Genomic DNA, 56,815 nt, shown 5'->3' with positions numbered 1-56,815 from the left:
CTGATGACGGCTGGAGTTAAAGGGGCAGTACCGGTCACTGGTCGCCGTCTTAAGGTGGCTACCAAGTTCGTGAATATCGCAAAGGCCTACTATGCAGAGCAAGGCATCCAGGCGGATGTCATCAAACTGTATGGTGCCATGGAACTGGCACCCCTGATGGGATTGGCGGACAAGATAGTTGATATCGTTGATACCGGCAATACGCTTCGTGCCAACGGCTTGCAACCCGAGGAGCTGATAGCAGATATCAGCAGCAGGATGGTAGTCGGCAAAGCCTCGATGAAAATGAAGTATCGCCTGATTGAACCTATTCTAGAGCGGCTACAGGCGGCGGTGGTAGCCAAGCGCCCTGTTCAGGAGGGTTGATAATGAGTATTGAAATGGAGGTTCAAAAGGTGAGCTCTGTGGTTCGTATGCTCAACGCTGCAGATGCTGACTTTGCAAGGCAACTGGATGCGTTGCTGGCATGGGAGTCTGTATCCGATCCGCTGGTACAGCAGCGTGTTGATGGGATACTGGCAGATGTCAAAGAGCGAGGTGATGCTGCAGTGCTTGCTTACACCGCGCAGTTCGATCGTTTGTCGAAAGACCGAGTGTCAGATCTGGAGGTTCCGCGCGCCAGGTTACTGCAGGCTCTGGGCAATTTGCCTGCCACTCAACGCGATGCGCTGCAGGTGGCGGCAGATCGTGTTCAGCGCTATCACCAGCGCCAACAGCAGTCCTCCTGGCAGTACGAAGAGGAAGATGGCACCGTACTCGGACAGAAGGTGACACCGATGGATCGTGTGGGCATTTATGTGCCCGGTGGTAAAGCTGCTTACCCGTCATCTGTGTTGATGAATGCCCTACCTGCCAAAGTTGCAGGGGTGGGCGAAATCATCATGGTAGTACCCACACCAGGTGGCGAAGTGAACGAACTGGTGTTGGCTGCAGCAGGCCTTGCTGGTGTTGATCGTGTATTCACCATCGGTGGCTCGCAGGCGGTTGCAGCACTGGCTTACGGCACCCAGACAATACCTAAGGTTGATAAAATTGTTGGCCCCGGAAATATCTATGTGGCTACCGCCAAGCGGGCTGTGTTCGGTACTGTGGGTATTGACATGATCGCCGGCCCTTCTGAAATTCTGGTGATTTGCGATGGTCAGACTGATCCTGACTGGATTGCCATGGATTTGTTCTCACAGGCTGAACATGATGAGCAGGCTCAGCCGATCCTAATCTCTCCTGATCTGGCGTTTCTACAGAAGGTACAGGACAGTATTGATAAGCTACTGCCTACTATGGAACGTAAAGACATCATCGGTGTTTCATTGCGTGATCGCGCTGCTTTTATCGCGGTGGCTGATCTGGATCAGGCGTGTGATATTGCTAATCATATTGCACCTGAGCACCTGGAGCTGTCGGTAGCCGAACCCCAGCTCTGGCTGGAAAAAATTCGCCATGCGGGTGCTATTTTTATGGGCCGTTATACTGCTGAAGCACTTGGCGACTACTGTGCAGGACCTAATCATGTGCTGCCCACCTCCGGGACCGCACGGTTCTCCTCTCCGCTGGGCGTATATGATTTTCAGAAGCGTTCTTCACTGATCATGTTCACAGAGGATGGCGCGAGTGAGGTAGGTAAGGTGGCATCTGTTTTAGCTCGCGGTGAATATCTTACGGCTCATGCGCGTTCTGCTGAATATCGCATCAAGTCTGATTAAGGCTAGGTACTGGTAAGGCCGGGTACGATCAGAAAAGGCGGGATATTCCTAATGCCAGTCAGTTAAGCCCAACAGCTTGACCTTTTGCGCCCTGAAACGAAAATCCGATGCTTGTTTTGAGCATCGGATTTTTTATGCGACTGTCCCGCGCCTTGGCACTGACTCACGAAGCCGCTTCTACTACTCACGCCCTTGATGAACTGGGGGCGCTGCTTGATCCAGACCTGGTCAGCACCGCACTGGAAACGGCGGGAGTGGCGACCATACGTAAGCGACGCCTCCCTCTTGAGTCCATGATCTGGTGCGTGATCGCCATGGCGTTGTTTCGCCGGATGTCGGCCTGGGATGCTGCGAGTCGTATGGACATCATGCTGCCTGGGCAGAGGCCACTGGTGGCACCCAGTGCCATCGTGCAAGGTCGGCAGCGCCTGGGCAGTGCGGCGGTGCGAGAAGTCTTTTCCCTGACGCAACAACGCTGGCATGCCAGCGCCAATCACCCCACCTGGGCGGGTTTGCGCCTGCTCAGTGTCGATGGCGTGGTCTGGCGCACAGCGGATACGGACGACAACCGCAAGCACTATGGCAGCGCCAGTAATCAGCATGGCGATACCGGCTATCCCCAAGTGCGCATGGTCTGCCAGATGGAACTGACCAGTCACATGCTGGTGAGCAGTGCTTTTGCCGGTTATCACAGCAACGAGATGAAGCTGGCCGAACAACTGATCGACAGCACACCCGATCACTCGCTGACCTTGTTCGACCGTGGCTTCTATTCGCTGGGGCTTCTTCATCGCTGGCAACAAACAGGCACTCAGCGCCATTGGCTACTGCCGCTGCGCAAGGATGCTCAATATGAGGTGCTATACAAGCTGGGGCGCCAGGATGCCATCGTCTCGCTGAAGACCTCGCCGCAGGCGCGTAAGCAATGGCCCGAGCTGCCCGACACGCTACAGGCCAGGTTATTAAGCAAGACCATCAAGGGCAAAGTCCGGCAAGTACTGACTTCGATGATCGATCCTCTGCGCTTTCCGCCAGATGACATCGTGGATCTGTACAGCCAGCGTTGGGAAATCGAATTGGGCTATCGAGAAATGAAGCAAGGCATGCTCGCGGGTCACTACACACTGCGCAGTAAAACGCCGGAGATGATTGAACAAGAGCTGTGGGGCGTACTGCTGGGGTACAATCTGCTGCGTTATCAAATGCTGGAAATGAGTCGCCACTGCCCTGGCATCTCCCCCTGCGAAATGAGTTTCACCGCCTGCACCTGGGCGATCCTGGGCTTCTTGAACGGGGTCTCTTTGAATCATCCAGGCAACATCCCTCGCTACCTGGCTGAACTACAGGCTTCGGCCATGCACTACGTCCTGCCTCATCGACGTGAGGAGCGCAGTTACCCGCGGGTGGTCAAGCCCAAGCCGTCCAAGTATCCGACCAGAAATAAAAATGCCAGTCAGCTTAACTGACTGGCATTAGGGATATTCCCGCCTTTTCCGTCTTTGGGGTTCTCCTCTGAGCTATTGATCCTCCGCCAGAGTATTCGGGCGTTTTCCCACGCTCACATTCACGGAAAGAGTGCGCTGATCACGTAGAATATCCAGCTGTATACTGCTTCCTGGCTTCATTTGGGAGACTTCAAACATTGAGTAGTTATTGCCCATTACCGGCTTGCCGTTGATGCGAGTGATTATGTCTCCTGGGCGCAAGCCTGCGACATGGGCTGGGCCATTGCGATATAGCCCGGTGATCAGTAATGCATCCGCTGGAATGTTGTTGGCACCTTCCGTTTTTAGCTCCTGAGTCTCTACTCCCAGCCAGCCGCGGATGACTTCACCGTATTTGATGAGGTCTTTGACCACCATGTTGACCATGTTGGCGGGGATGGCGAAGCCTATACCCTGATAGCCGCCAGACTTGGAGAATATAGCAGTATTGATACCAATCAGGCGGCCTCGGACGTCTACCAGTGCTCCACCGGAGTTGCCCGGGTTGATGGCGGCATCGGTTTGAATAAAGCGCTCAAAGGCGCTGAGTCCAAGCTGGCTTCGACCAATAGCACTGATAATACCCATTGTCACTGTTTGCCCGACGCCGAAGGGGTTACCAATGGCGAGCACTACATCGCCAATACGTGCCTTGCTGTCGTCTGTTGTTTCAATCACTGGTAAGTTTGGCAGATCAATTTTAAGCAGAGCGAGGTCAGCATCCTGATCGCTGCCAATAACCTTGGCGTCAGCCTCCCGGCCATCACGTAAAGCCACTTTAATTTCGTCTGCACCACGAATGACGTGGTGGTTGGTTACCACGTAACCCTTTCCATCAATAATGACGCCTGACCCCAGGCTGGACTGAATGCGGTCCCGATTCGGTGAGTCTGGCATGTTGAAGAAGCGGCGAAATACCGGGTCATTCAGCATGGGATTGGCAGGAGCACGCTGATAGGTTCTTGTGTAGATGTTGACTACCGCTGGAGCGGCATGCTCGACAGCGTCTGCATAGCTGGCTGGGCCAGTTGGCGGCACAATAAGGCTGCCAGGTGCGGCATGAGCCTCTTCAACAAAGGGCGTATGTTGATTCCAGCCCAACAGCGCAACGCCAATCGCAACGCCGGTAAGTGATGGCCAGATGAATGACCGGCAGACATGCATCCAGTTTTTCTTCATGCAGAAACCTCCTTCGTGCAAGAGCCGCTAAAATAGAGCCTACAACTGAGTGATTCAAGGACCCTCAAACATGACAAGCATGGTAAATCAGTCGATCTCTCTAGCCCAAGTAGTGATGACTGCTGAGCAGCAGATGAACAGTGGAGCGTTTAAGGATTATTGTCCCAATGGATTGCAGGTCGAGGGACGCTCTCAGGTGCGTAAATTGGTCAGTGGGGTCACTGCCAGCCTGGCATTTGTTGAGCAGGCGATAGCGGCTGGTGCTGATGCATTGTTAGTGCATCATGGCTATTTTTGGCGTGGCGAGGCTGCTGAAGTGGTAGGGGTGAAAAAACGCCGATTGCAGGCGTTACTGCAGGCGGATGTAAGCTTGCTTGCCTATCATTTGCCTTTGGATGCCCATGCTAAGTTGGGGAACAATGTGCAGCTGGCAAAGCGCCTTGGCTGGATAGTGGAGGATGGGCTTGAGCCCGGCAATCCTCGTTCTATTGGTTTGCAGGGGCGTTTATCACAAGCGTTGCCAATCAATGATGTGCTCTCTCAGCTTGCAGATCTAACCGGTCGTACACCGTTATTGGTGGGGCAGGGGAAACCGGTAGTATCAAGGATTGCCTGGTGTACCGGAGCAGCACAAAGCATGCTGGAGCAAGCTGCGGCGATCGGTGCTGAGGTTTTTGTAAGCGGTGAGATATCAGAGCAGACGGTGCATCTGGCCAATGAGCTTGGGCTTTACTACATAGCGGCAGGGCATCACGCTACAGAACGATACGGTGTTCAGGCACTGGGAGATTGCTTGGCAGAGCAGCTTGGTATTGTGCATCAGTTCATTGATCTGCCTAATCCTGTCTGAGCACCAGTTGCCACCCTTACTGGTATGGCAACTGGGCTTGACGGACTGGTGAGAGTCAATCTATGCGAGGAGAGGTGGATTCTTGTGCTGCTTCTTTCGCTCTTAGTCCGAAACCTTCAGTCAGCGTGCCGACATCATTAGGTGAGGATTTGGGTACATAGTCCCGTGGTTGTTGAATCGGGGAGGGCTCGGTTTCACTGGTAGTATTGTCTGTCACTGTCTGAGTGACGGTTGCCAGTGGGCGCAGTGCTGTAGAGCCATCACCTAGCTTGCTGTTGACGCTGTTTAATTGCGAGTGCATGGCTTCGACATTCGTCAGTAGCTGATTGAAGAGTGTGACGGTAGAGTCGAGATGATTCTGTACGTCGGCACGATAAGTGATCAGCTCCTGCTGCGTCGCAGTGCTGCTGGTAAAGCTTTCAATCTCTCTTTTTTGCGGTGGTTGCCTTGGCATCAGGCGTCCGACAATCAGGCCGACGATGAAGGCAATGGCGGCGATCAGAATGATTTGTGCGAACTGTTCCACTGATTACTCCTGACTAGATCCTTGTATTACTCTCGCTATCATAGGGGAAGCTTGCTGTTGCACCAAGCGCAAGCTGTATTCCCTGACCTGCCATTGCTTAACAAGGGGGGGATGGCTAAAGTATCGCCTTCTTGATTTTACCTACATGAACGACTACCGCCATGACCCCTCTGGAGCGCTACCAGCAAGACCTCAAACGTCCTGATTTTATCCATGATCCTGCCCAGGAAATGGCCGTCAGACATTTGCAGCGTTTGTTCGACGATCTGATTGCTCAGCAACATCTGCCCAAGCCTGGCTTGTTCCAGCGGTTGACAAATCGGTTGGGAAATAAAACGACAGAGCCGGTGACTGGTCTGTACTTCTGGGGTGGCGTAGGGCGCGGTAAAACCTATCTCATGGATACTTTCTTTGAGTGCTTACCTTTTAAAGAGAAGAAGCGCACTCACTTCCACCGCTTTATGCAGCAGGTACATGAGGATCTGAAAGCGTTGGCTGGTACCGTGAACCCATTGGTTGCGATTGGCAAGAAATACAGCGAACAGGCGAGAGTGCTGTGCTTTGACGAGTTTTTCGTTTCGGACATTACTGATGCGATGATTCTGGGTGGGCTGTTGGAGCAGCTGTTTGCCAATGGCGTGTCGCTGGTAGCAACATCCAACATTGTTCCTGATGGCCTGTACAAGGATGGTTTGCAGCGGGCACGTTTCCTGCCAGCCATTGCACTGCTTAACAAGTACACTCACGTGGTGAATGTGGACAACGGTGTGGACTATCGTCTGAGGGCGCTGGAACAGGCAGTGCTTTATTACAGTCCGCTGGGGGGGGAAGCGGAACTTAGTCTGCGCAAAAGTTTTGAGTCTCTGGTACCTGATCTGGGGTCAATGGAAGAGAACTCTGATTTGCTGGTGAACAACCGGATTATAAAGGCACGTTTCCTTTGTCAGGATGTGGCATGGTTTGATTTTGCTGAGCTGTGTGATGGGCCTCGTAGTCAGAACGACTATATAGAGCTGGCCAAGATGTATCATGCGGTATTGCTGTCAGATGTGCCGCAGCTGGGTGGTAATAAAGATGATCAGGCGCGTCGATTCATTAACCTGGTTGATGAGTTTTATGACAGTGGTGTCAAGCTGATTATTTCTGCTTCGGTCCCTCTCATTGATCTATATGCTGGCGGGCGGCTGAACTTTGAGTTTGAGCGTACTACCAGTCGACTGTTGGAAATGCAGTCAAAAGAGTATCTGGCAAGAGAACATCGCTCTTAACATTTGCAAAATGAGCCGTTATAATGCGCGGCCTGCATTTTAAGCAGCATTGTGTTAGCTAGTGTGATCGGCTAACGAATAAAAATAGGTAGCACTCCCAAGTGCATCGTTGTTAGGACGAGATTAATGAAAACCCTGAGCGCCAAGCCTCATGCTGTAAAGCATGACTGGTATGTGGTTAACGCCGAAGGTAAAACCCTGGGTCGTCTGGCCACTGAGATTGCTCGCCGTCTGCGCGGTAAGCACAAGACTGAATACACTCCTCACGTTGATACCGGTGACTACATCGTTGTTGTTAACGCTGAGAAGGTTGCCGTTACTGGCGCCAAAGGTACTGATAAAATGTACCACCGCCACACTGGTTATCCAGGTGGCCTGAAGTCCATGAGCTTCAACCAGCTGATCGATCATGCTCCTGAGCGTGTTATCGAGCTGGCTGTGCGTGGCATGCTGCCCAAAGGTCCTTTGGGTCGCGCTATGCACTCCAAGCTGAAAGTGTATGCTGGTGCTGAGCATCCGCACACTGCCCAGCAGCCTAAAGAACTGAATATCTAAGGGGAAGTAGACATGTCAGTGACTCAATACTACGGTACCGGTCGCCGCAAGACCTCTACTGCCCGTGTTTACCTGAAGGCAGGCTCTGGCAAGATCGTTATCAACAAACGCAGCCTGGAAGAGTATTTCGGCCGCGAAACCGCTCGCATGGTAGTCCGTCAGCCTCTGGAATTGGCTGAAGCTACTGAGAAATTCGACGTGATCATCACCGTTGCTGGTGGTGGTAACTCTGGTCAGGCTGGTGCGATCCGTCACGGTATCACCCGTGCTCTGATCCAGTACAGCGAAGATCTGCGCTCACCTCTGCGTAAAGCAGGTTACGTTACCCGTGACGCTCGTGAAGTTGAGCGTAAGAAAGTGGGTCTGCGTAAAGCGCGTAAGCGTCCTCAGTACTCCAAGCGTTAATTCGCTTTTGGTACAGAAAAACCCCAGGTGGCGAAAGCTGCCTGGGGTTTTTCTTTTTGGGGTGCTGCAAGGGCTTCGCTAAGTGCTGCGTCGTTTGAAATGGTTTGGCTTTGATATTGAATGCACTGCTTTTTTTGATCCTGAGCAGGGCGAGCACGGAAACCTTTTGCCATACTTAGGGGGCTTGTTGTGGTTACTGTCCACAAAAATGGCTGGAAAAAGGGATTGTGCACAGTCGTAAGCTGCATTTCCCTTTTCCCGATGTGTTGATTTTGTAAGTTGGAAAATATTAGCAGTACTGGCTATAAGGTTGATGGCCTGTAGCCGATACGTGAACTTCATTACCGTCGGCGGCAATTCCGTGAATTAGAGCCGTGCACTGGCGTATTGGATATCTGCTTGGATGGGAGGCAGGTTTGCTCGTGCAAATATGGGAGAACACCTGTAATGAGCAATGACGGCGTGAATAAAGGGCGTCGGCGTTTCCTGGTGGCGACGACCTCGGTAGTCGGGGCTGTAGGCGCTGTCGGAGCAGCGGTGCCTTTTGTTGCATCATGGAGCCCAAGTGCCAAGGCAAAAGCAGCAGGGGCACCAGTGAAGGCGGACATTTCCAAGCTGGAAATGGGGCAGCAAATGATCGCAGAGTGGCGTGGCAAGCCTGTATGGATTGTCCGGCGCAGTAAGGAGATGCTGGACAGTCTGTCGAAGCTGGATAGTCAGCTGGCGGATCCGATGTCAGAAAAGCCACAGCAGCCGGACTACATTCCCCACCAGGCATACCGTTCAATCAAGCCCGAGATTATGGTGATGGTGGGCATTTGTACTCATCTCGGGTGCTCACCAACTTACCGACCTGAGGTTGCACCGGCAGATCTGGGGCCAGAGTGGTTAGGTGGGTATTTCTGCCCATGTCATGGCTCTCGCTATGATTTGTCTGGACGGGTTTATAAGGGTATGCCTGCACCACTGAATTTGTTGGTGCCCCCTCATAACTACACAGATGACAACACCATTGTGATTGGTGTGGATAAGGAGAAAACCTGATGGGTAATCCAAACCGCAGCAAGGCTACAGGTGGCTTATTGGGTTGGATCGATGAGCGTTTTCCCGCAACTCAAATGTGGGAAGATCATTTATCGAAATACTATGCGCCAAAAAACTTCAACTTCTGGTACTTCTTCGGTTCACTGGCGTTGTTGGTTCTGGTCAACCAGATTCTCACCGGAATATGGTTGACCATGAGCTATAACCCCAGTGCGGAGGGGGCTTTTGCCTCTGTCGAATACATCATGCGCGATGTCGATATGGGGTGGATCATCCGCTACCTGCACTCTACCGGCGCTTCAGCATTCTTTATTGTGGTCTATCTGCATATGTTCCGCGGCATGATGTATGGCTCGTACCGCAAACCACGAGAGCTGGTGTGGATATTCGGTATGGCCATCTATCTGGCGCTTATGGCGGAAGCCTTCATGGGGTATTTGCTGCCCTGGGGGCAAATGTCCTACTGGGGCGCGCAGGTTATTGTCTCTCTTTTCGGTGCGATTCCAGTAGTAGGAGAGGATCTTGCTCAGTGGATTCGTGGTGACTATCTGATATCAGGTATCACACTAAATCGCTTTTTCGCATTGCATGTAATAGCTCTGCCCATTGTCTTGTTGGCGCTGGTCGTCCTGCACATTCTTGCTCTTCATGAGGTGGGCTCGAATAACCCGGACGGGATCGAAATCAAGGCTTTCAAGGATGAGCATGGTATCCCGCTGGATGGTATTCCTTTTCACCCTTATTACACCGTCAAAGATATTGTGGGTGTTGTGGTATTCCTGTTTGTCTTCTGCACAGTGGTGTTTTTCTTCCCCGAGATGGGAGGGTACTTCCTGGAGAAGCCGAACTTCGAACCTGCCAATGGATTGAAAACGCCAGAGCATATTGCGCCGGTTTGGTACTTCACTCCCTTCTATGCCATGTTGCGAGCTGTCACCTATCCGCTGTTTGGTGTGGATGCCAAGTTCTGGGGAGTGGTTGTCATGGGGGCGGCCATTGCCATCCTGTTTGTGCTGCCCTGGCTTGATCGCTCACCAGTCAAGTCCATCCGCTACAAAGGCTGGATGAGCAAAGTAGCGCTCGTTATTTTTGTGTTGTCTTTTGTCTTGTTGGGGTGTCTGGGAGCGACGCCTTCCACTGGTCCTCGAACGGTCGCGGCGCAGCTGGCAACAGTTTTGTACTTCGCTTACTTCCTGCTGATGCCTTTCTATACCCGCATGGAGTCAACCAAGCCTGTGCCTGAGCGAGTGACTGGATGATGAATAAAATACTGGCCATAGTTTTTGCAGCGTTAATGCCAGTTGTGGGATGGGCGGCTGAAGGGCATAGCGTGCATTTGGATAAACATGAGACCGATCTGCATGATACGGCTTCTATGCAGCGTGGATGGGCACTGTTTAAAAATTATTGCCTGGGTTGTCACTCGGCAAACTATCAGCGTTATGAGCGCACGGCTGATGATCTCGGTGTGCCCGCAGAGATGGCTGCAAAATACCTCGTTTTGCCTGGGCGCAAGATTGGTGAGCAGATGACGGTGGCTATGCGTACTGTTGATGCAAAGACTTGGTTTGGTAGTCCTCCACCAGATTTGACGTTAGAGGCGAGGTTGCGTGGAGCGGATTGGATTTATACCTATCTGCGCAGTTTTTATGCCGATAGCTCTCGTCCTTTTGGAGTCAATAACACCGTCTTTCCCAATGTCGGGATGCCTCATGCGTTAATTGAATTACAGGGTGTTCCCGAAAAAACCTGTAAGCCTGTACCTGTTGTCGACGAGGATGGGCGTACCAAGGTAGATCCTCTTACGGGTAAGGCTTTTCTTGAAACGCAATGTGACGTTATTGGTATCAAGCCGGGAACGGGTAAGTTGACAGAAAAGGAATATGATCAAGCGGTCTATGATCTGGTAAACTTCCTCGCCTATATGGGTGAACCATCAAAATTGGACAGCATGCGAATTGGCACCTATGTGCTAATATTCTTGGCCATTCTATTTGTGTTCGCCTACGCGCTGAAACGTGAGTACTGGCGAGACGTGCACTAGTGCGTTGTTAAGCGAGCTTACGCGCGGCCTTTAAGGGCCGCGTTGGCGTTTGTGCAAAAATCTTTATTCAGAAGAGGTTACCAACATGGGTGTTGTGGCGAAGCGTTCTTCAATGACGTTCTTCTCCAACGGTGAAGATCATTACAGTCATCGCGTACGTATCGTACTGGCCGAAAAAGGAGTGACTGTTGATGTGCTGGATACCGATCCTGAGCATTTGCCTGAGGATGTGACCACTCTTAACCCTTATAGCTCATTGCCGACGTTGCTTGATCGTGAGTTGGTGCTGTTCGAGCCTAACATCATGATGGAGTATCTTGATGAGCGTTTTCCGCATCCTCCGCTGTTGCCTGTTTACCCGGTAGCGCGTGCTGAAAGCCGTCAGTTGATGCATCGTATCCAGCGCGACTGGTGCAAGCATGTTGATCTGATTCTGGCAAACAAGAATAGCGATGAAGCTGAGCAGTCACGTCAGATTCTCACTGATAGCCTGGTCTCTATAGCACCGATTTTCTCTGAACGTCCTTACTTCATGAGTGATGAGTTCACTCTGGTCGATTGCTGTACGGCGCCCATTCTATGGAGACTTCCTGCGTTGGGTATCGAGCTGCCTGAAAAGCCTGCCAAACACCTCCTGAAATACATGGGGCGGTTGTTTGAGCGTGAATCTTTCCGCGCCAGCTTGTCTGAGGCGGAAAAAGAAATTCGTGCTTGATGCCTGATACTGGTGACATGCTGCGTTGGGCTGAATGCCTTTTTATCTGTTTGTGAAAAGAGTTACTTATGATACCTAGCCGCGCATTTCTGGCTCGTGCCTTGTATGACTGGATACTTGAGAACGGTTGGACTCCATACGTCGTTGTTGATGCTGAGTGTCCAGGGGTTCAGGTGCCAGTTCAGCACGTTCAAGATGGGCAGATTATCCTCAATATTTCTCCATCAGCAGTGCAGTATCTGCAGATGGGGAATGCTGAACTGACATTTAATGCGCGATTCGGGGGAGTGCCAATGCAGGTAATTGCCCCTATTGCCTCTGTTTTGGCGGTGTATGCCAGAGAAAATGGGCAGGGTATGGGGTTTGGTATGGAGCCCGGAGCAGATATGTTGGAGCAGCGTTTGCTGGAGGAGGCAACTGCTTCTTCACTGGAGGTTGTTGATGGCGCTTCTAGCAAGGGGGATGAGCTAGTAGAGGATGCGGATAGCAAGAAAAAGCGCCCAACCTTGAAGGTTGTTAAGTAGTGAAGTAATTGCAGCTACTGCGCTGTTTCTTTGATTGCAAAAGGCATGTTCTCGAACATGCCTTTTGTTTTTGGTGTTTAAATATATTCGAAAACTTTAACGATCTGTTGAACCCCGCCAACTTGCCTGATTAAGTCGACTGCAAGGTTGGCTTGTTGTGGGGTAACTCGTCCCATTAAATAAACGATCCCCGCTTCGGTGATGACCTTGATCTGCGAGCTTGGAACATTTTTGTTGGAAAAGAGTTTGCTTATTACCTGTGTGGTAATGAAGGTGTCTTGGCTCTGCATAACCAGAGTGGCTGGCGGTGCTACAGATAACATGTTCTGGACTTGTTTCACGTCTCGAACTTGCTGAACTATTCTGCCTGCTTCTTCCTTGGCTGTCTGGGTGGGCACCTGTCCAACCAGCAGTACGATACCATCGATACTGGTAATGGAGATGCGCCCGTGCTGTACCTCTGCTGAGCCTTTGCTGATATTGACATTGGCTTTTGTTTCGATCACCTGATCGTCAATATAGCCACCCATGGTGCGTGAACCGTAATCCTCTTTGATAGGTTCTTCGCGGCCATTGGATATCATAGTTGAGCAGCCATGCAGGGCGATGGTGCTAAGTGCCAAGGTTGCAAGCAAAGGGTGCTTCATCCTTCTCCTCCAAAGAGCTGGTGGTCAATAAGGTCGCATAAGCAATGCACGATCAGGGTGTGGACTTCCTGAATGCGCACAGGCTGATCCGAAGGAACTCGTAATTCAACCTCTTCTGGTCTGAGTAATGCTGCTATATCGCCACCATCGTGGCCTGTCAGTGCAATAACCATCATGTCGCGGTCATGCGCTGCCTGAATTGCCTGGACAATGTTGGCAGAACGACCTGATGACGACAAAACCAGCAAGATGTCTCCTGGTTGACCCAGAGCGCGAGTTTGCTTGGAGAAGACATCGTTGTAGCTGTATTCGCTGGCGATCGCGGTCAGTGTGGCAGCATCTGAACTCAAGGCCATGGCAGGCAGGCCGGGGCGATCACGATCGAAGCGATTCAACAGTTGTGTGGCGAAGAGCTGGGCATCAATTGCAGAACGGCCATTGCCACAACACAGAATTTTTCCCTCATTCAGCAAACAATGCAGCATCATCTCGCTGGCGTGGGCTATTACAGGTGTAAGGGTTTCAACCGCATGGACTTTGACGTCGATGCTGGTGTGAAATTGCGCAATGATGCGATCTTGCAGCTCCATGAGTGGTTGGGTCATGTCAGATTCAGGTCGTGAAGGCATTTTTCAGCCAGTTAAATAGGTAGCCATCAGCACTGTTTTCAACAGCGATGACATCAAAGCGACAGAGCTGATTTTGCCATCGCGGATTGCGCTGCAGGTAAGCATGGGCTGTGTTGATTATCCTGCTTTGCTTGTTGGTATCCACCGATTGTGCAGCGGATACCAGAGAATTGGCACTGCGATAGCGAACTTCGACAAATATCAGGATGTTTTGTTCCTGCACGATAATATCTATTTCGCCATTGGCCAGTCTGATATTCCTGTCCACCACCGTCAGCCCGGCTTGCTTCAGGTAATCACAGGCTGCCTGTTCAGCGCTTCTTCCGCGCCAAAATGCTCGCACACCCTCAGTCCTGTGGTTGGTTGGTGAGGATGGGGTAAGGTGCTCCGTCACGCATGCGCGCAATGCTGAGTTGTCGATGAATGACGCCGTCTTCCATCTCCAAAATACCCGTCTGGCCGTAGAAGCGGCTGTTTTGATGTTCCTTCATCAGCGGCATCCTTAGCATGAGCTCAAAAGCATCCATGCCCATGGCATAGAACCCTAGAACGTTGCCAGCTGATTGCTGCCAGAAGTCCTGTACCTGGGCTGAGTTGCCGCTAACTCCCTTCAAAAGCATGGGCATGATGGTGAAATAGACACCATTCAAGTCCTGATCATGCTGAGGGTCGGGTTTGCCAGTGTAAATTTGCGATGTTGCGTAAATGGGGATGTCAGAGGCAAAGTTGAACGACAGCGCAGGAACGACCTGTCGTGCGGTCTGGGGTTTGCTAACCAGAAAAATCATGTCGATATCCTGGCGATGACGTGCACTGCCATTGCTGGCTTTGGCCTGCGATGCGGTCATGTTCAGACGTAGCCATTGGGCAGAGACATCGACATAAGAGTCGCGACCATCCAGCGAAAATTCGTCTTGTATGCTGCCTCCCAGTGATTGCCATTCCTGACGAAATGCGCTGGCGGCACGTTGAGCCCATTCACTGGGTTCGGTAAGAAGCATGGCGCTGCGCTTGCCATCTTGCCAGGCCTGATTGGCAGCCTGGCGAGCTTCGTCTTCAATTGTCAGGCCATATTCAAAGAGGTTGTCGGGCAGATAGCTGGTGTTGTCCAGTACGTTCAGGCCCAAGGTGTCGATGTCGAGATGGTTGCTGTTAGCCAGCTGCTGTAACTGTTCTTTGCGCAGCGGGCCGATGACAAACTCCACGCCCTGATTTTTCAGATCCTGATATAGAGACAGCAGGTTCGGGTAGCTTTCGCTGTCCTTGACCACTACTTCGGGCGTGTTCAGGCCACTTTGCTGGCGCTGATAGTAGGAAGTCATAAAGCCTTGTTGGATGGCTTGGCTTACGTTGGCCAGCTGGCCGCTCATCGGCAGTACTAAAGCCACTTTGGGAGGCAGTTCGGTGTTGGTATCAGTCAGTGCGGCAAGCTCTCCCGGCAGCAGGTAGCTGGCGGGGTGGCTGGGCCATGCGCGTTTCCAGTCCATGAGGTTGCTGGTCTGTTGTGCCAGGTCAGACTGGTTGCGCATTATCAGTGCCAGCTCAAGCCAGCCTTGAGTGAGGCTGTCGAGCGCATCGCCTTTCGCCTGATTAAGCTGGCTGGTGTTGCTGCGTTGCAGGTCTTGCCAGATCAGGTCGTGTTGGGTCTGCTTCTGGTTACCATCCAGCAGGCTGGATAGCTGAATACGCTCTTTGGCAGCGTGAATGTAGTCAAGATTCAGCTCGAAAGCCTGGGCGCGTAGCTGGTGCAGCAACTGTTCATCGACGGAGCTTAGCTGCGACTGCTGGAATACGGGATCGTGTAACCAAAAGAGCGCCTGGTTGCCATCCTGCCGGCTGAGCTCCAGCTTGGCTCGAAGAAATGCATATTCGAGTTTCAGGTCAGCATCCAGTGATCGCTCATCAACCATGTCTGTCAGGGTGCTGGCATCGCCGGGGCGTGCCTGATCTAACAGCTGCTCAGCGTTCAGCAATAGAAACTCGTTACGATCTTCGCCGGATTTTGCCTGACTGCGTGCTACTATGGAGCCAATTGACTGTTGTGAGCTGGCTCGTTGAGTTGCTTTCTGTGGCTGAGTCCCTGAGTTGGACACGCATCCAGCCAGCAGGATGCTTGCAGATGTTGCTAGGCATAGTGCCAAGCTGCGTAAATTGCATGAGCTCACAATCAATCCCTGTCGCCTTGGTTTTTCATCGGAATATCTGGATTCGGCATGTCAGAACAGGCCTTATATATTGTCGCCACTCCAATTGGAAATCTTGAGGACTTGAGTCCTCGTGCTGTTGCTACATTGTCCAGCGTTGGGCTGATTGCGGCAGAAGATACTCGCCATAGTCAGCGTTTACTGTCTCATTTCAATATTAGAACCCCTGTGTGGGCTGTACATGATCACAATGAGCGCAAGCAAGCAGACGCTATTGTACAGCGATTGATGGGAGGGGAAAGTGTTGCTCTGGTTTCTGATGCGGGGACACCGCTAATCTCCGATCCTGGTTATCACCTGGTGAAGGAGGTGCGCCGGGCTGGATTCAAGGTAGTGCCGATACCGGGGCCGTGTGCCATGGTTACAGCGCTGTGTGCAGCAGGCCTGCCAACTGACAAGTTTGTATTTGAGGGTTTTTTGCCTGCAAGGGCGCAAGCCAGGCAGGCTGCGCTGGAAAAGGTCAGAGATGAAGCCAGGACTCTGGTGTTTTACGAAAGTCCACATCGCATTCTTGCCACGCTTCAGGCAATGGTGGAGGTGTTCGGTGAGGGGCGTGCCATGGTGATGGCGAGGGAGTTGACCAAAACCTTCGAGACTTTTTTGTCTGGTTCGATTGCAGAAGTGCTGGCCGAGGTTGAAGCAGATCACAATCAGCAAAAGGGAGAGATGGTGCTTATGGTTCAGGGGCACTCTGTACCTGTTGCTGACGATGACGATCTGGATGCAGAGGGGGGGCGTGTCATGCAAATACTGCTGGAGTCGCTGTCAATCAGTCAGGCTGCCTCAACGGGGGCAAAAATACTCAATCAGCCGCGCAAGAAATTGTATCAGTGGGCTCTGGCGCGTCAGAATGACTAATAGACGGGGCTGGTAACGGGGTAGTTGTTGGAGAATATCTGCAGTTGCCCCTTGTACCTTTGAAATTGCATGGTATCCTTTGCCGCCGCTGAGTCCGCTGGACAATCGTCGCCCTGCAAGGGGGGGAGGAAAGTCCGGGCTCCACAGGGCAGAGTGCCAGATAACGTCTGGGGGGCGCGAGCCTACGGAAAGTGCAACAGAAAGTACACCGCCTAAGTCCGCAAGGACCGGTAAGGTTGAAATGGTGCGGTAAGAGCGCACCGCGTGGGTGGCAACACTCCACGGCGATGGTAAACCCCACTCGGAGCAAGACCAAATAGGAACCCATTAGGCGTGGCCCACGCTGGGTTCGGGTAGGTCGCTTGAGGTCAGTGGTGACGCTGACCCTAGATGAATGATTGTCCTCGACAGAACCCGGCTTACAGGCGGGCTCAGCCCTTCCTTTCTTGTATGTATCAAACTCCTTTCTAGGCTTTCTTGAATTCCACTCATCTAGGCGTGGCAGGGCGGCTTTTGCCTTGCAAATGCTATGGTGCATTTCTATAGTGTGGGTGGTGAAAAGTGGGGGAAAGTGGTGTTTAAGTGGGGAGGTTGTCAGTGAGTGAAGGTCGATGGGTAGTTTTCGCGGACTAACATCAATTTCTCTCGACGATAAGGGGCGAATGGCGCTTCCTGCTCGTTACCGGGAGTTATTGACAGAAGCCTGTGACGGCAACCTAGTACTCACGATTGATACTGAAGATCCATGTTTGCTGCTCTATCCCTTGCCAGTATGGGAGGGGATCCAGGCGCGTCTGGAAGCACTGCCTAGCTATAACCCGGCGACTAGGCGTATCCAGCGCTTGTTGATTGGTCATGCTACAGATGTGCAAATGGATAAGCAGGGTCGTGTATTGCTGCCAATGGTGCTGCGAGCTTATGCCAGGCTGGACAAGCAAGTGGCGCTGATAGGTCAGGGACAGCGATTTGAGCTGTGGGATGAAGCAATGTGGATGCAGCGGCGAGAGGAGTATCTCGCACCGACTCATGACATGGCTGGCTTGCCAGCTGAATTAAGTGAATTAGCACTGTAGGCGACAAATGACAGATACCTATCAGCACGTAACAGTACTCTTGGACGAGGCTGTCGATCAGCTGGTGACCAATAGTGATGGCGTCTACATTGACGGCACCTTCGGCCGTGGCGGCCACTCTTCACGCATTCTTCAGCGGCTGTCTGCTAACGGTAGGCTAATAGCTATTGACAAGGATCCTGATGCCATTGCAGTTGCTAAGCAACGTTTTGCTGATGATCCTCGTTTTGAAATTGTTCATGCATCCTTTGCTGATCTCGCCGAGATAGTCTCCCAGCGCTCTCTGCATGGGCAGATAAGCGGTGTCCTGCTTGATCTCGGTGTCTCATCTCCCCAGCTGGATAATCCTGAGCGTGGCTTCAGCTTCATGCAGGACGGGCCACTGGACATGCGTATGGATCCTTCGCAGGGGCTCAGCGCAGCAGACTGGGTCAACTCGGCAGCAGAGAAAGATATTGCTGATGTGCTCTTTGTTTACGGTGAAGAGCGCCATTCCCGGCGAATGGCAAAGGCTCTAGTAGCCGCCCGGCAAGTAGCGCCTATTCTGCGTACCCATACGCTGTCAAAAATCATTACCGATGCCAACCCTGCCTGGGAGAAAGGTAAACACCCTGCAACTAGGGCGTTTCAGGCCATTCGTATCTTTATCAACAAAGAACTGGACGACATTCAAACCTGCCTTGACGCATCTGCCGATGTGTTGACGTCTTCTGGTCGCTTGGTTGTCATCAGTTTTCACTCGTTGGAAGACCGCATAGTTAAACGCTTTATCCGCAAGGAATCCAAAGGAGAGCAGCTGCCAAGAGGTCTGCCAGTTACTCAGGATATGCTCAATATCCGCATGCGTACCTTGGGTAAGGCGCAAAAGGCTGAAGCTGATGAAGTAACCGACAATGTTCGGTCTCGCAGTGCAATCATGCGCGTAGCTGAGAGGATCTAGTATGGGACAGGCGGTAGTGAACAAGCAGCCTGCACGAGTGCAGAATGTTGTGCCTCAAAAGCGGCTGGTCATGCATCCTGTACTCAATATTCAGGCTTCTTCCTGGCGCGTCATCCTGATTGCGGTATTGATGACGATGGTTGTTGCCAGTGCTGTGGCAGTGATCTTGAGCTCTCATTGGAATCGTAAGCAATTCAATGAGCTGCAGCAGTTAGAACGACAGCGTGATCGTCTGGAGGTCGAGTGGGGTCAGCTTTTGCTGGAGGAAAGTACCTGGTCAGCTCACAGCCGGGTAGAAACGCTCGCTCGTGACAGATTGCACATGTTTTCGCCTCCTCCCAAATCAATCATTATGGTTCAGCCATGAGAAACACCAATACGGGCCTGCCATTCCCCTGGCGAGTACGCATAGTACTTGGCATGCTGGGGGCGCTCGCACTTATTCTGTTGGGGCAGCTCATTAACCTGCAGGTGGTACATCAGAACTTCCTGAATACTCAGGGAGATGCACGTGCGCTGCGAAAAGAGGTCATTCCTGCGCATCGTGGCATGATTGTGGATCGTAATGGCGAGCCACTGGCTATCAGTGCGCCAGTCGAAACCCTATGGGCGGAACCGCAAATACTGAGCGAGTATCCCGATCGTTGGGCTGACCTGGCGACGGCTCTGGAGACACCCGCTGATGTGCTCGCTCAGCGTATCAAGCTTAATGCAACCAAAGAGTTTATGTATCTGCGTCGCCAGATGACGCCGAATGATGCAGCTAAGGTGGTGGCATTAGGCATTCCTGGCGTATATAGCCGCAAGGAGTATCGCAGGTTCTATCCCGCCGCCGAAGTGACCAGCCATGTTGTTGGCTTTACTGATGTTGATGGCAAAGGGCAGGAAGGACTAGAGCTTGCCTATGATTCCTGGCTTGAAGGTGTGCCGGGGCTAAAAGACGTGTTGCGCGATCGCCTGGGTCGCAATATCAAGGATCTGAAACTGGTTAAACAGGCGCGTCCAGGCAAGGATTTGGTGTTGTCCATTGATTTGCGTCTGCAATATCTGGCGTATCAGGCCCTGAAAGGGGTGGTTGCAGAGAACGGCGCCAAAGCCGGGACCATGGTCGTGCTAGATGCCAAGACGGGCGAGGTTTTGGCTATGGTTAATCAGCCTGCCTATAACCCCAATAACAGGGTCGACGTCTCGTCATCCAGTTTACGCAACCGGGCAATTACGGATATGTACGAGCCCGGCTCAACCATGAAGGCGCTGACTGTTTCTTCCGCGTTGATGAATCATGTTATTACGCCTGATACCAAGATTGATACCACCCCGGGGCGTTTGCGGATTACCTATAAAACGATCTCCGACCACCGTAACTACGGTGTGCTTGATATCACCGGCATCATTACCAAGTCCAGTAACGTAGGGGCGTCGAAAATTTCCATGATGCTGCCGGAAGGGGCGTTGTGGCAGACATTCCATAGTTTTGGTCTTGGACAAAATCCTCAGACCGGTTTTCCTGGCGAGCAGCCAGGGGAGCTGCCTTTCTACAAACCGACTCAGGTGCTGCAGCTGGCCACCATGTCGTACGGCTATGGCCTGACAGTTACACCACTGCAGCTTGCGCGGGCCTATGTCCCTTTTGCTAATGGCGGCAAACTTTTTCCTGTTTCCATGGTGAAGCGCGCCAATCCGGTGGAGCCGACTCAGGTAGTTACCCCTGAAGTTGCTCATGATGTGTTGAAGATGCTGGAAACAGTAACCGAGAGTGGTGGTACGGCAACCCGTGCTCAGGTACCCGGGTATCATCTTGCTGGCAAGACCGGGACCGTGCACAAGGTTGGTCCGAATGGCTACGAGGCTAACAACTATTTTTCAGTATTTACTGGTATTGCACCGGCATCTGATCCCCGTCTGGTCGCAGCCATCATCATTGATGACCCTTCCAGTGGAGAGTACTTCGGGGGGGCTGTGGCGGCACCCGTGTTCGGTCGGTTTATTGCTGGTGCTATGCGTCTCCTAAATATTCCGCCGGATGATCTTGAAGGTCTTATCAAGCTCCAAGGGAAAAAATCATGAGTACTTCTCAGCCTGTAACCCTCGGTGAGTGGTTAACAGCGGAGTCGATCCCCGTCGAGTTGGCTCAGCAGCCGTTGGCGCCTATTACACTGGATAGTCGCCGCGTAGAGTCAGGTTATTGGTACGTTATTACAGTTCTGGATTCTGACAAGGCGCAGCAGTTTTATCTGGATGCTGTTGAACGCGGCGCTGCCATGGTGCTGGTTGATGCCAGCCTGTTTGTTGAAGAGAGGGCGGGTTGTCCCGTCGTCAAACTGGCTGAGCTCAAGTCGCGACTAGGCGAGTTGATGAACTGCTATTTCGCCTCTCCAAGCCGTCAGATGGATGTTATTGGGGTCACGGGCACCAACGGGAAAACATCCGTCAGTCAGTTTATTGCTTCTGCTTTGGCATTTTTAGGTAAGCCCTGCGCTGTACTGGGTACCCTGGGTTATGGCATGCCTGGCCATTTGCAGACCGCCACTCACACAACGCCCGATATTGATCGCGTGCATGGTGTCATGGCACAGATGCAGGTGCAGCAGGGCGCGAAAGCGGTGGCAATGGAGGTCTCATCCCATGCGCTGACTCAGGGGCGAGTGGACGGTGTGACGTTTCAGACCGCAGTTTTCACTAACCTGAGCCGTGACCATCTCGATTATCACGGCGATATGGCTTCTTATGCCGTTGCCAAACAGCGTTTGTTCCAGTGTGCGGAGCTACAGCACGCTGTCATTAATCTGGATGATCCCTGGGCTGCCAGCTTTATCGAGGTACTAGCGCCCACAGTAAATCTGGTGACCTATGCCACTGAGCAGGATGCAACCATCTATCTTGGGCTATGGCATCCCGAACCAGATGGTATGCGTCTGGAATTTATGACGCCGCGAGGGCGTGTATCCTTCTCGACCCCACTGTTGGGGCGTTTCAATGTCAGTAATCTGCTGGCAGTAGCTGCTGTGCTTTACGCACAAGGCTATAGCGTTGAACAAATCAGTGCTGCGTTGGCTCAGGTGCAGCGTGTACCCGGACGGATGGAGTCATTCAGACAGCAGGGAAAACCACTACTGGTCGTTGATTATGCTCATACGCCCGATGCTCTGGTCAAAGCGCTCAGCGCACTGCGGGAGCATGTGCAGGGGCGGCTGTGGTGCGTATTTGGCTGTGGCGGCGACCGTGACCGAGGCAAGCGGCCACTGATGGCTGCGGCTGTGGAGTCCCAAGCAGACTTTATCATCCTGACGCAGGACAACCCGCGCACCGAGTCATCACAGCAGATCATTGCCGATACTCAGACAGGCTTCATGACATTGGATCACGTGAGCATCATTACTGATCGAGAGGCTGCCATTCGCTATGCGGTGGAGCATGCGTCTCCTGACGACATGGTACTGATCGCAGGTAAAGGCCATGAAGAATATCAAGACATTGCTGGCGTCAAACATGCGTTTTCAGATCGTGCTTTGGCGGCAGAGCTATTGGGAGTGGTGTTGTGATCGGTACCTGGGTTTTGAGTGATATCGCCGCAGCGTTGCCTGAGGCAGAACATCCAGTTGGTACAGCGTGGCAACATGTACAGGCTGCATCGGTGACTACTGACTCACGTAATGTGCCAGAGGGCAGTGTTTTCGTGGCGCTGGTCGGTGAGCGTTTTGATGGCCATGATTTCATCGCAGAGGTAGAGCGGCAGGGGGCTGCTGCAGTTGTTGCGTCTCGCCAGGTCAGTACGAGTCTACCGGTATTTGTAGTCGACAATACCCTGACAGCACTGGGGAAACTTGGTTATGCCAACCGTCAGCGTTTTTCAGGCAAAGTTGCGGCGGTGACCGGTAGTAGCGGCAAAACGACGGTGAAAGAAATGCTGGCCGCCATCATGGCCACGCAAGGTAGCGTACTGGCTACCAAAGGTAACCTGAACAATGAAATTGGTGCGCCGCAGACATTACTGCAGCTATCTGACCAGCACCAGTATGGCGTGATTGAGCTGGGCGCCAGTGCGATTGGTGAAATTGCCCGTACAGTGGCCATGACCTGTCCGCATGTGTCCATTCTCAATAATGCTGCGGGTGCTCATCTCGAGGGGTTTGGATCGCTGGCAGGCGTGGTGCAGGCAAAGGGTGAAATTATTGATGGTTTGTTGCCGGGAGGGACCGCTGTTCTTAACGGTGACGACCCCCACTTCTCCATCTGGCAGCAACGAGCCGCTGAACAGTCGCTTGATGTTCTGGTCTTTGGTGTTGATGCCGAATGGGCCGATGTGCGTGCATACAAAGCTCAGATCTCACCTGTGGGTACCTGGGGTTTTGAGTTGCATTTACCGGATGGAACCTTCTCACCGGTGCGGCTGGCGTTGCCGGGTCAGCACAATATTCGTAACGCCCTCGCAGCCGCCGCAGCCGCGTTTGTTCAGGGCGTCACCGTTGAAGATATCGCCACTGGATTAGAGCAAGTAAGGGCAACGCCAGGGCGCTGCTTCCCGATTATTACCGCTGATGGTATGCGCCTGCTTGACGACACCTACAATGCCAACCCTGCCTCGATGAAAGCAGCGATTGATATGTTGATGTCGCTGCCCGGGCCACAGGTACTGACGTTGGGCAGTATGGCTGAGCTTGGGGACAGTGCGGCTGATGCTCACTTCAGTGTGGGGCGTTATGCCGCCGAATGTAGTGTGCCTATGATGTTCTGTTGTGGGCCATTTGCGGCAGCACTCAAGGAAGGCTTCGACTCCTGTGAGGGGAAAGGTCAGGCATTCTCGTTTACAGATAAGCAAACGCTGATAGATCAGCTCAGAAATAAGGTAGATGCAAGCATGGTAGTACTGTGTAAGGGATCACGGAGTGCACAGATGGAAGTCGTGATTCAGGCTCTGCGCGGGGAGACCAACTGAAATGCTGCTCTGGCTTGCGACTTGGCTCAGTGAGTACCACACCGGCTTTGCTGTATTCCAGTACCTGACCCTGCGCGGCATCCTGGGCGTGCTGACCGCGCTGGGGCTGTCACTGGCTATTGGCCCGCTGATGATTCGTACCTTGCGCCAGTACCAGATTGGTCAGGCTGTGCGTAATGACGGCCCTCAGAGTCACCTGAGTAAAGCTGGTACGCCTACCATGGGTGGAGCGTTGATACTGATTTCTATCGCTATCAGCACGTTATTGTGGGCTGATCTCAACAATCGCTATATCTGGGTTGTTCTGGCCGTAATGTTCGTCTTCGGGGCGGTAGGCTGGGTCGATGACTACCGCAAGGTGATCGAGAAAAACTCCAAAGGCCTGCCTGCACGCTGGAAGTACTTCTGGCAGTCAGTAGGCGGCATTGGCGCCGCTGCATTTCTGTACGCTACGGCCAGCACCGCAGCGGAAACAACCCTGATTATTCCGATGATCAAGCATTGGGCCATCCCTTTGGGAATGGTGGGCTTCGTGGTGTTTACCTATCTGGTGATTGTGGGCAGCTCCAATGCGGTCAACCTTACCGATGGTCTGGATGGTCTGGCGATCATGCCAACGGTCATGGTGGCGGGGGCAATGGGCATCTTTGCTTATGTCACTGGTAATGCCAAATTCGCTGAATATCTGCTGATCCCTTATGTACAGGGCAGCGGTGAGCTGCTGGTGATCTGTGGTGCTGTAGTTGGAGCAGGCCTCGGCTTCCTGTGGTTCAACACCTATCCCGCCCAGGTCTTCATGGGGGACGTAGGTGCTCTGGCATTGGGGGCTGTACTTGGCACCATGGCTGTCATCGTGCGTCAGGAGCTGGTGCTGTTCATCATGGGGGGCGTCTTCGTGATGGAGACGGTTTCCGTGATTTTGCAGGTCGCCTCTTTCAAGCTCACCGGACGCCGTATTTTTCGGATGGCTCCGCTGCATCATCACTTTGAGCTGAAGGGCTGGCCAGAACCACGCGTTATTGTGCGCTTCTGGATTGTTACCGTCATGCTCGTGCTGATCGGGCTTGCGACATTGAAGATTCGTTGAGGATGTGTTGGTGGAATTTATCACCTCAGATCAACTGACCATAGTAGTGGGGCTGGGTAAAACCGGCCTCAGCTGCGTCCGCTTCCTCAAGGCACGTAACCGTCGTGTCGCTGTGGTGGATACTCGTGAGCAACCGCCAGGTCTGGAGCAATTGATCAGGGAGTTCCCTGATGTGGCTATTGAGTGCGGACCATTGCAGGAACGCACCCTCAGTCTTGCGAGCGAGTTGATCGTAAGCCCCGGCTTGTCAATAAAAACACCGGCCATCGCGGCGGCAGCTGCAAATGGCGTAAAAGTCTGCGGTGATATCGAGCTGTTCTGTCGTGAAGCGAAGGCACCCATTGTCGCGATTACGGGGTCCAACGCTAAAAGTACTGTCACTACGCTGGTCGGAGAGATGGCCAGGACGGCAGGCTGGCGGGTAGCGGTGGGGGGCAATATCGGTACACCTGCGCTGGATTTGCCATTGGTCGATGTTGACCTGTATGTCCTTGAGCTGTCCAGTTTCCAGTTGGAAACCACCCACTCACTTCGAGCAGAAGTGGCGACGGTTCTGAATGTAAGCCCTGATCATCTGGACCGCTACGATGGAATGGCTGACTACCATCAAGCCAAGCACCGTATATTTCGCGGTTGCAAACAGGTTGTGGTGAACAAGGACGATCCGTTGTCCAGCCCATTAGTGGCTGAACAGGTGAAACAGCACTTCTTCACTCTGGGGCGCAGTGATCTCAATACATTCGGGGTGGAGTACGATGAGCAGGGACGTACCTGGCTGGCCTACCGCATGAAGCCATTGATGGCAGCCGACGAAGTGCGCATTCAGGGGCTGCACAATACAGCCAATGCACTGGCTGCACTGGCATTGGGGAATGCTGTCGGTTTACCGATGGCCGCGATGCTTGAGACTTTGCGTCAGTTCCCAGGGTTGCCTCATCGTTGTGCCTGGGTCAGGGTGTTGCATGGAGTGAGTTACTACAACGACTCCAAGGGTACCAATGTGGGTTCAACAGTGGCCGCGTTGCAGGGCTTTGGACAGGCATCAACAGGAAAGGTGGTGCTGATTGCAGGTGGGGATGGCAAAGGCGCGTCCTTTGAGGATTTGCGTCAGCCTCTGGCGAAGTTTGCCCGTGCTTTGGTGCAACTGGGGCGAGATGGCGAGCAGATTGCTGCATGTGCAGCGGGGCTTGAAGTGCGTCGTGCCGAGTCGATGGCGCAGGCTGTCAGCCTGGCGCAGGCGCTCGCTCAAGAGGGGGATGTGGTGCTGCTTTCCCCCGCCTGTGCCAGTTTGGATATGTTTAAGAATTATGAGCACAGGGGTGAAGTATTCACTCAGGCTGTGGAGGCGCTGACATGAGTAAGTGGCGCCAGGGACAACCTGTAGAAGTGCCCGTGTATGGTCGCATCAGCGGCCCGTTTGACGGTTGGCTGCTGGTCATTACCGTCACGCTGCTGCTGATAGGGGTCATTATGGTGACTTCGGCCTCGATGGAAGTGGCAGAAGTTCGCTTTCATGATCCGTTCTATCAGGTCAAACGCCATGTGGCGTTCATCATTGTAGCGGTGGTTGTCGCCTGTTTTACCTGGCGAGTGCCTATGGAGTACTGGCAGCGTCAGCACTGGTGGCTGTTGCTGATTGCAATTGCTTTGCTGGTGCTGGTTCTGGTACCGGGCATTGGCAGGGTGGTAAACGGTAGCTCGCGCTGGCTGCATCTGGGGCCAATAAACGTTCAGGCATCGGAAGTCGCCAAGTTGTTTCTGATGATGTATCTGGCCAGCTATATGGCCCGGCGTCTGGAAGAGGTGAGGACGCAGTGGTCTGGTTTCTTCAAGGCGATGTTGATACTCGCTTTGCCAATCATGCTGATGCTGATGGAGCCTGACCTGGGGGCCGTCGTTGTTACTCTGGGGATTGCGCTGGGTATGGTGTTTATGGGCGGGATGCGCCTGTGGCAATTCTGGCTGGTAATCATCAGCTGTCTGGCTGCGGTGGGTGCTGGTGCATGGATGGAAGACTATCGACGTCAGCGTCTGCTTACCTATCTTGATCCATGGGCCGATCCGTATGGTAGCGGATATCAGCTTACGCAAGCGCAGATAGCCTTTGGTCGTGGCGACTGGTTCGGCCTGGGGCTGGGGAACAGTGTTCAGAAACTTTTTTACCTGCCAGAGGCCCATACTGACTTTGTTTATGCCGTGCTGGCGGAAGAGCTGGGCCTGGTAGGGGCGTTGGCTGTTATCTGTCTCTATGCCTGGTTGGTATATCGTGCATTTCGCATCGGGCAGCGGGTAGAACAGTTAGGTCAGCATTTTTCTGCTTTCATGGCGTATGGCACCGCACTGCTGATCGCGGGGCAAGCCTTCATTAACATCGGTGTAAATATTGGTGTGCTGCCTACCAAAGGTTTGACGTTGCCACTGATTTCCTATGGTGGCAGTAGTCTGGTTATCTGTCTGATGCTGATTTCCATTCTGCTCCGCATTGATCATGAGGGACGTAAGGAAGCGTTACGACGAGCTCAACTGGGAGGGGCGCATGGTTAGTGAGAAACCCAAGGTTGCCCTGATCATGGCCGGTGGTACCGGTGGGCATGTATTCCCCGCACTGGCTACCGCGGAGCGGTTGCGCCAGCAGGGGTACCAGATTCACTGGCTGGGAACTATGGCAGGTATTGAAGCCAAAATCGTGCCACAAGCTGAGATCCCGCTGCATGCCATTCAGGTGAGTGGTTTGCGTGGCAAGGGTGTGGTGAAGCTGCTCAAGGCCCCCTTTTTGTTGGCGCGCGCCTGTGGCCAGGCACTCAAGGTCGTCAGTAGTCTCAAGCCAAATGTAGTGCTGGGTATGGGTGGCTTTGCCAGTGGCCCAGGTGGCCTTGCGGCAAAATTACTGGGCCGCCCCCTGGTCATCCATGAGCAGAATGCCGTTCCAGGTATGACCAACAAGCTGTTAGCACGTATGGCTAAACGTGTATTGGTGGCCTTTCCAGATGCTCTGTCCAAGTTACCTGCTGCCGAAGTGGTGGGAAATCCTATTCGCAGAGCGGTGTGTAGCCTGCCTGATCCGGCTCAACGGTATGGTGTTCGGGCTGGCCGTATTCGCGTGCTGGTGGTAGGCGGCAGTCTCGGTGCTGCAGCGATTAACGCTGTTATTCCCCGCTGGTTAGCTGCATTACCGGAAGAAGTTCGCCCTGAAGTCTGGCATCAGACCGGGGAGCGTCATCTGGAAGCAACCCAGAGCTTCTATCAGGAGCAGGGTATGGTCGCCCGTATAGTGCCTTTCATCGATGACATGGCGGATGCCTATGGCTGGGCTGATCTGGTGATCTGTCGCTCGGGAGCGCTGACTGTCAGCGAGCTGAGTGCAGCCGGCGTTGCTTCGGTATTGATCCCGTTTCCGTTTGCGGTCGATGATCATCAGACGGCGAATGGCAGACATTTGGAAAAGGCCGGTGCGGCAGTGTTGATTCAGCAAACTGCATTGTCGGTCGAAAGTCTCAAAGAGTTATATATGAACCGCCTGCAACAGCGGTCTGCTTTGCAGCGCATGGCGGAAGCGGCTTATGCGCAGGCAAAGCCCGAAGCAGCAGAGCGCGTTGCAGAGGTATGTAAGGAGATCAGTCTTGGCTGAAGTTAACGGAGTCACCGGCATTCCAGAGATGCGCCGCATACGTCGTATCCATTTCGTGGGAATCGGGGGCGTAGGCATGTGTGGTATTGCAGAGGTATTGCTGAACCAGGGTTATCTGATCTCTGGCTCAGACCTCAAGCCCTCCGCCACCACCAGCCGACTGGAGGAGCAGGGGGCTCGTATCGTCATCGGTCATAAGGCAGAGAACATCAACGATGTTGATGTGGTGGTCATTTCTTCTGCGGTAAAGGCTGATAACCCTGAACTACTGGCAGCCCGTGAGATGCGAGTGCCGGTGGTGCGTCGTGCAGAAATGCTGGCTGAGCTCATGCGGTATCGTCATGGTATTGCGATCGCGGGGACACATGGCAAGACTACAACCACCAGTCTCGTTGCTTCTGTCCTGACTCAGGGCGGACTTGATCCGACCTATGTTATCGGCGGACGCCTGACCAGTGCCGGCACTAATGCAAAGTTGGGTGCCAGTCGTTATCTGGTGGCAGAGGCAGACGAAAGTGATGCGTCTTTCCTGCACCTGCAACCCATGATTGCGGTGGTGACCAACATTGATGCAGACCATATGGACACCTATGGCGGTGATTTTGGGCGTCTGAAGCAGACCTTTATCGATTTTCTGCATAACTTGCCGTTCTATGGATTGGCTGTGGTCTGTGTCGATGACCCGGTGATTCGTGAATTATTGCCACAGATTAGCCGGCCGACTGTCACCTACGGTTTCAGTGAAGATGCAGATGTACGAGCTGTTGATGTTGAACAGGATGGTCTGCGCACTCGCTTTACGGTAGTAACCAAAGGATCGCCTGATCTGACTATTACCCTCAACCTGCCTGGACAGCATAACGTCCTCAATGCTCTGGCTACTATTGCGATTGCCCGTGATGAGGGGGTAGCAGATGAGCAGATTGCCATCGCTTTGCAGCAATTCATGGGTGTTGGCCGGCGTTTTCAGGTACTGGCAGAGTTGCCCGGCAAAGACGGTGGTACGGCTACGCTGGTTGACGACTACGGTCATCATCCGCGCGAGGTTGCTGCAACCATTAAGGCATTCCGTGATGGTTGGCCGGGGCGCCGTCTTGTGATGGTCTATCAGCCTCACCGGTACACTCGTACCCGCGATCTCTATGAGGACTTTGTTCAAGTCCTGTCAGAGGTCGATACGCTGATTCTTATGGAAGTGTATTCAGCTGGTGAAGAGCCTATACAGGGAGCCGATAGTCGCAGCCTGTGCCGCAGCATTCGTCAGCGTGGGCAGGTGGAGCCGGTATATGCTGAGAATGCAGTAGAAGCCATGGCCATTTTGCCTAATCTGATTCAGAACGGCGATTTGGTGCTGACCCAGGGTGCAGGCGATATCAGTGGCCTGGCCCAGCAATTAGCTCGTGCAGCAGGTAACAAGCCATGAACGCTCAGCAGGCCTTGATCAGGCAGGCTGGCAGGGTTGCAGTACTGATGGGAGGGGAATCTGCCGAAAGGGAGGTCTCGCTCAAAAGTGGAAAGGCTGTGTTAGCTGCTTTACAAAGCGCTGGAGTTGATGCTTTTGCGGTGGATTTCATCGTGGGGGCTGATAGTAACCTGCTGCAACAGTTGGCATCACTAGAGTTTGATACGGCCTTTATCATACTGCATGGCCGCGGTGGCGAGGACGGCGTGGTGCAGGCTGCGTTGCAAATGCTGGGTAAGCCCTACACCGGTAGTGGCGTGGCTGCTTCTGCTCTGGCTATGGACAAATGGCGTACCAAGCTGGTTTGGCATGCTTTGGGGCTGCCTACTAAGCCATCCAGTCTGATCAATACAGGGACAGACCCTGCCGGGCTGATTAGCCAGCTGGGGTTACCCCTGGCAATCAAGCCTGTACATGAAGGTTCCAGTGTTGGTCTGATGAAGGTTAACTCCGAGAAAATGTTGGGTGATGCGTGCCTGGTCGCGGGGAAGCATGACTCGATGGTCATGGCAGAACCTTGGGTAAGTGGTAAGGAGTTAACTGTTGCGATTGTAAATGGCAAAGTTCTACCGCCTATCTGGCTCCAGACGACGCATGAATTCTACGACTATGATGCCAAATACCTGGCAAATGACACTCGTTACAACTTTGATACTGGCTTAGATATTGCAGAACTTACAGAATTGACGAAAATCTGTCAGCAAGCCTTTGATGTTATTGGGTGTCATGGTTGGGGGCGGTTGGATCTGATCCGTGATGAGCAAGGTAGAAACTGGTTGCTGGAAGTTAATACCGTGCCAGGTATGACGGATCATAGTTTAGTTCCCATGGCGGCCAAACAGGCGGGGATGTCGATGGAGGTGCTGGTGTTGGAGATTCTGGCATCGGCCTTTGATCGTAGCCCGCAGGCGAGAGGTTAACGATGAGTACCCGGGGGTTCGAATTTCAGGTGCGCTCTTCCGAGCGTCCACGAGGGGCGACAAGGCTGACACCTCGGGTGCAAAAACCTAAGGTTCGGTTGCCTTGGAAAAAGTGGTTTGGCTGGCTGTTCAATCTAATGGCACTGATCGCTCTGGTGGTTGGTGCAATCTATGGCGGACAGGCTCTCTGGCCCTGGCTGAATAGGCCTGTGACTGAGATCAGTGTGCAAGGCAACATGCACTATGTTGATGGTCAGGCTTTGCATGCCGCGTTACAGGACGAGGTTAAGGGAACGTTTTTCGATCTTGACCTTAATAGCATCCAGAAAATGGTTGAAGCGAACCCCTGGGTGGAAAGGGCAGATATTCACCGGATATGGCCTGATCGACTGGTCGTCAATATTGATGAGGAGCTGCCGGTTGCGCGCTGGGGTGACAAACAACTGGTTAATTCCGTCGGGCGTATTTTTACTCCTCAACAAGCACAGCTGGATGAGCTGGCCGGTTTGCCGCGTTTGTATGGACCGGATGATCAGGTGCAGGAGGCCATGCGGTATTTCTCTACTCTGAGTCAGCAACTGCGCCCGCTGCAAATGAAGATCAGTGATCTTATTTTGGAAAAACGCGGAGCTTGGACTGTGGACGTCATTGTTGCTGACCAGCCACTGCGTATTTTGCTGGGGCGGGAAGACCTGCGTGAACGCCTATATCGGTTCAGTACGATATATACTGCAGCTCTGAAAGATCGAGTCAGTCAGATAGAACAAATTGATGTACGTCACACCAACGGGGTGGCCGTACGCTGGAAACAGCCTGCGTCAACTTGAGATAAGCCTGTGGCACCATGGCAAAGGAATAAATCCGTAATGCACAGTCAACGCATTTATCAGAATCCAGAGTTTGGTAGGAACCAGACCTTATCACGACAAGCAGAGATGCAAGCATGAGTGGTGTAGCAGATACGAATATGATTGTCGGACTGGATATCGGTACGTCTAAAGTGGTGGCCATTGTCGGGGAAGTAGGTCCTGACGGTGAAATTGAGATTGTTGGCGTTGGTTCTCATGCTTCACGCGGTATGAAGCGAGGTGTGGTCGTCAATATCGAGTCGACCGTACACTCCATTCAGCGTGCAGTGGAAGAAGCAGAACTGATGGCTGGCTGTAAAGTTCACTCTGTGACAGTTGGTATTGCTGGCAGTCATATCATGAGTCAGAACTCCCATGGCATGGTTGCTATCCGCGACCGTGAGGTGGTTACTCAGGACGTTGAACGAGTTATTGATGCGGCACGTGCGGTACCTGAGCTTGATAAGGAAAAGATGCGTATTCTGCATATCCTGCCACAGGAGTATGTCATCGATAATCAGGAAGGCATCCGCGATCCTCTCGGGATGTCCGGTGTACGTCTGGAGGCCAGAGTTCACTTGGTAACGGCTGCACTGAACGCGGCACACAACATCGAGAAGTGTATTCGGCAGTGTGGCCTGGAAGTTGACACCATGGTGCTGGAGCAGCTGGCTTCAAGTTACGCGGTGCTTACTGAGGATGAAAAAGAGCTCGGCGTCTGCATGATTGATATCGGTGGCGGCACGTCGGATATGGCGATATTCACCGGAGGTGCTATTCGTCACACTGCGGTGATACCGATCGGTGGCGATCAGGTGACCAATGATATCGCTATGGCATTGCGTACCCCGACTCAGCATGCGGAAGAGATTAAGACCAAGTACGCCTGTGCACTGGGTAAGCTGGCCAGTGCCAGTGAAGCAATCAAGGTGCCCAGTGTCGGTGATCGACCTGCGCGAGATCTGTCTCGCCAGTCTCTGGCAGAGGTCGTTGAACCTCGTTATGCCGAACTGTTTGAAATGATCCAGAACAAGATCCGTGAAAGCGGTTATGAGGATTTGATTGCTGCAGGTATTGTGCTGACCGGCGGTACGTCAAAAATGGAGGGAGTGGTCGAGTTGGCAGAGGAGATTTTCCATATGCCGGTTCGTTTGGCGTCACCAGTCGGCTTTAAAGGGCTGACTGACATAGTGAATAATCCGGTTTATTCCACTGCAGTAGGCCTGCTGCTCTACGCCAAACATGAGCGAGGAGAGCGGGTGCTGATGGATTCAGTCATCCCTGGTAAGCGTGAACCAGAGGAAGGCTTTATGGGCCGGATGCGTCGCTGGATTCAGGATAAATTCTGATAACTTATTGCTTGTGAGAGAGAGGCCTTGCGGTCTGGAGGAGAGGGAGATGTTTGAATTGGTCGATAAAGCACCGCAAAACGCGGTCATTAAAGTTATTGGCGTTGGTGGCGGCGGCGGCAACGCAGTGAACCACATGGTCACCTCTTCAGTTGAGGGGGTTGAGTTTATCTGTGCCAATACGGATGCACAGGCTCTCAAAGACATGGGGGCTCGTAGTGTGCTGCAGTTGGGTAGCGAGATCACCAAAGGGTTGGGCGCTGGAGCCAATCCTGATATTGGTCGTGAAGCTGCACTCGAGGATCGTGAGCGCATCGCTGAGGTAATGCAAGGTGCCGACATGGTCTTCATTACTGCAGGGATGGGTGGTGGCACCGGTACTGGTGCTGCACCTGTTGTGGCTGAAGTGGCCAAAGAGATGGGCATACTGACGGTTGCAGTGGTAACCAAGCCTTTCCCGTTTGAAGGGCGCAAACGTATGCAGATCGCGATGGAAGGTATCCGTCAGCTGCAAGAGCACGTCGATTCTTTGATCATCATTCCTAACGAGAAATTGTTACCTGTTCTGGGTAAGAATGTTTCCCTGATTAATGCTTTCGCGGCAGCAAACGACGTGTTGCAAGGTGCTGTGCAGGGGATTGCTGACCTGATTATCCGTCCCGGTATGATCAACGTTGACTTTGCTGACGTGAAAACTGTCATGTCAGAAATGGGTATGGCGATGATGGGTACGGGAAGTGCTCGTGGTGAAGGGCGTGCACGTGAAGCGGCAGAAGCGGCAATTCGTAGTCCTCTGTTGGAGGATATCGATCTGTGTGGCGCCAAGGGTATTCTCGTCAATATTACAGCGGGTCTGGATTTGGCATTGGGCGAATTCTCTGAGGTAGGTAACACTGTTGAAGAGTTTGCTTCCGACGAGGCTACTATCGTTGTCGGCACTGTTATTGATCCGGAAATGAGTGATGAGCTGCGTGTGACGGTCGTCGCGACTGGTCTGGGAACCAAACCTGAACCACAAATTAAAGTGGTAACGGCTAATCCAAGTGGCAAGGCCAAACTGCCTGATAACTATGAGCAGTTGGAGATCCCTGCTGTTATGCGTCGTGGAGAGCCCGCAGCACCTGCGCAGGCTACCTCTAAGGATGCTGCTCGTCAGACGCCGCCAAAAGACAGCATGGAATACCTTGATATTCCTGCATTTTTGCGTCGCCAGGCAGATTGAGGGTAACGCTTTTTATCTAAGCGTTTCCCCAATGGCCAGTGCTAACTTGTAATGATAGAATGGCCGCTTAGTCTTTTTTGGGTTTAAGGTATTTGGCTTCGGCATGATTAAACAACGCACCCTGAAAAACAGTATTCGGGCTACCGGTGTGGGTTTGCATACCGGCGAAAAAGTTTACATGACTTTGAAGCCTGCTCCCGCTGATACTGGCGTGGTATTCCGACGGGTTGACATTGATCCTGAGGTAGAAATCAAGGCTTGGGCGGAAACTGTTGGCGACACAACCCTCTCCACAAATCTCGTCGACAATGGAATCCGGGTAGCTACTGTAGAGCATTTGATGTCTGCTTTTGCTGGGCTTGGCATAGATAACGCCTATGTTGAGTTGTCTGCAGCAGAAGTTCCCATCATGGATGGTAGCGCTGCACCCTTTGTGTTCTTGATTCAATCCGCTGGTATTCAGGAGCTTCCTGCCCCTAAGCGGTTCATTCGAATCAAAAAGAAAGTGACGTTCGAACACGGTGATAAATGGGTGAGCTTTGAACCATATGATGGCTTCAAGGTGAGCTTTACCATCGATTTTGACCACCCCTTGTTCCGCGGCCAGAACACGCACGCAGAGCTTGATTTCTCCAGCACGTCTTACGTGAAAGAGATCAGCAGGGCGCGGACTTTTGGTTTTATGCGAGATATTGAATATCTGCGCTCAAAAAACCTGATTCTCGGCGGTAGCGTCGACAACGCGATCGTTGTTGATGACTACGGTATCGTGAATGATGGCGGCCTGCGTTACGAAGATGAGTTTGTAAAACATAAGATTCTTGACGCAGTTGGCGATCTGTATCTGTTGGGTCGTAGCCTGATCGGAGAGTTCAAAGGCTATAAGTCCGGCCATTTCCTGAACAACATGCTGCTTCGGGAGTTACTCAAGCATCGTGATTGTTGGGAGGTCGTGACATTCGATGCGGCTGAGCCTGCACCGATCTCTTATGCAGCACCTTTGGTGGCTGTGTGATATAAGCCGGCTTAATGCCGGCTTTGTCATCTTTCAAGGTGGCCAATCTTCAGCATGCCCCCCTGTTCTTACTAAGCCAAAGTTGCTATAACCTTGTGTTTCTTATCGGGATTTTCCGCCCTAGTCTGGTAACGATATTCGCTTATGATAGCCTCTCTAATTAGAAAACTCATCGGCAGCAAAAACGAACGTGAACTGCGCCGGATGGGAAAAATAGTCAATGCCATCAACGGTTTCGAAGCGCAACTTGGGTCCCTTGATGATGCTGCGTTGCAAGCCAAGACTGCTGAGTTCCGCTCCAGACTGGAGAAAGGCGAGTCTTTGGATCAGATTCTGCCAGAGGCTTTTGCTGTTGTGCGAGAAGCCTCCAAACGTGTTATGGGTATGCGTCATTTTGACGTACAGATGATTGGTGGTATCACTCTGCACGAAGGGCGTGTTGCTGAGATGCGTACCGGTGAAGGTAAAACACTGGTGGCGACACTGCCTGTTTACCTGAATGCCTTGTCTGGTAAAGGTGTACATGTCGTTACTGTGAACGACTACCTGGCACGACGAGATGCTGAGTGGATGCAGCCGCTTTATCAGTTTCTTGGCATGTCTGTCGGTATCATCGTTTCTGGCCAGGATCCAGAAATTAAGCGAATCGCCTATCGGGCAGATATCACCTACGGTACTAACAACGAATATGGCTTTGATTACCTGCGTGACAACATGGCCTTCTCCAAGGAAGATCGCGCGCAGCGGGGATTAAACTTTGCCGTCGTCGATGAGGTGGACTCTATCCTTATCGATGAAGCGCGCACACCTTTGATCATCTCCGGCATGGCTGAAGACAGTTCAGAACTGTACCGCAGTATTAATCGCCTGATTCCCATACTTAAATTTCAGGAGACTGTAGAGGAAGGCGAGGAAGTTGCTGAGCCTGGTCACTACACTTTGGATGAAAAACAACGGCAGGTTGAGCTCACAGAAGATGGCCATCAATATGTTGAGGAATGGCTGAGCCAGCAGGGGCTGCTGCCTGAGGGTGAAAGCCTGTATGCACCGCAATACCTGAGTCTGTTGCATCACGTACATGCGGGTTTGAAGGCACATGTAATTTTCCATAAAGACGTGGATTACATCGTTCGGAACGGTGAAGTCATCATTGTTGATGAGCACACTGGACGTACCATGGTTGGTCGCCGCTGGTCTGAAGGTATTCACCAGGCAGTGGAAGCGAAAGAAGGGGTTAAAATCAACCCAGAGTCGCAGACGCTGGCCTCCACAACTTTCCAGAACTATTTCCGCCTTTACAACAAACTGTCGGGGATGACCGGTACCGCAGATACTGAAGCATTCGAGTTGCGTCAGATTTACGGCCTGGACGTGGTTGTCATTCCAACCCATCGTCCGATCCAGCGTAAAGATATGAACGACTTGGTGTACCTGACGGAAGCTGAGAAGTTCAATGCTGTTATCGAGGATATCCGCGAGCAGACTTCAACTGGCCGCCCTGTGCTGGTAGGTACGGCCTCGATTGAAACATCGGAGTTGGTGTCACAGCAGCTGAATAAGCTGGGTATTAAGCACAATGTGCTCAATGCTAAACAGCATGAGCGTGAAGCATTGATTATTGCTGAGGCTGGCCGTCCAGGAGCTGTGACCATCGCTACCAACATGGCAGGCCGTGGTACCGACATCATGCTGGGCGGTAACTGGAAGGCGGAATTGAGTCTTCTTGATAATGTCACTGCAGACGATGAAGCGCGCGCCAAAGCGGAATGGGAAGAGCGCCACCAGCAGGTGTTGAGTGCCGGTGGGTTGCATATCATTGGTACCGAGCGTCATGAGTCCCGCCGTATCGACAATCAGCTGCGTGGTCGTGCAGGACGTCAGGGTGACCCAGGCTCCTCCCGCTTCTATCTTTCATTGGAAGACAACCTGATGCGTATCTTCGCTTCAGACCGCGTGCGCCAGATGATGGTGGCACTGGGAATGAAAGATGGAGAAGCGATTGAGCATAAGATGGTGAGTAATGCCATCGAGAAGGCACAACGTAAGGTGGAAGGGCGTAACTTCGATATCCGTAAGCAACTGCTGGAATTCGATGATGTTGCCAACGACCAGCGGCAGGTTATTTACCACCAGCGTAATGAGTTGCTTGAAGCGGACGACATTGCTGACACCATCAAGTCTATTCGTGTGGAGGTACTGTCGAATCTGGTCAGTGAGTTTGTGCCTCCCAATACGCTGGAAGAGCAGTGGGATCTTAAGGGGCTTGAAGAAGCTCTGGTGCGAGATTTCGACATCACTCTGCCATTGAGCCAGTGGCTCGAAGAGGATGAACATCTGCACGAGGAGCCCCTACGGGAGAAAATCCTTGCCGAGGTTCAGGGTGCCTATGATGTCAAAGAAGCTGTGGTTGGCGTATCAACCATGCGGAGCTTCGAGAAGCAAGTGATGCTGCAGGTGCTCGACAATTTGTGGAAAGAGCACCTGTCCACCATGGATCACCTGCGGATGGGTATTCACTTGCGTGGCTACGCGCAGAAGAATCCCAAGCAGGAATACAAGCGCGAGTCTTTTGAGTTGTTCCAGAATTTGCTGAGTAACATCAAGAAAGACGTGATCCGTATTCTCTCGCATGTTCGCGTCAAAACTCAGGAAGAAGCGGCTGCCGAAGCAGAGGCGCTTGAGCAGATGCGTCGTGCGGAAGCAGCCAGTCAGCAGATGGAGTATCAGCATGAGCAAGCATCAGCCATGGCTGATGAAACATCTGATGATGCATCCCAGGCTGACGGTAGTGACACGGAGCCGTTTGTACGTGAGCAGCCAAAGGTGGGACGCAATGATGCTTGTCCCTGCGGTTCAGGTAAGAAGTTCAAGCACTGTCACGGGCGCCTTGCCTGAGACGGGTAGCAGATAATACCAGCCGGGCTTGCCCGGCTGTTTTACATTAGCGCATCCCAATTTTGGTATTTTGTCCCAAGGATGCTGCCATTTTTCAAGTGATTGCGGGAGTGCTGCAATGGCTGTTGGACCAGAAACTTTTCCTCATATGTATCCAGTCGCTGGTGTAGGTATCGGCGTAGCTGAAGCGGGTATTAAACGGCCTGGCCGACGAGATGTGGTCGTTTTTTCTTTGGCAGAGGGCGGTGCCGTCGCTGGTGTATTCACTCGTAACGCGTTCTGTGCCGCCCCTGTGCACCTTTGTAAGGCTCGCCTCCAGGAAAAAGCGGCTGTACGTTATCTGCTGATCAATACAGGTAATGCCAACGCCGGAACGGGACCACGCGGTATGCAGGATGCGATGCGTTGCTGTAATGCCCTGGCTGGTCACGCGGGTGTTACTGAAAATCAGGTTATGCCTTTCTCTACCGGGGTGATCGGTGAACCTCTGCCAGTAACCAAGATCGAAGCGGTGTTACCAACGGCGCTTGAGCGTGTGGCGGAAGACAACTGGGAGAATGCAGCCTGGGGGATCATGACCACGGATACCCGTCCCAAAGGAGCCAGTGTTCAGCTAAGTATCGATGGGAAGACGGTTACCATTACGGGTATTTCCAAGGGCGCGGGCATGATCAAGCCGAATATGGCGACGATGCTTGGCTTTGTAGCCACTGATGCGGCTGTTGATCAGGCGTTATTGCAGCAACTGGCAAGTGCTGGCGCGAATCAAAGCTTCAACCGTATCACTATCGATGGCGATACTTCGACCAATGACTCCCTAATACTGATGGCGAGTGGTGCCAGTGGTGTGGAACTGGACGAGTCTCACGCGAACTTTATTGAGTTTCGTACCGCCTTGTTCAAGGTGATGCAGGATCTGGCTCACGCTATCGTCAAAGACGGCGAGGGAGCCACCAAGTTTGTGACTGTTCGTGTTGAAGATGCCGTTGATAGCGAAGAAGCGCTGAAAGTTGCCTACGCGATTGCCCACTCTCCCTTGGTTAAAACTGCCATGTCTGCCAGCGATCCAAACTGGGGACGTATTCTGGCTGCAGTAGGGTATGCTGGCGTCCACGATCTGGATGTAACCGCTCTGCAAATATGGCTGGATGATGTATGCATCGTTAAAAATGGCGGCCGTGCAGAAAGTTATACCGAGGAGCAGGGCCAGGCTGTCATGAGCCTTGAAGCATTCACGGTACGAGTCAACCTCGCTCGCGGCGGTGTGACGGAAACGGTCTGGACAACGGACCTGACGCAAGAATACGTTTCTATCAATGCGGACTATCGCAGTTAAACAATGGCAAAAGTGATCCATGTTGTAGCCGCCGCGATCTGTGATGGTCGCGGTCAGGTGCTGGTTGCCAGACGTGCACAATCTGCCCATCAGGGTGGATTGTGGGAGTTTCCTGGTGGCAAGGTCGAAGCAGGTGAAAGTCGCGAGACTGCTCTGAGTCGTGAGCTGCAGGAAGAGCTGGGGATTACCCCCAGTGAGATGCGGCCATTAATTTGTCTGACTCACCATTATCCGGACAAGAGTGTCTGTCTGGATGTCTGGAAAGTATCGGCGTTTACCGGTGTGCCTGAGGGTAAGGAGGGGCAACCACTGGCTTGGGTTGCTGTTGATTCTCTCAATCCTGACGTTTTCCCCGCTGCCAATGCGCCAATAATCAAGGCTGTTCAGTTTTCTGAACTAATAGCCGTCTCTCCAGCAGTGTCAACACACGAAGAGGTCAGGCAGTGGCTGAAACAACAGCTGGCTGGCTCAGTAGGCATACTGCAGCTTAGGTTGCCTGACTGGCAGCCTGAACAACGTATGGAGTTCGCGATTGAGCATGCAGCCGATGTAGAGGCAGCAGGAAAGCATCTGTTAGTGAATGTCCCTGTGGCCTCATTCCGGGCAGGTGCTGGTCTTGGGTTGCATTTGCCACAGCAGGATCTGATGTCCTTAAAACAGAGGCCGGTGCCTGCTGATACGCTGTTCACTGTCAGCTGTCATGATATAGCAAGCCTGCAAAAAGCAGAGGCTGTACATGCTGATGCCATCTTGTTAGGGACGGTATTGCCATCTGCTTCTCATCCTGATGGGAAGTGTTTGGGATGGGATCTGGCAGCTCAAATGATTAGCTCTGTGCGCACCCCAGTGTATTTGCTGGGAGGCATGAGCAGAGACCACTTGCCACAAGCCTGGAGTGCTGGAGCACAAGGTGTGGCAGGCATCAGGAGTTTTCTATGATTGTTCCATGGCAGTCACTGTCAGCAGAAGCTCTGCAGGGAATTATAGAGGAGTTCGTTAGCCGCTCTGGAACAGATTATGGTGAGTACGAGTTTAGCCTTGCTGATAAAGTGGCACAGATTAAACGCGCCTTGAACGAAGGCTCTGTACTTATTGTCTGGAGTGAACTGACTCAGCAGGTGAATCTGATGTCCAGGGAGGAGTGGAGCAGAAACGCATCAACAATCAGTGCGGCGAATGACGCAGATGATCAGTGATTTTTCGTTTGGTTTTCTTAAACCCAGCTATCTGCATGGCTCATATTGAGTAGAGCTTGTAAGAGTACTGACTCAGTCACCATCCCCTGCAAGCGATTGTCCTGATCAATAACGGGCACCGCCTGCAGGGACTCTTTGACGAACAGGGATGCAATGTCTCTGACAGTTGCTGTCGGCAAGGACGAATAGAAGCGATGATTGCTGAGTTTTTGTGCGTTGGGCATTTGTGTGTAGAGATCTTGCCCGCCGTATAGCTGGAGCCACTGACCAAGGCTACGGGAGTCAAGCAATCCCCATGGTGTGCCCTGCTCTGAATTGACCACCAGTACCTCGCCGGGATGGTTTCGCAGTGCAGTCTTTACTTCTTGCCAGTCGGCATCGGCCTCCAGCACAACGGAGACAGGCGCCATGATGTCTTTGACCAGTAGCTCAGGATGTCTTTGTTCTTCTGTTTGGGATAACTCTGCATAGGCTCTGCTGGCAATATTCTTTGGTGTTGCTTTCGCTTCCCTGCGCGTATTGGGGTCCAGTCTGTCCATGACGTCACTGAAGGCTTCGTTCTGGTGTTGGCTATCACTGCTGATAACCTGGCCGGTAGCCGCATTGATTTCTCTCACCCCTTTGGGGGGAAAGTTGCTGCGAACAGGAGTGGTCATCCGCTGGCCTTGCTCAAAAATATAGAAGACCATTATTTCACCTCCATACTGATTAATGGGTAGCCCCGTCTCTAACTACGTTACACTGCGTATATTGCAGGCGGTGCACTTCCCCAGAAGACGGGCCACTCTCTAAATCTATAGCGGCACTTCGCAACGCTTTTTTAACTGTAAAGAGCTTGTCAGTCTCTGGACCAGCGACCAGGAGTAACAGCCTGTATCAGCGTGGCGTTTAGCGGCAACGGTTCACCGCTTATCTGGCAGGCAATCAACTCTGCCGCCAGTGGTGCCGTAATCAGGCCCTTGCTTCCGTGGCCTATGTTAAAGAAGAGTGAGCTTGCTTCAGTACCGGGTAATGTTGGCCCAGCATTCATCGTACCAGAGTCCTTGCATGGATAAGGTCCAGCAATAGGCAGATGGTCTTGAGTCGTACAGCGAAATGCGACCCGTCCACTGAACTGTGAAGCATCCATCGCACTGGCCAGTTCTGGGAGAATTTGTTCCAGTTTGCTCAGGTTTTGATGATGGCCTTGCTGGGTAACCTGTAAATCCTTGCAGTTGCGCTCAAACGTCGCACCGAAGCAATACATCCCCTTGCGTGGTGGTGCCACATAACCTTCCTTGCACACACTGACTTGCAGGGCGGGAATGTGCGTTGGCTGTTTGGTCGTACTGATCTGGCCTTTTACTTCATTGATGGGTAAGGGGAGTGGTAGCCCGAACTGTTTCGTCTGATAAGCGCAAGCAAGCGCCAGTATGTCTGCCTCTAGCATGCTGTCAGGGGAAAGTCGGAGCTGCCATTTACCCTGGACGTAGGTGAAGTCCTTCACCTGGCTGTTGCATTGCAAAGTAATGTTTGGGTGGTTGAGTAATGCCTTGCAAAGCACGGGAGGACTGACCCAGCCTGCCTGGCTAAACAGCAGCCCGCCTTCATTGATCGGATAACCACTCAAATTCCTGATGCTGTCAGTGGTACAGTCGGTGACAAAGTCTGCTGGATAGACGCCGCTGCCTGCTACCGTCCTCTGGCGTTCTGCATCACTTTCCTTCAGCGCGATTTGAATGACACCATTGTCATCCCAGTCGTCACCTTTGTTGTCAGGAAGCAGTCTCTGCAGGAGATTACGTGTATAAAGCAGGCCGGTGCTATGCCACTGGCTTAGTGCAGACGGTGATTTAGGCAGTTTCAGGTAGAGAATACCCTGAGGGTTGCCACTGGCTTCCTGAGCCGCTTCCGGGTGTCGCTCCAGCACTATCACGTGATAGTCACGCTCGGCCATGGCTCTGGCCAGACTGCAGCCTGCCAGCCCTGCACCGATAATCGCTATTGTTTTCTGGCTCGAGGGCTGAGCTTCGCCACAGGGAGCTTCTGTGATCTTGCCGCAGAGCATTTCTCGCTTGCGGCCAAAACCTGCGACTTTGCTAACCTCAAATCCAGCCCCTGCGATGCCTCGTTTGACTATGCCCGCAGACGTAAAAGTACTGAATGTGGTGCCCGGCTTACTCAGCCTTGCCATCTGTTGATACAACTGGGGTTGCCACATTTCGGGGTTTTTGGCAGGTGCAAATCCATCCAGAAACCAGGCATCTACCTTGGCATCAAGCTGTGGCAGGCAGTCATGCACATCGCCGAACAGTAGCGTCAGGGCAATTTTACCCCCGGCAAAATACATTCGATGAAAGCCGGGTAAAGCGCAGGGGTACTGTGCCAGCAGCTCACTGGCAAGCTCTTGCAAGTCCGGCCAGAGTGCCAGGGCTCGCTGGAGATCCTGTTTGTTGAGGGGGAATTTTTCCACAGAGACAAAATGCAGCCGGGCGTTGGAAGGAGCGAAGCGCAGCCAGTTTTTCCAGGTCACCAAAAAATTCAAGCCGGTGCCGAAGCCTGTCTCAGCAATGACAAAGCAGCTTGATCCGTGGTCTGTCAGGTGTTGCCATCGTCTGGGCAGATCATTGTGCTGGATAAAAACATAATCGGTTTCCAGCAGGCCGCTTTCACGTGAGAAATAGACATCCCCGAAAACGCTGGATTCGGGCAGGCCTTGCTCATCCCATGTAAGCGTGGCTGAACCTAGAAGATTGGAGCTGGGCATAACTTGGATCTCGAACTGCCCATGTACAGTTTATTGCTGCAGATAGGCGTTGATGAACTCTTGGGTATGGTTGGAAGAGGAAGGAGTATATACGCAGATGACTTCAATGCCTTGCATTGAAGAAAGGATCACTTCCGCACTGACTGTCGCGTGGACCTGTACCACCGGGTGTACACCTTTCCAGTACGGACGTATATCGATGGCAATTTTGGTTTTACTGCCAAGCAGTTCATCAAGCTGGAGGTGGATCTCACGGGCCGATATGGCTTTGACCCGACCTTCGATAATGTGGTGTGGTGATCGTTGTATCACGCACTTCCAGTTGCATTTAGAGCGCATGCAGATGACTCGTACAAACTCTGCCGATACGACAGAGTTTGTACGGTATCTCAGCAGAAAGATTACTGTGGCAGCACGGTAACGTGCTTGATGATCACAGCAGATTCCGGAACATCAGAGAACATGCCTCGGCGTCCGGTTGGGACAGCCGCTATCTTGTCGACAATATCCATACCCGCCACTACTTTACCGAATACGGCATAACCAAAGTCTCTTACACCGTGGTCAAGGAAGTGATTGTCCTTGACGTTGATAAAGAACTGGCTGGTCGCACTGTCTTTGTCAGCACGGCGCGCCATGGCGAGAGTGCCTCTCAGGTTTTCCAGACCATTATCTGCTTCGTTCCTGATCGGTGCGCCAGCTTCTTTCTGCTGCATATTCTGATCGAATCCACCGCCCTGAATCATAAAACCAGGAATGACCCGATGAAATATGGTGCCATCATAAAAGCTATTTTTGGCATATTTGATGAAATTGTCAGTTGAGACAGGTGCTTTGTCGCGGAATAGCTCAATATCGACGTTGCCCATATTGGTTTCCAGGCGAAGCGTGTCTGCCCAGCAGGGTAGACTGAGCGTGGTAGCGAGCAGGAGCGCACCTATCTGGCGAAATGCAAACATCAGAACACCTTTTTAAAAGGTTTAACCTCAACACTGGCATATACACCAGCCGCCTGATAAGGGTCCGCCGATGCCCATTCCTGTGCCGACTGCAGGGAGTCGAACTCAGCAACGATCAGACTGCCACTGAATCCTGCCTGGCCGGGGTCGGCACTGTCGATGGCAGGGTTGGGGCCAGCCAGTACCAGACGGCCAGCCTCTTTCAGCGCTTCTAACCGCGCCAGATGCTGTGGTCGTACTTCAAGGCGTCTTTCCAGACTGTTTTCCACATCTTTACCAACGATCATGTAGAGCATGTGCTGTCCTTTGTCGCATGTGATGTCGTACTGAGGGGTATCAAACGAGGTCAGTTGCTGGGTTTGGATGTTTCAGTATCCTGCATATGGCGCGACAGGTAGATGCCTTGCAGGATAATAAACACGATGGTCAGACCCATCATGCCAAATAGTTTGAAGTCGACCCAGATATCCAGACTGTATAGTTTGAAAACGAAAATGTTGATGGCGCCCATTACCAGGAAGAAGACTATCCAGGCCTGGTTCAGGCGTTGCCAGACGTGATCAGGCAGGCTTAGTTGTGTGCTCAGGAGCTGTTTGATCAACGGCCGTTTGGTGAACAGGGGAATAACAATAAAGGCTGCAGCGAACAGCCAGTTAACTACGGTCGGCTTCCACTGAATGAAGGTCTGATCATGGAAGACGAGTGTCGCGCCGCCCAGAAGTACCACAAGTACTAATGTGACCACCTGCATGATTTCAATCTTACGGTTGGCCCACCAGGCATACAGCATTTGCAGCAGGGTGGCGGGAATCAAAACCGCAGTGGCAGTCAGAATGTCGCCGGTTAATTTATAGACGACGAAAAAGATCGCGACAGGGAGGAAATCGAGCAGGACTTTCATAGGAAACCTTCAGCTATATGTTACTAGCGATACCAGGCCGAGTAACATTGCTCGCCCGGTATCAGCCACTGAATTCGGTTCAGACATCGTAATCCAGTGCATTGATTGCGTTGTCCAGCTTGCCAAGCAGGGTCACCAGAGAATCGGTGTTGATACTGTACTCGCGAAAGGCCATTTCAGCCATTGGCTGAATGGCGCAGCTGTTAGGCAGTGTTGCCCTGGCATCGATGATGGCCTGCATGCGTGGGATAAACAGCCATTGCAGCCAGCTTTCAAACGCCATGAGATCACAGCAGAACGGTGCAGTGCTGTTCATGGCTTCATCATCAGGAGGAAGTGCGCTCCACATGTTCTTCGCCTGCAGCTCCTGTTGCAGCTGTTGCAGTAGCAGTCGAACATTTTGGCTGGAACTCATTGAATGTCTCCGCGTTAGCTCCCGTCGCTGTTTCTGTATCAAAGCAGGCAGCAACAGGAGGTGTACTACTTAAACGTCACTTAAGCGGGGCATTATACCCATTCACTTTGTTTCTTGCGTCGCTTGAACATACTCAGCATCACTCCAAGGATGACACCTGCAAGCACTGCACCGGCACCGGTCACGAACCAGGATACATTCTCATTTTTTCGCAGGCGCTGATTTTCTTCTTTGGTATTGCTGAGATCGCTTTGCAATGTGCTGATCTGCTGGGTAAGAACCGTCTTCTCGCTTTTCCACTGATCGACGGCTTTTACCTCTGAGTCCAGATTGCTCAGTTTATTGCTCAAGCTGGTACGTTGCTGCTCAGTTTGGTCCAGCGAGGATTTCAGCGTATTGCGTTCCTGCTGCAATGCGTCCAGGTTGACCTGCAAGCTTTGCCGTTGCTGCTCAAGACTGGCTACTTTGCTGGAAAGCTGATCTACACGATCCCGGCTGGCGGGATCATCCATCAGGAAGTAATTCTGAATCCAGCCCTCGTTGCCGTCGTGGGTGCGTACCTTGGTGAACTCATCTCCCTTTTGCAGGATCTCCATTGCTTCACCGCTTTTAATTGCGCGCTCGACGACGGAGGCTGATCCATTGGGTGCTGAGCGAATGGCGACGAACTGTACGTCTGACACGTACATTGTTTGTGCCCACAGAGCGGAGGAGAACGAAGCCAGTCCAGTCAACAGACATACACGTGCCAATACCATGTATGGGTTCCTTTAAATTACATAGTCAAAAGAATGCCAGCTACCAGGTTGGCAAGGTCCGCTGGTAACGTTCCTCACCTGCAGTGGGCAGTTATGACGATGCCTAAAACGCTGCCATCCTGTCCACAGCAACCTGTTAAGGCAGGTTGGCGTTGATAAGAACCCCCTAACTTATCCAAAAAAGCTGTGGATATGTATGGGAGTAACAGAATGAAAACTTTCGCCAGAGGTAGAGACTGCTGCATTTTCCGAGTATTGGCCAGAAAAGCAGCAGGTCTCATGTGTTCTGTCGGTGCCCGCTCGCGGACTGATACGTGAGTGGGCTATGGAGTATCACTGATTTACCACAGCGATCATCGATCAAATGCTAATGGCGCTCCGCCGGGTCAGGGCAATGAAATACCTTGGTCACCTTGTTGTCGTCGCTGATTGTCTCCAGATGCACATCGAAGCCCCACAGTCGATGCACGTGCTTCAGCATATCCTGAGTGGTTTTACCCAAAGGACGGTGATTATGCTGGTAGTGGCGTAGTGTCAGTGCGCGGTCGCCTCGGATGTTGACGTTATATACCTGAATATTGGGTTCTCTGACGCTGAGGTTGTACTGAGCCGCCAGCGCATCACGTATCTTGCGGTAGCCCTCGTTGTTATGAATGGCCTCGACTTTGAGTGTCGGCGCCTTTTCGTCATCCAGAATGGCAAACAGGTGGAAGTCCCGAATAACTTTGGGTGACAAGTATTGCAGGATAAAGCTCTCATCCTTGAAGTTCTTCATGGCGAAATGAATTGCTTCGAGCCAGTCGCTACCTGCAAGATCAGGGAACCAGTAGCGGTCCTCCTCCGTGGGGTTTTCGCAAATGCGTTTGATGTCCTGATAGATGGCAAAGCCCAGCGCATAGGGGTTGATACCGCTGAAATAAGGGCTGTCGAAAGAGGGCTGATACACGACATTGGTGTGAGACTGCAGAAACTCGATGAGGAAGCCATCCGATATCAGGCCCTCGTCATACAGGCGATTCATGATGGTGTAGTGCCAGAAGGTCGCCCAGCCTTCGTTCATTACCTGTGTTTGTCGCTGAGGGTAGAAGTACTGTCCCAGTTTGCGCACGATACGAATGATTTCGCGCTGCCAGGGTTCCAGCAGTGGCGAGTTTTTTTCAAAGAAATAGAGAATGTTTTCTTCCGGTTCGGCTGGAAAGTGCGGGGTCTTATCATCTGCATCACCCGACCTTTCTTTCCGTGGAATGGTGGTCCAAAGGTCATTCAGATGGCGCTGGATATACTCTTCACGTTCAAGCTGACGTTGCTTTTCCTCTTCTGCGGAAATAGGACGAGGGCGAACATAGCGGTTCACGCCGTAGTTCATCAGCGCATGGCAGGAATCAAGGGTCTCTTCTACTGCATCATGTCCGTAGCGCTCTTCGCACTTGGAAATGTAGCTCTTGGCGAACACCAGATAATCAATAATGGCGGATGCATCGGTCCAGGTTCTGAACAGGTAGTTACCCTTGAAGAAAGAGTTGTGGCCATAGCAGGCGTGCGCCATAACCAGTATCTGCATCATCAGGGTGTTTTCTTCCATCAGATAGGAAATGCAGGGGTTGGAGTTGATGACGATTTCATAAGCCAGACCCATTTGGCCGCGCTTGTAGCGCTGCTCCGTTTCCAGAAACTGTTTGCCGTAGGACCAGTGGTGATAGTTCAGCGGCATGCCCACTGAAGAGTAGGCATCCATCATCTGTTCGGATGTGATGATTTCTATCTGGTTGGGGTAGGTATCCAGTTTGAAGGCTTTGGCAATCCGGGCAATTTCCTTGTCATAGGCCTGCACCAGCTCGAAGGTCCACTCAGACTGGGTGGAGATGGGTTGCTTGCGCTCGACGACAGCTTCGATCATGACACCTTCCTCCTGAACAGTTCCCGGAATACCGGATAAATATCGCTGGGGGTCTCAATTCGCTGCATGGCGAAGCTATCAGGATAGCCCGCTAGAATCTGCTCGTATTCATGCCACAGGTTTTGGTGTGGATTGGTAGTGATTTCCACGTAGGCAAAGTATTGCACGACGGGCAGGAGTGCCTCTGTGATCAGCTTGCGACAGGTGGCTGAGTCTCCATCCCAGTTGTCGCCGTCAGAGGCCTGGGCAACGTAAATGTTCCAGTCAGCGGGCGAGTAGCGAGCCTGCTGAATATCTCGGCATAGCTCCAGCGCACTGGAAACAATCGTGCCGCCTGTCTCACGGGAATAGAAAAACTCCTCTTCATCCACTTCTTTGGCGCGGGTATGGTGACGGATAAACACGACTTCGACCGATTTATAATTTCGCTGCAGGAACAGGAAGAGCAGCATGAAGAAACGTTTGGCGATGTCCTTGGTTTCACGTGTCATGGACCCTGAAACGTCCATGATGCAGAACATCACGGCTTTGCTGGAGGGCATCGGTACTTTGACCATATTGCGGTAGCGCAGGTCGATGTCATCAAGGAAGGGAAGGCGTTTGATATTGGCTTTTAACGCTTCTATTTCTTCCTCAATCTCATCAAGGCGTTGGCGCAATGCAGGAGTAATCGGAGGGTGCTGTAAAATCTGCTCTTTGGCTGCCCGTAGCTCGCGCAACTGGCGACGATCATTGCCAGATAAGGCAATGCGACGTGAGTAAGCAGACTTCAGGGTGCGAACCACATGTAGCTTTTCCGGGGTGCCGTGAGAGGTGAAGCCAGCCATGCGCCGCTCAAAGGCCTGAGTGTCTTTCAGGTGCTTCTTTACCAGATTGGGTAACTCGAGATCTTCAAAAATAAACTCCAGAAATTCATCCCGGTTGATGTGAAAGGTGAACTCATCCACGCCTTCGCCGCTGTTGCTGGCCTGTCCCTGCCCGGCGCCACCACCACCTCCGCCCCCTGGGCGCTGTATCTCGTCCCCTGTCACAAACTCTTTATTGCCAGGAAATACGCGGGTATCGGCGCCGCCCTGACCATGATGGAAAATAGGCTCTGATATATCACGCCGCGGAATGGTGATATCGGAACCGTTGTCGACATCGGTGATGGAACGCTGATTGATGGCCTCCGCTACTGCTTCTTTGATGTGTTTTCGGTAGCGATGTAAAAAGCGCTGGCGGTTGACCGCACTTTTGTTTTTACCGTTCAGACGACGGTCAATAATATAGGTCATGTCCGTTCCTCCATGCCTGGAAGCATGGTTCTGCATACTGGTAAACGGACCAGCCACTGGGCCTGGTCCGTTGTGTCAGTGAGATCCAGCTCCTGGATTCGCCTGTGGCTACTGGGTCATCACTGTGATTTACGTACCCGGATGTACCATTCGCACAGCAGACGAACCTGCTTCTCAGTGTAGCCACGTTCAACCAGACGCTTGACGAACTCGTTGTGCTTCTTCTGATCCTCTGAAGAGGCTTTGGCATTGAAGGAAATGACGGGGAGCAGGTCCTCAGTATTGGAGAACATTTTCTTTTCAATCACATTGCGCAGCTTTTCGTAGCTCAGCCAGCTTGGGTTTCTGCCATTGTGGTTGGCACGAGCGCGCAGCACAAAGTTGACGATCTCGTTGCGGAAGTCCTTGGGATTGGAGATGCCAGCAGGCTTCTCGATTTTCTCCAGTTCTTCGTTGATCGCCTGACGGTCGAGAATGTCGCCGGTTTCAGGGTCGCGGTACTCCTGGTCCTGAATCCAGAAATCGGCATAGGTGACGTAGCGGTCAAAGATGTTCTGGCCATACTCTGAGTAGGATTCAAGGTAAGCCGTCTGAATTTCCTTACCGAGGAACTCGATGTACTTCGGCGCCAGATATTCTTTGATGAACCGCAGGTAACGTTCCTGTGTTTCTTCCGGAAATTGCTGGCGTTCAATTTCCTGCTCAAGTACGTAGAGCAGGTGTACCGGGTTGGCAGCGACTTCGGTGGGGTCAAAGTTGAACACCTTGGACATGATCTTGAAGGCAAAGCGGGTCGACAGACCGTCCATCCCTTCATCCACGCCAGCCATGTCTTTGTATTCCTGCAGGGACTTGGCGCGGGGATCGGTGTCTTTCAGATTCTCACCATCATAAATCCGCATCTTCGAGTAGATGCTGGAATTCTCAGGTTCTTTAAGACGGGACAACACCGTAAACTGCGCCATCATCTTCAGGGTGTCAGGTGCACAGGGAGCCTGACGCAGAGAGCTGTGCTCTATCAGTTTCTTGTAGATGTTGATCTCTTCCGACATACGGGTGCAGTAGGGCACCTTGACGATGTAGATACGATCAATAAAGGCCTCGTTGGTTTTGTTGTTGCGGAAGCTCTGCCACTCCGATTCGTTCGAGTGGGCCAGCAGGATGCCGTTAAAGGGCAGGCTACCAATGGCCTCTGTACCGTTGTAGTTTCCTTCCTGAGTGGCAGTCAGCAAGGGGTGTAGCACCTTGATTGGCGCTTTGAACATCTCGACGAATTCCATGATGCCCTGGTTGGCGCGGTTCAATGCGCCGGAGTAGCTGTAAGCATCAGGGTCGTTCTGCGAGAACTCTTCCAGTTTGCGAATGTCGACTTTACCGACGAGGCTGGAAATGTCCTGGTTGTTTTCGTCGCCGGGTTCAGTTTTCGCGATGGCGACCTGATTGAGTCGTGATGGGTAGAGTTTTACTACTCTGAACTGCTCAACATCACCGCCAAACTCATGAAGGCGTTTGATTGCCCAAGGCGACATCACACCGCTGAGGTAACGTCTGGGAATACCAAACTCTTCCTCCAGGATGGTGGCATCTTCATCGGGGTTAAATAGGTTGAGGGGGGACTCAAATACGGGAGATCCCTTGATGGCATAGAAAGGGACGTGTTCCATCAGCTGTTTCAGGCGCTCAGCCAGAGAGGACTTACCACCGCCGACAGGGCCGAGTAGGTAGAGGATTTGTTTACGCTCTTCGAGACCTTGTGCTGCATGTTTGAAATAGGCGACCAGCTGCTCAATGGCTTCCTCCATACCATAGAACTCATGAAAGGCTGGGTAACGCTTGATCAGTTTGTTTGAGAAGATTCGTGACAACCGGGGATCGCGCGATGTATCAACTTGCTCAGGTTCACCGATGGCCATCAACATGCGTTCGGATGCTGTGGCGTACGCAGTCGGATCGCGTTTGCATAGCTCCAGATACTCTTGCAGGCTGAATTCTTCCTGACGGGTGGCATCGTAACGTTGCTTGTAACTATTAAAGATACTCATAACCATCACCTTCCCTTCGTTAGATTCAGTTCCAGTCGTCTGGGCTTTTATGTTGCCGCTAGACGTCTATCGCTCTCTCTCAAGTCTGGCAAATAATGTTATGTAGCGCGTTGCAGGTGCGGATCAGGCTGGTGCTCACACCCCTATGAAACCAGCAGCTGATAAGTAATTTGTTTCACCTTCAATGACCACAGGTTTGCCATTCTCACATTCATCTATAGGTGCATATTCAATTGTTCTCAATTGATTAGAAGGCAAATTCCCCGCCAAGTTCTGCTATTGCATAAAAAGAGCTGTTACTAGCGCTTTAGTGACAGGCCAGTGCCTGACTATGCAAACGTTGATGCTGGCTAGGTCTGCCTGATTGTCTTCAGAGCTGTTCGATTCTGATGGTTGTGAGGTTGGCGGTGGCAGATATCACGAGAGGTAGCTGAAGTTGAAGCACTTTGAAGCAGTTGTCTTCGAATGGGGGAGCAAGAGGAAAGGGCTCAAACGTGTCTTGCTGCGCTGTTTTGGTGAGATAAAAGACCTTGTGCACAGATGTGGGATCAAAAACTGCCTGATTTTTGGGCAATGCCAGCGAATCCATGCTGGCTTAATGGGGAATGCAGATCTGTGGGTGATAAAAGCGCTACTGCGACAAGACATCGCAGTATTTTTACCTGTAGTCCCAGAAATGGGACTACGCTTTTGTGCTGATAACTTAGCGTCGGCCATCCGGAACGTGGAGGTTGGTACTTTCCTTTACTTCCTCCATCACTACATAACTACGGGTGTGACTGACACCAGGCAGCTTCTGCAGGATTTCCCCCAGCAGGCCGCGATAGGCAGACATTTCACCAATACGCGCTTTAACGAGATAGTCGAAGTTGCCGGAGACCAGGTGGCATTCCATGACATGAGGCAGCCCCATCACTTCGCGGCGGAAGTCCTCAAACACGCTGGGAGAATTATAAGTCAGGCTGATTTCAACAAAGACCAGCAAGCTGGCGTCGAGATGATGGGGGTTAAGATGGGCGTGGTAGCCAATGATGACACCATCACGCTCCAGCTTCTTTACCCGTTCCATGCAAGGGGTAGTGGAAAGCCCCACTTTGTTGGCCAGCTCGACGTAAGAAAGGCGGGCATCTTCTTGTAAGGCCCGCAATATATGGCGATCGATACGGTCTAATTTTCGTTCTGAATTTTTAGATGTCATTTTTGGTTTCTTTTTCTGTCTATTTTCATTTTTTAGGTCTAATCACCTTTGCTGGCGGCTAAATCCCAAAAAAAATCTTCTCAGGTGTCGCTATACTAGCGATAAATATTACCTACAACATGGGGCGTATGCCGAGAATGTTTTCGGTAAATGTGATCTGCAGCAGATGAATTGCCTGTCATAGCATCAAAATGCAGATCAACACTATACCTCCTTGAGCATAGGCCGTGTGGAGCCAGTCATGAAAGTATTAGTTCTCGGTAGTGGTGTTATCGGTGTTACCCATGCCTATTATCTGGCCAAGGCCGGGCACTCGGTAACTGTCGTCGATCGTCAGCCTGGCCCTGCACTGGAGACCAGTTATGCAAATGCCGGGCAGATTTCTCCCGGATATTCTGCACCCTGGGCGGCACCGGGCATTCCTGTCAAAGCCATGAAGTGGCTGGCTCAGCGTCATGCACCTCTCAAGTTGCATCCACAGATGGATACCACGATGTGGAAGTGGATGATGCAGATGCTGTCCAACTGCACCGAAAGCGCCTATGCCGTCAACAAAGAACGCATGATGCGTCTCGCCGAATACAGTCGTGACTGCTTTATTCAACTGCGGAAAGACACCGGAATTCAATACAACGATCGTCAACAGGGAACATTGCAACTGTTCCGTACTGATAAGCAGGTGAAGGCTTCGCAGAGCGACATTGCGGTGCTTGAGCGTTGTAATGTGCCCTATGAAGTGCTTTCGATGGATCAGTGTATTGCCATTGAGCCTGCGCTGGAGCGCGTTCGTGAGAAGTTCATCTCCGGTCTGAGACTGCCCGGTGACGAGACCGGTGATTGCTTTGAGTTCACCAGTAAGCTGGTAGAAATCAGCAAGCAGATGGGAGTGGAGTACCTGTTCGACACCACAGTGAACAAACTGTTGTCTCGTGGTGGCAACATTATCGGTGTCGATACCTCTGCTGGAGAGTTAACTGCGGATATTTACGTAGTAGCGATGGGGAGCTATACCCCGTTTCTGGTGAATCCGTTGGGGCTTGAACTGCCCATTTATCCAGTGAAAGGTTACTCCCTGACTGTGCCTATCACCAATGCCGATGCGGCGCCTGTATCCACTGTTATGGATGAAACCTATAAGGTGGCGATTACTCGTTTTGAGGATCGTATCCGCGTGGCGGGCACTGCTGAGCTGTCAGGGTACAACCTTAAACTGCGCGAGCCGCGCCGCGAGACTATTGCTATGGTCGTGCGTGATGTATTCCCTGACGGTGGTGACGTCGACAAGGCGGAGTTCTGGACCGGTTTGAGGCCAATGACACCGGATGGTACTCCGTTGGTCGGCAAGACCCAAATCTCCAATTTGTACCTCAACAGTGGTCATGGAACCCTGGGCTGGACAATGTCTTGTGGCTCGGGCAAGTTGTTGGCCGATGTCATCAGCGGCAAACAGCCGGACATTGATCCTGCGGGCCTTGATGTCAGTCGCTACAGCTAATTGAGGGGCGCATTGCGTACCTCTTACCTCCCAAAGACAGGATAGATCATGAGCAACAAAAGCATTATTTCAACCGATAAGGCACCAGCAGCAATCGGACCTTATTCTCAGGCGGTGAAGGTAGGCAACCTGGTGTTTCTGTCTGGTCAGATTCCACTGGATCCAGAGACCATGGAGGTCGTTAAGGATTCATTTGAGGCGCAAGCTGTTCGCGTCTTCGAAAACCTGAAAGCCGTTGCCGAAGCTGCTGGCGGCTCCATGTCTGATTTCGTCAAGATCAACATCTTCCTGACCGATCTGGCCAATTTTGCTTCGGTCAATGAAGTAATGCAGCGCTATTTCTCTGCACCTTATCCTGCACGTGCCGCAATCGGCGTCAAAGAGCTGCCGAAAGGTGTGGATGTAGAAGTTGAAGGTGTGATGTCTCTGTAACGGAGCATCAATTTCAAACGAGCGCCTGTCGGCAGCGGTCTGCCTGATGGGCGCCGGGGTGCGCCTGCACCCGTGATCAGGAGTGAGGAATATGCGCGCCTTGCGTGCGGAAGTGGATCTGGATGCCATTCGCCATAACTACCGTCTTGCCAAACAGCAAAAGCCCGGTGCCAGAGCAGTGGCCACGGTCAAGGCCAATGCTTATGGACATGGAGCGGTGCAGGTTGCCAGAGCGCTGGCAGATGATGCAGATGCCTTTGGTGTAGCGTGTATTGAAGAGGCCATTGAGTTGCGTGAGGCTGGTATTGAACGGCCGATCCTGCTGCTGGAAGGTTTTTTTGCGGCTGATGAGTTACCTCTGATCGATTCGCTACGCCTGAGTACAGCTATTCACTGTGAGGAGCAGCTGGCGCTATTTGCCTCTTATTCATTCAAGCAGCCAGTCGATGTCTGGCTGAAAATGGACTCTGGCATGCACCGCCTGGGGTTCTTCCCTGAGCGTTTTGTAGAAGTATTTGAACTGTTACGGCGTCATCCCGGTGTGGCAACGCTGGGTAAAATGACGCATTTTGCCCGCGCTGACGAGTTGAGTTGTGATTACACTCGCAAGCAATGGCATACATTCAGTGAAACGATTGCCAGCCTGCCTGGCCCGGTAAGCGCATCCAATTCGCCTGCAACACTGGGGTGGCCTATGGCTCATGGCGATTGGTTGAGGCCGGGGCTGATGCTGTACGGCATTTCTCCTTATGCAGGGTCCCATCCTTTGGCAGATCAGCTGAAGCCTGCCATGTGTATTTCATCAGAGGTGATTGCCGTACGTGATCTGTCTGTCGGAGAGCCGGTGGGCTATGGCGGCAGATTTGTTACTACGGCACCAACGCGTGTCGGAGTGGTCGCCATGGGATATGGTGACGGCTTCCCCCGTCAGGCGGTTGATGGTACTCCTGTTCTTGTCAATGGTGTGCGTACTCGGCTGATAGGCAGGGTGTCCATGGATATGCTGACTGTTGATCTGACTCAGGTTGAAGGGGCTGCAGCAGGCGCTAGGGTCGAATTCTGGGGGAATGATTTAAAGGTGGCAGAGGTTGCCAACTATTGTGACGCCATACCCTATGAGCTGGTCACCAAACTGACTCGAAGAGTGCCTCTGTTTTACAAGGGCTAACTTTGGGAGAGTAGCGCAGTATTTTGAGGTAATCGATGAGGTGGCTTGGCTACCTCTTTTTGTTTGTGCTGAATAAGTGCTGGGTATGTGCACGGAGTTGTGCACATCACATTACCTGTTGTTTAGTTCCGGACGCCAGAAAGAAATGAAAAACCCCGCCTTTGACAGGATTCCCAAAAAACTGAACTTATGTTCGGTTTGATGCGAATCCGCAATGGCGGGGCTTTTCAGCTCTATTGACTGCAGCAGGCGCCTTAATAATGCTTAGGCGCTAATAGCGTCTGCTTCATCGGGCTCCTGCACGGCTCCAAGCTCTTCGATAGGCGTCAGCAGGTCACGAGAGAAGGCTTCTTCATCAATAGTGCAACCAAGGTAGTCAGCAACGATACGCATATCACGCTCAGCATTACCCAGGCAGCTGGTTGCGCCAGGTGAGGGCGTCATGTTGAAGACGATACCAGTGCCAGGATTGATCTTGGCTTCACCCATCATCAGCTTGCGATTTTTCTTATCGATCAGCTGAGGGCGCACGCCACCGAAACCTTTGGCGTAACTGATATCGTCCACTGTCAAAGAAGGGATAATCTTCTTGATGTCCTTCAGGAACAGGCGACGATTGATGTAGGGCACTTCAAACAGGAAGTTGCGGAAAATGTAGTTACGGATATCACGAACCTTGAACAGGTCGTAGAACACCTTGGCTACATTGCTGTCCAAACGTAGTACCTTGAGGAAGTCCCAGAACGAGGATGGGCAGTAGCGTTCCAGCATCGGCAGCATCAGTGCAGTTGGTCCAAAGCGGGTTTTGCCCAGTGCTTTGACGTCGTTGTCACCGTGTACAGCTGCAAACGGCAGGTGAGGGTTCTGAACAGTGTATACTTTGCCGTTCAGAGCCTGTGGAGCGAAGTAGAAACTTCCTGCCATGGGCAGGCAGGAGAACTCCAGGCCGTAACCCATTTTCTGAGCAAATAGCAGTGAGTGGCCA

Annotated in this window: 56 protein-coding genes and 1 other RNA gene (2 of these 57 running past the window's edge); 37 read left to right on the top strand and 20 right to left on the bottom strand. The window is 52.3% G+C overall.

Translation table 11 applies throughout. The features are described 5' to 3' along the window. From hisG to QCD60_RS03665, 3 genes are all read left to right on the top strand, one after another. A protein-coding gene (gene hisG, locus QCD60_RS03675; RefSeq protein WP_279782504.1) for an ATP phosphoribosyltransferase crosses the window boundary here: on the top strand, window positions 1-366 show its 3' portion. 291 nt of this gene lie to the left of the window's left edge; 366 of the gene's 657 nt are visible here — the last part of the coding sequence; the start codon falls outside the window, past its left edge; the stop codon is at window positions 364-366. A gap of 14 nt (window positions 367-380) precedes the next feature. Beyond that, window positions 381-1,703, top strand: a complete 1,323-nt coding sequence (gene hisD / locus QCD60_RS03670; protein WP_279787876.1) for a histidinol dehydrogenase — start codon at window positions 381-383, stop codon at window positions 1,701-1,703. A 134-nt stretch (window positions 1,704-1,837) separates the two neighbouring features. Beyond that, on the top strand, window positions 1,838-3,169 hold the full coding sequence (locus QCD60_RS03665) for an IS4 family transposase (protein WP_279781589.1): 1,332 nt from the start codon (window positions 1,838-1,840) through the stop codon (window positions 3,167-3,169). Window positions 3,170-3,220: 51 nt separating this feature from the next. Here the strand turns inward: QCD60_RS03665 and QCD60_RS03660 are convergent, their stop codons facing one another. Continuing rightward, the gene (locus QCD60_RS03660) at window positions 3,221-4,366 is read right to left on the bottom strand and encodes a trypsin-like peptidase domain-containing protein (protein WP_279782501.1); all 1,146 of its coding nucleotides are present in this window, start codon (window positions 4,364-4,366) and stop codon (window positions 3,221-3,223) included. A gap of 79 nt (window positions 4,367-4,445) precedes the next feature. Between QCD60_RS03660 and QCD60_RS03655 the strand changes: the two genes are divergently transcribed. Further along, a complete protein-coding gene (locus QCD60_RS03655; protein ID WP_347950219.1) occupies window positions 4,446-5,216 on the top strand; it encodes a Nif3-like dinuclear metal center hexameric protein in 771 nt (256 codons plus the stop codon). A 55-nt stretch (window positions 5,217-5,271) separates the two neighbouring features. On the opposite strand, the gene QCD60_RS03650 is transcribed toward QCD60_RS03655, so the two are convergent. Beyond that, window positions 5,272-5,742: a DUF1043 family protein gene (locus tag QCD60_RS03650; protein WP_104156451.1), complete on the bottom strand. Its 471-nt coding sequence runs from the start codon at window positions 5,740-5,742 to the stop codon at window positions 5,272-5,274. Between the two features lie 161 nt (window positions 5,743-5,903). Between QCD60_RS03650 and zapE the strand changes: the two genes are divergently transcribed. The 3 genes from zapE (at window position 5,904) to rpsI (ending at window position 7,970) form a co-directional block, all read left to right on the top strand. Further along, window positions 5,904-7,010 carry a cell division protein ZapE gene (zapE, locus tag QCD60_RS03645; RefSeq protein WP_279782496.1) on the top strand — a complete coding sequence of 369 codons (1,107 nt, stop codon included), beginning with the start codon at window positions 5,904-5,906 and terminating at the stop codon, window positions 7,008-7,010. 126 nt (window positions 7,011-7,136) lie between these two features. Further along, window positions 7,137-7,565: a 50S ribosomal protein L13 gene (rplM, locus tag QCD60_RS03640; RefSeq protein ID WP_110186907.1), complete on the top strand. Its 429-nt coding sequence runs from the start codon at window positions 7,137-7,139 to the stop codon at window positions 7,563-7,565. A 12-nt stretch (window positions 7,566-7,577) separates the two neighbouring features. Then, complete coding sequence (rpsI, locus tag QCD60_RS03635; protein ID WP_104156454.1) at window positions 7,578-7,970, top strand: 30S ribosomal protein S9; 393 nt, start codon at window positions 7,578-7,580, stop codon at window positions 7,968-7,970. On the opposite strand, the gene QCD60_RS03630 is transcribed toward rpsI, so the two are convergent. Continuing rightward, window positions 7,967-8,218, bottom strand: a complete 252-nt coding sequence (locus tag QCD60_RS03630) for a hypothetical protein (RefSeq protein WP_279782490.1) — start codon at window positions 8,216-8,218, stop codon at window positions 7,967-7,969. The genes rpsI and QCD60_RS03630 overlap by 4 nt on opposite strands. Window positions 8,219-8,417: 199 nt before the next feature. Here QCD60_RS03630 and petA point away from each other — a divergent pair, with 199 nt between their 5' ends. From petA to QCD60_RS03605, 5 genes are all read left to right on the top strand, one after another. After that, on the top strand, window positions 8,418-9,014 hold the full coding sequence (petA, locus tag QCD60_RS03625) for a ubiquinol-cytochrome c reductase iron-sulfur subunit (protein ID WP_279782489.1): 597 nt from the start codon (window positions 8,418-8,420) through the stop codon (window positions 9,012-9,014). Then, entirely contained in the window at window positions 9,014-10,273 is a 1,260-nt protein-coding gene (locus QCD60_RS03620; RefSeq protein WP_279782487.1) for a cytochrome bc complex cytochrome b subunit, read from the top strand. The genes petA and QCD60_RS03620 overlap by 1 nt, the downstream gene beginning before the upstream one ends. Next, window positions 10,270-11,058, top strand: a complete 789-nt coding sequence (locus QCD60_RS03615) for a cytochrome c1 (RefSeq protein WP_347949980.1) — start codon at window positions 10,270-10,272, stop codon at window positions 11,056-11,058. Before QCD60_RS03620 ends, QCD60_RS03615 begins: the two co-directional genes overlap by 4 nt. Before the next feature lie 85 nt (window positions 11,059-11,143). Further along, the gene (locus tag QCD60_RS03610) at window positions 11,144-11,773 is read left to right on the top strand and encodes a glutathione S-transferase N-terminal domain-containing protein (RefSeq protein ID WP_104156457.1); all 630 of its coding nucleotides are present in this window, start codon (window positions 11,144-11,146) and stop codon (window positions 11,771-11,773) included. A 68-nt stretch (window positions 11,774-11,841) separates the two neighbouring features. Continuing rightward, a complete protein-coding gene (locus QCD60_RS03605; protein ID WP_279782484.1) occupies window positions 11,842-12,297 on the top strand; it encodes a ClpXP protease specificity-enhancing factor in 456 nt (151 codons plus the stop codon). 77 nt (window positions 12,298-12,374) lie between these two features. On the opposite strand, the gene QCD60_RS03600 is transcribed toward QCD60_RS03605, so the two are convergent. The 4 genes from QCD60_RS03600 to QCD60_RS03585 are packed head-to-tail and all read right to left on the bottom strand — an operon-like array spanning window position 12,375 to window position 15,666. After that, the gene (locus QCD60_RS03600) at window positions 12,375-12,944 is read right to left on the bottom strand and encodes a BON domain-containing protein (RefSeq protein WP_279782482.1); all 570 of its coding nucleotides are present in this window, start codon (window positions 12,942-12,944) and stop codon (window positions 12,375-12,377) included. Continuing rightward, window positions 12,941-13,534, bottom strand: coding sequence for a phosphoheptose isomerase (locus tag QCD60_RS03595; RefSeq protein ID WP_104156503.1), 594 nt, complete (start codon window positions 13,532-13,534; stop codon window positions 12,941-12,943). Before QCD60_RS03595 ends, QCD60_RS03600 begins: the two co-directional genes overlap by 4 nt. Before the next feature lie 22 nt (window positions 13,535-13,556). Further along, window positions 13,557-13,967, bottom strand: a complete 411-nt coding sequence (locus QCD60_RS03590; protein ID WP_279782480.1) for a YraN family protein — start codon at window positions 13,965-13,967, stop codon at window positions 13,557-13,559. Then, window positions 13,921-15,666: a penicillin-binding protein activator gene (locus QCD60_RS03585; RefSeq protein WP_279782477.1), complete on the bottom strand. Its 1,746-nt coding sequence runs from the start codon at window positions 15,664-15,666 to the stop codon at window positions 13,921-13,923. The genes QCD60_RS03590 and QCD60_RS03585 overlap by 47 nt, the downstream gene beginning before the upstream one ends. Before the next feature lie 120 nt (window positions 15,667-15,786). On the opposite strand from QCD60_RS03585, the gene rsmI reads away from it, so the two are divergent. The 22 genes from rsmI to QCD60_RS03475 all read left to right on the top strand — a co-directional run bounded on the left by rsmI (window position 15,787) and on the right by QCD60_RS03475 (window position 40,542). Then, entirely contained in the window at window positions 15,787-16,635 is an 849-nt protein-coding gene (rsmI, locus tag QCD60_RS03580; RefSeq protein ID WP_279782475.1) for a 16S rRNA (cytidine(1402)-2'-O)-methyltransferase, read from the top strand. A gap of 89 nt (window positions 16,636-16,724) precedes the next feature. Next, window positions 16,725-17,073, top strand: an RNA gene (gene rnpB / locus QCD60_RS03575) — RNase P RNA component class A. Between the two features lie 173 nt (window positions 17,074-17,246). Further along, window positions 17,247-17,708, top strand: coding sequence for a division/cell wall cluster transcriptional repressor MraZ (gene mraZ / locus QCD60_RS03570; protein WP_104156463.1), 462 nt, complete (start codon window positions 17,247-17,249; stop codon window positions 17,706-17,708). A gap of 7 nt (window positions 17,709-17,715) precedes the next feature. Continuing rightward, window positions 17,716-18,648 carry a 16S rRNA (cytosine(1402)-N(4))-methyltransferase RsmH gene (rsmH, locus tag QCD60_RS03565; protein ID WP_279782472.1) on the top strand — a complete coding sequence of 311 codons (933 nt, stop codon included), beginning with the start codon at window positions 17,716-17,718 and terminating at the stop codon, window positions 18,646-18,648. Between the two features lies 1 nt (window position 18,649). Continuing rightward, the gene (ftsL, locus tag QCD60_RS03560; protein ID WP_279782469.1) at window positions 18,650-19,015 is read left to right on the top strand and encodes a cell division protein FtsL; all 366 of its coding nucleotides are present in this window, start codon (window positions 18,650-18,652) and stop codon (window positions 19,013-19,015) included. Then, window positions 19,012-20,715: a penicillin-binding transpeptidase domain-containing protein gene (locus tag QCD60_RS03555; RefSeq protein ID WP_279782467.1), complete on the top strand. Its 1,704-nt coding sequence runs from the start codon at window positions 19,012-19,014 to the stop codon at window positions 20,713-20,715. Before ftsL ends, QCD60_RS03555 begins: the two co-directional genes overlap by 4 nt. Beyond that, a complete protein-coding gene (locus tag QCD60_RS03550; protein WP_279782465.1) occupies window positions 20,712-22,190 on the top strand; it encodes a UDP-N-acetylmuramoyl-L-alanyl-D-glutamate--2,6-diaminopimelate ligase in 1,479 nt (492 codons plus the stop codon). Before QCD60_RS03555 ends, QCD60_RS03550 begins: the two co-directional genes overlap by 4 nt. Before the next feature lie 92 nt (window positions 22,191-22,282). Then, window positions 22,283-23,584, top strand: a complete 1,302-nt coding sequence (gene murF / locus QCD60_RS03545; RefSeq protein ID WP_279782463.1) for a UDP-N-acetylmuramoyl-tripeptide--D-alanyl-D-alanine ligase — start codon at window positions 22,283-22,285, stop codon at window positions 23,582-23,584. A gap of 1 nt (window position 23,585) precedes the next feature. Beyond that, window positions 23,586-24,671 carry a phospho-N-acetylmuramoyl-pentapeptide-transferase gene (gene mraY / locus QCD60_RS03540; protein WP_104156468.1) on the top strand — a complete coding sequence of 362 codons (1,086 nt, stop codon included), beginning with the start codon at window positions 23,586-23,588 and terminating at the stop codon, window positions 24,669-24,671. A gap of 10 nt (window positions 24,672-24,681) precedes the next feature. Then, window positions 24,682-26,028 (top strand): UDP-N-acetylmuramoyl-L-alanine--D-glutamate ligase, encoded by a 1,347-nt coding sequence (gene murD / locus QCD60_RS03535; RefSeq protein WP_279782459.1) that lies wholly within the window; start codon window positions 24,682-24,684, stop codon window positions 26,026-26,028. Further along, a complete protein-coding gene (ftsW, locus tag QCD60_RS03530; protein ID WP_279782457.1) occupies window positions 26,025-27,215 on the top strand; it encodes a putative lipid II flippase FtsW in 1,191 nt (396 codons plus the stop codon). The genes murD and ftsW overlap by 4 nt, the downstream gene beginning before the upstream one ends. Beyond that, window positions 27,208-28,299 (top strand): undecaprenyldiphospho-muramoylpentapeptide beta-N-acetylglucosaminyltransferase, encoded by a 1,092-nt coding sequence (gene murG / locus QCD60_RS03525; protein WP_279782455.1) that lies wholly within the window; start codon window positions 27,208-27,210, stop codon window positions 28,297-28,299. The genes ftsW and murG overlap by 8 nt, the downstream gene beginning before the upstream one ends. Before the next feature lie 28 nt (window positions 28,300-28,327). Next, entirely contained in the window at window positions 28,328-29,722 is a 1,395-nt protein-coding gene (gene murC / locus QCD60_RS03520; protein WP_279787874.1) for a UDP-N-acetylmuramate--L-alanine ligase, read from the top strand. Continuing rightward, window positions 29,719-30,681, top strand: coding sequence for a D-alanine--D-alanine ligase (locus QCD60_RS03515; RefSeq protein ID WP_279782453.1), 963 nt, complete (start codon window positions 29,719-29,721; stop codon window positions 30,679-30,681). The genes murC and QCD60_RS03515 overlap by 4 nt, the downstream gene beginning before the upstream one ends. Before the next feature lie 77 nt (window positions 30,682-30,758). Continuing rightward, window positions 30,759-31,508, top strand: coding sequence for a cell division protein FtsQ/DivIB (locus QCD60_RS03510; protein WP_279782451.1), 750 nt, complete (start codon window positions 30,759-30,761; stop codon window positions 31,506-31,508). A 116-nt stretch (window positions 31,509-31,624) separates the two neighbouring features. Then, window positions 31,625-32,878, top strand: coding sequence for a cell division protein FtsA (gene ftsA, locus QCD60_RS03505; protein WP_104156474.1), 1,254 nt, complete (start codon window positions 31,625-31,627; stop codon window positions 32,876-32,878). Between the two features lie 49 nt (window positions 32,879-32,927). Next, window positions 32,928-34,100, top strand: coding sequence for a cell division protein FtsZ (ftsZ, locus tag QCD60_RS03500; protein WP_279782448.1), 1,173 nt, complete (start codon window positions 32,928-32,930; stop codon window positions 34,098-34,100). Between the two features lie 103 nt (window positions 34,101-34,203). Beyond that, the gene (lpxC, locus tag QCD60_RS03495) at window positions 34,204-35,115 is read left to right on the top strand and encodes a UDP-3-O-acyl-N-acetylglucosamine deacetylase (protein ID WP_104156476.1); all 912 of its coding nucleotides are present in this window, start codon (window positions 34,204-34,206) and stop codon (window positions 35,113-35,115) included. A 144-nt stretch (window positions 35,116-35,259) separates the two neighbouring features. Next, complete coding sequence (secA, locus tag QCD60_RS03490; protein WP_279782445.1) at window positions 35,260-38,010, top strand: preprotein translocase subunit SecA; 2,751 nt, start codon at window positions 35,260-35,262, stop codon at window positions 38,008-38,010. A 118-nt stretch (window positions 38,011-38,128) separates the two neighbouring features. After that, window positions 38,129-39,346 (top strand): bifunctional glutamate N-acetyltransferase/amino-acid acetyltransferase ArgJ, encoded by a 1,218-nt coding sequence (argJ, locus tag QCD60_RS03485; protein WP_279782443.1) that lies wholly within the window; start codon window positions 38,129-38,131, stop codon window positions 39,344-39,346. A gap of 3 nt (window positions 39,347-39,349) precedes the next feature. Next, window positions 39,350-40,285: a Nudix family hydrolase gene (locus QCD60_RS03480; protein WP_279782442.1), complete on the top strand. Its 936-nt coding sequence runs from the start codon at window positions 39,350-39,352 to the stop codon at window positions 40,283-40,285. After that, window positions 40,282-40,542 carry a YheU family protein gene (locus QCD60_RS03475; RefSeq protein WP_279782440.1) on the top strand — a complete coding sequence of 87 codons (261 nt, stop codon included), beginning with the start codon at window positions 40,282-40,284 and terminating at the stop codon, window positions 40,540-40,542. The genes QCD60_RS03480 and QCD60_RS03475 overlap by 4 nt, the downstream gene beginning before the upstream one ends. A 17-nt stretch (window positions 40,543-40,559) precedes the next feature. Here QCD60_RS03475 and QCD60_RS03470 read toward each other — a convergent pair whose 3' ends face one another. From QCD60_RS03470 to QCD60_RS03415, 12 genes are all read right to left on the bottom strand, one after another. Beyond that, complete coding sequence (locus QCD60_RS03470; RefSeq protein ID WP_279782438.1) at window positions 40,560-41,231, bottom strand: CBS domain-containing protein; 672 nt, start codon at window positions 41,229-41,231, stop codon at window positions 40,560-40,562. Window positions 41,232-41,380: 149 nt separating this feature from the next. Beyond that, window positions 41,381-43,288 (bottom strand): bifunctional tRNA (5-methylaminomethyl-2-thiouridine)(34)-methyltransferase MnmD/FAD-dependent 5-carboxymethylaminomethyl-2-thiouridine(34) oxidoreductase MnmC, encoded by a 1,908-nt coding sequence (gene mnmC / locus QCD60_RS03465; RefSeq protein WP_279782436.1) that lies wholly within the window; start codon window positions 43,286-43,288, stop codon window positions 41,381-41,383. 30 nt (window positions 43,289-43,318) lie between these two features. Continuing rightward, window positions 43,319-43,600, bottom strand: a complete 282-nt coding sequence (locus QCD60_RS03460; protein WP_133251435.1) for a hypothetical protein — start codon at window positions 43,598-43,600, stop codon at window positions 43,319-43,321. Between the two features lie 89 nt (window positions 43,601-43,689). Then, a complete protein-coding gene (locus QCD60_RS03455; protein ID WP_279782431.1) occupies window positions 43,690-44,247 on the bottom strand; it encodes a peptidylprolyl isomerase in 558 nt (185 codons plus the stop codon). After that, window positions 44,247-44,543, bottom strand: coding sequence for a YciI family protein (locus QCD60_RS03450; RefSeq protein WP_104156484.1), 297 nt, complete (start codon window positions 44,541-44,543; stop codon window positions 44,247-44,249). The genes QCD60_RS03455 and QCD60_RS03450 overlap by 1 nt, the downstream gene beginning before the upstream one ends. 50 nt (window positions 44,544-44,593) lie before the next feature. Next, window positions 44,594-45,148, bottom strand: coding sequence for a septation protein A (locus tag QCD60_RS03445; RefSeq protein ID WP_279782429.1), 555 nt, complete (start codon window positions 45,146-45,148; stop codon window positions 44,594-44,596). 79 nt (window positions 45,149-45,227) lie between these two features. Further along, window positions 45,228-45,563: a YqcC family protein gene (locus QCD60_RS03440; protein WP_104156486.1), complete on the bottom strand. Its 336-nt coding sequence runs from the start codon at window positions 45,561-45,563 to the stop codon at window positions 45,228-45,230. Window positions 45,564-45,655: 92 nt separating this feature from the next. After that, window positions 45,656-46,321 (bottom strand): TIGR04211 family SH3 domain-containing protein, encoded by a 666-nt coding sequence (locus QCD60_RS03435; protein ID WP_110188301.1) that lies wholly within the window; start codon window positions 46,319-46,321, stop codon window positions 45,656-45,658. Between the two features lie 367 nt (window positions 46,322-46,688). Further along, complete coding sequence (locus QCD60_RS03430) at window positions 46,689-48,218, bottom strand: SpoVR family protein (protein WP_279782424.1); 1,530 nt, start codon at window positions 48,216-48,218, stop codon at window positions 46,689-46,691. Continuing rightward, on the bottom strand, window positions 48,215-49,495 hold the full coding sequence (locus tag QCD60_RS03425) for a YeaH/YhbH family protein (RefSeq protein ID WP_104156488.1): 1,281 nt from the start codon (window positions 49,493-49,495) through the stop codon (window positions 48,215-48,217). The genes QCD60_RS03430 and QCD60_RS03425 overlap by 4 nt, the downstream gene beginning before the upstream one ends. 119 nt (window positions 49,496-49,614) lie before the next feature. After that, on the bottom strand, window positions 49,615-51,537 hold the full coding sequence (locus QCD60_RS03420; RefSeq protein WP_104156489.1) for a PrkA family serine protein kinase: 1,923 nt from the start codon (window positions 51,535-51,537) through the stop codon (window positions 49,615-49,617). Window positions 51,538-52,240: 703 nt separating this feature from the next. Then, window positions 52,241-52,735, bottom strand: coding sequence for a winged helix-turn-helix transcriptional regulator (locus QCD60_RS03415; protein ID WP_104156491.1), 495 nt, complete (start codon window positions 52,733-52,735; stop codon window positions 52,241-52,243). A 241-nt stretch (window positions 52,736-52,976) separates the two neighbouring features. Here QCD60_RS03415 and QCD60_RS03410 point away from each other — a divergent pair, with 241 nt between their 5' ends. The 3 genes from QCD60_RS03410 to alr all read left to right on the top strand — a co-directional run bounded on the left by QCD60_RS03410 (window position 52,977) and on the right by alr (window position 55,830). Beyond that, window positions 52,977-54,230 carry a D-amino acid dehydrogenase gene (locus QCD60_RS03410; RefSeq protein ID WP_279782418.1) on the top strand — a complete coding sequence of 418 codons (1,254 nt, stop codon included), beginning with the start codon at window positions 52,977-52,979 and terminating at the stop codon, window positions 54,228-54,230. 48 nt (window positions 54,231-54,278) lie between these two features. Beyond that, window positions 54,279-54,662, top strand: coding sequence for a RidA family protein (locus tag QCD60_RS03405; RefSeq protein ID WP_104156493.1), 384 nt, complete (start codon window positions 54,279-54,281; stop codon window positions 54,660-54,662). Between the two features lie 91 nt (window positions 54,663-54,753). Then, window positions 54,754-55,830, top strand: a complete 1,077-nt coding sequence (gene alr, locus QCD60_RS03400; RefSeq protein WP_279782412.1) for an alanine racemase — start codon at window positions 54,754-54,756, stop codon at window positions 55,828-55,830. A gap of 264 nt (window positions 55,831-56,094) precedes the next feature. On the opposite strand, the gene QCD60_RS03395 is transcribed toward alr, so the two are convergent. Continuing rightward, on the bottom strand, window positions 56,095-56,815 hold the 3' portion of the coding sequence (locus QCD60_RS03395) for an FAD-dependent oxidoreductase (RefSeq protein ID WP_279782410.1). Its footprint extends 674 nt past the window's final position; the window shows 721 of its 1,395 coding nt (coding positions 675-1,395); the start codon falls outside the window, past its right edge; the stop codon is at window positions 56,095-56,097.

Source organism: Pokkaliibacter sp. MBI-7, assembly GCF_029846635.1.
Classification (GTDB): Bacteria; Pseudomonadota; Gammaproteobacteria; order Pseudomonadales; family Balneatricaceae; genus Pokkaliibacter.
The sequence above is the reverse complement of the archived record's forward strand: the minus strand, read 5'-3'. Positions and strand labels throughout refer to the sequence as shown.

Excerpts from the sequence above, each read along its gene's own strand:
- hisD (WP_279787876.1), top strand. The coding sequence starts at position 381 with ATGGAGGTTCAAAAGGTGAGCTCTGTGGTTCGTATGCTCAACGCTGCA.
- QCD60_RS03665 (WP_279781589.1), top strand. The coding sequence starts at position 1,838 with ATGCGACTGTCCCGCGCCTTGGCACTGACTCACGAAGCCGCTTCTACT.
- QCD60_RS03660 (WP_279782501.1), bottom strand. The coding sequence starts at position 4,366 with ATGAAGAAAAACTGGATGCATGTCTGCCGGTCATTCATCTGGCCATCA.
- QCD60_RS03655 (WP_347950219.1), top strand. The coding sequence starts at position 4,446 with ATGGTAAATCAGTCGATCTCTCTAGCCCAAGTAGTGATGACTGCTGAG.
- zapE (WP_279782496.1), top strand. The coding sequence starts at position 5,904 with ATGACCCCTCTGGAGCGCTACCAGCAAGACCTCAAACGTCCTGATTTT.
- rplM (WP_110186907.1), top strand. The coding sequence starts at position 7,137 with ATGAAAACCCTGAGCGCCAAGCCTCATGCTGTAAAGCATGACTGGTAT.
- rpsI (WP_104156454.1), top strand. The coding sequence starts at position 7,578 with ATGTCAGTGACTCAATACTACGGTACCGGTCGCCGCAAGACCTCTACT.
- QCD60_RS03630 (WP_279782490.1), bottom strand. The coding sequence starts at position 8,218 with ATGCAGCTTACGACTGTGCACAATCCCTTTTTCCAGCCATTTTTGTGG.
- petA (WP_279782489.1), top strand. The coding sequence starts at position 8,418 with ATGAGCAATGACGGCGTGAATAAAGGGCGTCGGCGTTTCCTGGTGGCG.
- QCD60_RS03620 (WP_279782487.1), top strand. The coding sequence starts at position 9,014 with ATGGGTAATCCAAACCGCAGCAAGGCTACAGGTGGCTTATTGGGTTGG.
- QCD60_RS03615 (WP_347949980.1), top strand. The coding sequence starts at position 10,270 with ATGATGAATAAAATACTGGCCATAGTTTTTGCAGCGTTAATGCCAGTT.
- QCD60_RS03610 (WP_104156457.1), top strand. The coding sequence starts at position 11,144 with ATGGGTGTTGTGGCGAAGCGTTCTTCAATGACGTTCTTCTCCAACGGT.
- QCD60_RS03605 (WP_279782484.1), top strand. The coding sequence starts at position 11,842 with ATGATACCTAGCCGCGCATTTCTGGCTCGTGCCTTGTATGACTGGATA.
- QCD60_RS03600 (WP_279782482.1), bottom strand. The coding sequence starts at position 12,944 with ATGAAGCACCCTTTGCTTGCAACCTTGGCACTTAGCACCATCGCCCTG.
- QCD60_RS03595 (WP_104156503.1), bottom strand. The coding sequence starts at position 13,534 with ATGGAGCTGCAAGATCGCATCATTGCGCAATTTCACACCAGCATCGAC.
- rsmI (WP_279782475.1), top strand. The coding sequence starts at position 15,787 with ATGTCAGAACAGGCCTTATATATTGTCGCCACTCCAATTGGAAATCTT.
- mraZ (WP_104156463.1), top strand. The coding sequence starts at position 17,247 with ATGGGTAGTTTTCGCGGACTAACATCAATTTCTCTCGACGATAAGGGG.
- rsmH (WP_279782472.1), top strand. The coding sequence starts at position 17,716 with ATGACAGATACCTATCAGCACGTAACAGTACTCTTGGACGAGGCTGTC.
- ftsL (WP_279782469.1), top strand. The coding sequence starts at position 18,650 with ATGGGACAGGCGGTAGTGAACAAGCAGCCTGCACGAGTGCAGAATGTT.
- QCD60_RS03555 (WP_279782467.1), top strand. The coding sequence starts at position 19,012 with ATGAGAAACACCAATACGGGCCTGCCATTCCCCTGGCGAGTACGCATA.
- QCD60_RS03550 (WP_279782465.1), top strand. The coding sequence starts at position 20,712 with ATGAGTACTTCTCAGCCTGTAACCCTCGGTGAGTGGTTAACAGCGGAG.
- mraY (WP_104156468.1), top strand. The coding sequence starts at position 23,586 with ATGCTGCTCTGGCTTGCGACTTGGCTCAGTGAGTACCACACCGGCTTT.
- ftsW (WP_279782457.1), top strand. The coding sequence starts at position 26,025 with ATGAGTAAGTGGCGCCAGGGACAACCTGTAGAAGTGCCCGTGTATGGT.
- murG (WP_279782455.1), top strand. The coding sequence starts at position 27,208 with ATGGTTAGTGAGAAACCCAAGGTTGCCCTGATCATGGCCGGTGGTACC.
- murC (WP_279787874.1), top strand. The coding sequence starts at position 28,328 with ATGCGCCGCATACGTCGTATCCATTTCGTGGGAATCGGGGGCGTAGGC.
- QCD60_RS03515 (WP_279782453.1), top strand. The coding sequence starts at position 29,719 with ATGAACGCTCAGCAGGCCTTGATCAGGCAGGCTGGCAGGGTTGCAGTA.
- ftsA (WP_104156474.1), top strand. The coding sequence starts at position 31,625 with ATGAGTGGTGTAGCAGATACGAATATGATTGTCGGACTGGATATCGGT.
- ftsZ (WP_279782448.1), top strand. The coding sequence starts at position 32,928 with ATGTTTGAATTGGTCGATAAAGCACCGCAAAACGCGGTCATTAAAGTT.
- lpxC (WP_104156476.1), top strand. The coding sequence starts at position 34,204 with ATGATTAAACAACGCACCCTGAAAAACAGTATTCGGGCTACCGGTGTG.
- secA (WP_279782445.1), top strand. The coding sequence starts at position 35,260 with ATGATAGCCTCTCTAATTAGAAAACTCATCGGCAGCAAAAACGAACGT.
- argJ (WP_279782443.1), top strand. The coding sequence starts at position 38,129 with ATGGCTGTTGGACCAGAAACTTTTCCTCATATGTATCCAGTCGCTGGT.
- QCD60_RS03480 (WP_279782442.1), top strand. The coding sequence starts at position 39,350 with ATGGCAAAAGTGATCCATGTTGTAGCCGCCGCGATCTGTGATGGTCGC.
- QCD60_RS03475 (WP_279782440.1), top strand. The coding sequence starts at position 40,282 with ATGATTGTTCCATGGCAGTCACTGTCAGCAGAAGCTCTGCAGGGAATT.
- QCD60_RS03470 (WP_279782438.1), bottom strand. The coding sequence starts at position 41,231 with ATGGTCTTCTATATTTTTGAGCAAGGCCAGCGGATGACCACTCCTGTT.
- mnmC (WP_279782436.1), bottom strand. The coding sequence starts at position 43,288 with ATGCCCAGCTCCAATCTTCTAGGTTCAGCCACGCTTACATGGGATGAG.
- QCD60_RS03455 (WP_279782431.1), bottom strand. The coding sequence starts at position 44,247 with ATGTTTGCATTTCGCCAGATAGGTGCGCTCCTGCTCGCTACCACGCTC.
- QCD60_RS03450 (WP_104156484.1), bottom strand. The coding sequence starts at position 44,543 with ATGCTCTACATGATCGTTGGTAAAGATGTGGAAAACAGTCTGGAAAGA.
- QCD60_RS03445 (WP_279782429.1), bottom strand. The coding sequence starts at position 45,148 with ATGAAAGTCCTGCTCGATTTCCTCCCTGTCGCGATCTTTTTCGTCGTC.
- QCD60_RS03440 (WP_104156486.1), bottom strand. The coding sequence starts at position 45,563 with ATGAGTTCCAGCCAAAATGTTCGACTGCTACTGCAACAGCTGCAACAG.
- QCD60_RS03435 (WP_110188301.1), bottom strand. The coding sequence starts at position 46,321 with ATGGTATTGGCACGTGTATGTCTGTTGACTGGACTGGCTTCGTTCTCC.
- QCD60_RS03430 (WP_279782424.1), bottom strand. The coding sequence starts at position 48,218 with ATGATCGAAGCTGTCGTCGAGCGCAAGCAACCCATCTCCACCCAGTCT.
- QCD60_RS03425 (WP_104156488.1), bottom strand. The coding sequence starts at position 49,495 with ATGACCTATATTATTGACCGTCGTCTGAACGGTAAAAACAAAAGTGCG.
- QCD60_RS03420 (WP_104156489.1), bottom strand. The coding sequence starts at position 51,537 with ATGAGTATCTTTAATAGTTACAAGCAACGTTACGATGCCACCCGTCAG.
- QCD60_RS03415 (WP_104156491.1), bottom strand. The coding sequence starts at position 52,735 with ATGACATCTAAAAATTCAGAACGAAAATTAGACCGTATCGATCGCCAT.
- QCD60_RS03410 (WP_279782418.1), top strand. The coding sequence starts at position 52,977 with ATGAAAGTATTAGTTCTCGGTAGTGGTGTTATCGGTGTTACCCATGCC.
- QCD60_RS03405 (WP_104156493.1), top strand. The coding sequence starts at position 54,279 with ATGAGCAACAAAAGCATTATTTCAACCGATAAGGCACCAGCAGCAATC.
- alr (WP_279782412.1), top strand. The coding sequence starts at position 54,754 with ATGCGCGCCTTGCGTGCGGAAGTGGATCTGGATGCCATTCGCCATAAC.